This is a genomic window from Paraliomyxa miuraensis (assembly GCF_026337845.1).
Lineage (GTDB): Bacteria > Myxococcota_A > Polyangia > Nannocystales > Nannocystaceae > Paraliomyxa > Paraliomyxa miuraensis.
Window position 1 is genome coordinate 1 of record NZ_JAOVZF010000133.1, and the last position, 56,897, is coordinate 56,897.

Consider the following 56,897-nt stretch of genomic DNA (forward strand, 5'->3'; position numbering starts at 1 on the left):
GCCGACCTCTGCGCTGGCTGCCCCAAGCGTACCCCCAGGTTTCATCCTTGGGGGTACGCGTCAGCGAGTGGGCGACTAGAACCTCAATTGGATCTCGAAGCTCGCCGCCAGCGGGGTCTGGAACGAGGACTCCACGCCGAAGTTGCCCTGCGGCGGGAGCACCGTGCGCTGGAAGAACTCGGTGGGGTTGCCGGCGTTCTGGATCTTGGTGTGCTTGAGGTCGTCGAGGTCGCCGCCGGCCACGGGGCGCGTGTCCGAGAACGAGTACACCTCGTCGACGCGAATGACCGCCTTGGAGTTGGTCACGTTGATGACGCGTGCGGCCGCCTCGATCTCGAGGTCACCCGGCAGCGGGTAGGCGTAGCTCAGGCTCAGGTTCCACGAGTAGTTGGGCTCGACCCGACCGCCCGCACCGCGCGGCACCACGTAGATCGGGAACGACCCCGGGTAGCGGTTGCTGCCCGCGCGCAGCGAGATCGGATAGCCCGACTGGTAGCGGAAGCTGGTGCCCACGGTCAGGCGTCCCGCCTCCTGCAGATCGAACGAGTAGAACCCATCGACCTTGGCCCGGTGCGGCGTATTGAACGACAGCGGACCAAAGCTGTTTCGTACCAGCTCGGGAATGTCGTACTGCACGCTCGACCCGATGTTGATGGCACCCGTGATCGGATCGACGAAGCCGTCGTAGTTGCCCACCAGGCGGCTGAAGGTGTAGCTGCCCAGGAGCAGCCAGTTGCGGGCGAAGCGCTTCTTCACCTCGAAGGTGAAGGCATCGAAGTTGCGCTTGGGCTTGTCGAAGATCTCGTTGATCCGCCCGAAGCTGTCGGCCAGGAACGAGCAGCGCTGGAGCTCGCGGGCGACCTGGTTGCGGGTGGGGTCGTCGGTCTCGAGCGACTGGAGCTGGGCATCGAGCTCGGCGCACTGCGCCTCCTGACGCTGGATGTCCTCCTGCGAGACCTCCACGCCGGGGTTGGCGATGATGAAGTTCAGGCCGCCGTTGGTCGACACGTCCTCGACCGCGCGGCCGAGGTCGGTGTGCAGCCAGCGAACACCGAGGGTGAGGTCCTCGATGACCTCCTGCTCGTAGCCCATCTGGAACTGCTGGTTGTACTGACCGCGCAGCTGCGGGACCACGGCGCCCTCGGTGAGCTGCGTGGTGCTCGAGGAGAAGTCGGTGCAGAACTCGGTGGGCTGCCCGTTCTCCTCGCGCGGGAAGGTCTCGCCGTTGATGGTGACCTGCTGGCCCTGGCACTGCGCGTTGCGATAGGTCCGCAGCACGTCGACGCGGCCGCCGAACACGCGAGAGTTCAGCTGGAGCGGCAGGGTCTGGTAGAACCATCCATAGCTGGCAAACAGGCGGCTACGGCCCTCGTCGGTCCAGTCGTAGACCACGCCCACGCGCGGCGCCACGTTGTCCCAGATGAGGATGGCGCGATCGCCCAGGATGTCGCGCATGTCCTGGAACTCCCAGCGCACGCCCGCCGAGAGGAACAGGTTGCTCAGGATCGCCCACTTGTCCTGCAGGAAGACCGCGTAGTTCTGGGTGGCCGTCCGCTCGTTGTACTCGTCGACGCGAGCGCCGGCCCCCAGCGGGGTGGCGATGGCCCGCAGCTCGCCCTGCTCCTTGCGCACGCGGCCATAGCCGGCCGAGGTGCGTAGATCCGGGTTGTCGGTGTCGACGAAGATCAGGCGGTGGTTGTTGACCCGGTTGGCCGTGCTGATCGTGTACTCGTTGGCCGCCGCGTCGTAGCACCACTCGCCGCCCTCGTCGCCGGCTTGGCCGGAGAGGCCCATCTGCGCGCAGTTGTCGTAGAAGTCGGCGCGGTTGGTGCCCGAGTAGCGGAAGATGCTGCGGCGCTCGGTGTGATCGATGGCCGCGCCGTACTTGAGCTGGTGCGAGCCCGCCGCATTGAAGAAGTGGGTCAGCGACACGTCGCCGCCCACCGAGCGCGACACGTCCCGGCTGTACTGACCGACGCCGCCCGACAGCCAGCTGCGCACCGGGCACGCCAGGCCGGGAAGATCGGAGTCGTTGCAGGCCTCGGCCACGCCGGGCACGAGGTCGAGACGGCCGTCGCGGTCGAGGAACTCGAACAGGTTCTCGCCCTCGGTGTCGAACTCCTGGGTCGCCGGGATGTCGAGCAGCGCGGGATTGTCGAGCCGCCACGCCTCGTGGAACGAGAACTGCGAGTACGCGAGGTTGGCGTCGATCTCGATCTTGTCGTCGGCGATGCGGCCGAGGTACCCGAGGGTCACGAACATCGAGTTGCTGCGGTCCCACCCGAAGTGCTCGTTGACCACGCCGTTGGCGGTGTTGCTGCCGCCACCCAGCGGATCGGCGTTGGGCGTGGTACCGAACGCGCTCGGGTCGAGCGAGAAGCCGGTGGCCCGGCGATAGGTCCGGCGGGTGAACTCGGGCTGGCCGAACACGGTGGCGCGGATGCGGTGCCGTGGATTGATGGCCCAGTCGATGCCGAGCTGGTAGCCCGCCCCGGCCCCACCGGTGCGGAAGCGCTGGTTGGCGAACTCCTCGGTCTGGATGTAGTCGCCCCCGTCGACGCAGTCGAAGTCGCCGTTCTTGTAGGGGCAGTCCTGGTAGCCGCCCGAGCCGTCCTTGTCGATGCGGTTGTGGAAGGTCTGGACGAGCGACGCCCGACCGCCCGAGGCGGTGATGCCCGCCGACCAGAACAGCTTGTCCTTGATGATGGGACCCGAGGCCACCACCACCCCCTGCATGAGGAAGTCGGGGGTCTCGGTCGCCCGGATCGCGTTGTCGGTGGCGAGGATGAAGCGCGGCTTGGCCAGGCGCGGCGTATAGGTGAAGCGCGCCACCCCGCGCAGGGTGTTGGTGCCCGACACGCGGCGCGCGCTGACCTGACCGCCCGCGGCCCCGCCGTACTCGGCGTCGTAGCCCGACTCCTGCACCTCGACCGTCTCGACGAACTCCTGGACGATCGACGCGCCCACGGTGCCGAACGAGGGGTTGTTCACGTTGGCGCCCTCGACCGTGTACTTGGACTCGGCGCCCGTGGTGCCGGCCAGGCTGATGCCGGCCGAGTCGCGCGAGGCGGTGGCCGAGGACTCGACCACCTGCGTGAAGTCGCGCCCCGTGGAGTTGCCCACCGGGATGTTGCGGAACTCCTCCATGCTCACGGTGCGGCCGACCGAGGTCTTTTGCTGGACCGGCTGGGCCTCGACCCGAAGGACGCGGCGGAACTCGTTGTCCGGATCGAGCGTGAAGTTGGCGCGGAACTTGGCGCCCACCGGCAGCGTGGCCACCTTCGAGACGTCGGCCTGCCCGGCCAGCACCTGGATGGTGTAGGTGCCCGGGGGCAGGTCACGGAACGCGTAGAGCCCGTTGGCGTTGGTCTGCGTCTCGCGCGTGCCCTGAAGGCACGTGCACTGGAGGATCACCAGGGCTTCGGCGACCTTCTCCTTGGTCTTCTCGTTGGTGACGACACCGCTGATGGTGCCGTTGTCGGCCGCCTCCGCGGTGGAGGGCGTCAGCAGCACGGCCGCCGAGACCAGGGTCGTCCCCAGGCCAGCGGCCAACGTGGTGCCGACGGCACCGAGGGACAACCCCGCGAGGGCCGTGCCCAGCGACAACGAGGAAGGCAGGGAGAGGAGCGTGCGGGCGCGCTTCACAGGGGAGAGCTCCTTAGGGTGCAAGAGCCGTTGCGGCGGCCCAGGAAGCCCCTGAGCTGCGCGCGCGGGTATAACACGATTGCCTCTCGGTGAGGACAGACGCTCCCGGGCGCGGGGACGGCTCGATGGTCCCCGTTGGGCCAGCACCATGCCGACCCGGCACCGAAAACGAGGCACCCCGAACCCGCTTACGGAAAACCATCCCAGGCTAGAACGTACCGGTGAGCGCCATGCCTCGGCCCGTGGGGACTACCCTGAGCCGATTGGCGAAGCCGGTCTTCTTCCACTCGGCCGAACGACGGTTGCCCTGCACGAAGAGGATTGCCCCCGCGGTGAGCGCAACCAAGCCCAGGCCTCCCCCGATGCCAAGGGCCAGACCCACGCCGAGGTTGGCCTTGCGCCCGTTGGTGCGGGCAGTCTCGATGTTGGCGTCCTGCTGTCGGCAGGCGGTGGAGTCCTCGTTGGCATCGCACACGCCTGGACGATCGGCCTGGAGCTGGCGCAGCTCGTCACTGAACTCTTGACCGCGCACGCCGAAGTAGATCCCCAGCACCGTGCCGGTCACGATGACGAGCCCCCCCCCGCCCATCGCCCCGGCCCCCGCGATGCGCAACGTGCGGCCAGGATCGGGGCCATCGGGAACGATCACCTTGGGCTCGTCCGGCGGAGGAGGCTCGACGTCCGGCGTCCCGTCGGGATTGGGCTTGGTGGCCTTGGCCTCCGCCTCGGCGATCATGGCGTCGATCTCGGCGATCCGCTCCTCGGCGTCATCGGGATCCACGTCGGGATCGGACTGGGCGACGACGAGGAAGTTCTTCATCACCACCTTCGCCTTGCGAAGGTCCTCCACGTCACCGGAGATCCCGTAGCGCCCCTTGTAGGCCAGCGAGATGTTGTAGAGCAGCAGCGGAGCGTCGCTCTTGTCGTAGGCCTCTTCCCACTTCTGCACCGCCTCGTCGAACTTGCCGAGGCGATAGGCCTTCTTGCCCTCCTCGTAGAGGACCTCGGGCGGCTTGTCGCTGTCGGGGGCACTCGCGGCGGCGAGCACCGTGGTCCCCCCCACCCAGAACGAGTCTGGGAACGAGTCCGGGAACGGCGCTGCGATCGCGGCCGGCGGCAGCACGAGCGACGAACCCAGCAGGGTGACGAGGCAGGCCCTCATGGGAGGCGGCAGGCTAACACGCCATACCCGGGCGCTCTAGAGATCGACCAGCGATACCGCGTCGGGCGAGAGTTCGAGGCCCAAGAACCCCGAGCCCACTCGGGCAAAGCGCTCGGGACCATCGGTCGCGAGCAAGGTCACCGATCCCGTGGCCCCGACCGGCGCGGCCAGATCCGAACCTTCGAGCGCGTGGGCCACCGCTGCGGCCGTGGTCTCCGCCGAGTCGACCAGCGCAACTCCCGGGCCCATCACCGCCGCAAGGGCCGGCCGCAAGACCGGGAAGTGGGTACAGCCAAGCACCAGGCAATCGATCGACGCCGGGTCGTTGGGCACCGGTCGGAGATCGCCCAGGTAGCGCTGGGCCACCGCCTCGGGAATCGGTCCCTCGCACCATCCCTCCTCCGCCAAGGCCACGAACAATGGGCACGGACGACCCACCACCGAGGCCTCGGGGCGCCGTCGCGCAATCGCCCGCTCGTACGCGCGACCGCGGATGGTGCTCTCGGTCCCGATCACCGCGATCCGACCGTGGCTCGAGGCCTCGCAGGCGGCGGCGGCCCCGGGCTCCACCACCCCCACCACCGGCAGCGGCGACAGGTGCTGCCGCAGATCATCGAGCGCCACCGCCGAGGCCGTGTTGCACGCGATCACCAGGAGCTTGACCCCGCGGTCCACCAGCACCTGCGCCGCCTGCTGGGCGTAGCGCGAGACGGTGTGCGGGCTCTTGGTGCCGTAGGGCAGCCGCGCCGTGTCCCCCAGGTACACGAACGACTCGTGGGGCAGGTGCGCGCGCAGGGCCGCGAGCACGGTCAGTCCCCCCACCCCCGAGTCGAACACCCCGATGGGAGCGCTCATCGCCTGCCACTCTCGTTTCTGCGGGCTAGCCGCGCACCAGGATGTTCTTGGCGATCACCATGCGCTGGATCTGCGAGGTGCCCTCGTAGATCTGCAAGAGCTTGGCGTCGCGCATCAGCTTCTCCACCGGATACTCCTTGGTGTACCCGTAGCCGCCGAACACCTGCACCGCGTCGGTGGTGACCTTCATCGCCAGGTCGGCCCCCATCGCCTTGGCGATGGCCGAGGTGCTGGTGCGCTTGACCTCGTGGTCGACCTCCCAGGCGGCCTTGCTGTAGAGCAGCTTGGTGACCTCGTAGGCCATGGCCATCTCCGCGATCATGAACTGGATCGCCTGGTGGCTGGCGATGGGGACCCCGAACGTCTTGCGCTCCTTGGCGTACTGAACGCACTCGTCGAGCGCCCGGCCGATGAGACCGGCCGCGCAGGCGGCGATCATCGGCCGCGACTTGTCGAACGTCTCCATCGCGATCGGAAAGCCCTGCCCCGGCCGGCCCAGCAGGTCCTCGTCGGTCAGGTGCACGTCCTCGAAGATCACGTCGACCGTGTTGCTGGCGCGCTGCCCCAGCTTGTTCTCCTTCTTGCCCACCGACACCCCCGGGCGATCGCGCTCGATCACGAACCCGGTGATGCCCTTGTGCCGCAGCGAGGGGTCGATGGTGGCGAACCCGGTGTAGAAGTTGGCGTAGCCGCCGTTGGTGATCCAGCGCTTTTGGCCGTTGAGCCGCCAGCCGTCGCCGTCCTTGTCGAGCTTGGTGCGCATCCCCGCCACGTCCGAGCCCGCCTCGGGCTCCGAGCAGCAGTAGCTCGCGAACACCAGCTCGCGGGTCACCCAGCCCAGGAACTTCTCCTTTTGGGCCTCGGTGCCCGCGATCATCAGCGGCAGGCAGCCGAGGTGATTGCACATGATGCTCGTCGCGATCCCGGCGCAGCCGTAGGCGAGCTGCTCGGAGATGAGGCAGCCCTCGAGCGTGGACAGCCCCAGACCCCCGTAGGCCTCGGGCACCTCCACGTTCATCAACCCCAGCGCCCACGCCTTCTCGAACACCTCCTGGGGGTGCTCGGCACGCTCGTCGTACTCGCCGGCCACCGGGATGATCGTCTCGGCCGCGAACTTCCGGGCCGTGTCCACCAGCGCCTGCTGCTCCTCGGTATACGTGGGATCGAACATCGGGCGGGTTCTAGCCCGGATCTCCCACCACCAAAAGGCCGGCCAGGCCGCGCTCCCTCACTACCTCACCACCGCGGGCCCGGTCGGCCTCCTCCATTTTCGGGCCGCTCGCAGGCCATCTCGCACGGGCTGCTCACTCCTCCGTCCTCGGGCTCGCCGCGGCGGCGGCACGATCGCGGGCGCGCCGCGCTGCCTCGCGAGCCGAGCGGCGCTGGGCCTTGTCGTCCGCTTCGGCCTTGGACATCTGGGCGGCGCGACCCCCCAGGATGTACCCGACCACGATGCCGAACAGCAGCACGCCGGGGATGTAGATGAAGTGCGCGAGCGTCATCGTCCGGTCGGAAAAGGCGGCGGTCGACCGCTCGTCAGGATCGCCCCAGCTTGGCTTGCAGGCTCGCCACGTCGCCCTGCAGCCGCTGCCCGCGGCGCCACAGCATCAGGCCGTAGATCGCAAACAGGCTCCACAGCACCCCGTAGGCCCACACGATGTGCTCGTAGTCCGACGCGGTCTTGCGAGCCGCCACCGCCTCGCACGAGCGCTGGCACTCGATCGTCTCCCGGTCGATCCCCTCGACCGCCTCGTACTCGTCACCGCCGCCATCGCCCGCGGGGGCTTCCGCGGCCGCCTCGGGTGCACCCAGCATCAGCATCGTGCTCATGTCGTCTCTCCCTTCGTTCCCACGCTCGGGTCCTCGGCCCGGACCCAGGCGTCGTCGAGTTCCATCTCGCAGAGCTCTTGTCGCGCTCGAATCGCCACCAGCGCGGTGGCCGTGGCCAGCAGGGCTCCCAGCGCGGGCCACAGCGCCGCCCACATCTCCGGCGGCAGCGAGACCACCACCTCGTTGCTCGGGTGGGTCGTCTTCCAGATCTTCACCGCGTAGTAGATGATCGGCACGTCGACCGCGCCGAAGATCGCGAGCGCAGCCGCCAGGCGCTCCGAGCCCGCCGCGCCGTAGCGGCGCACCAGCACGTAGGCCACGAACACCAGCCACAGGAGGCCCGTGCTGATCTGGCGTGCGTCCCAGGTCCAGGCCTTGCCCCACGAGGCATGCCCCCAGATCGGCCCGGTGATCAGCACCCCCAGCCCGGCCACGATCACCATCTCGCCGGCCGCAATCGCGATGGCCTCGGCCCCCCGCGACTGCCGTCGCAGCTGCACGGCGGCCGCGATCCCGCACACGACGCCGTAGAGCATCATGATCCACGCCAGCGGCACGTGGAAGTAGAAGATCTTCTGCACGGTGCCGAGCTGCCGCTCGATGCCCACGTCGAGGAAGATCGTCTCGACCGACAGCGGAAACACCACCGCTGCGATCGCCAACAGGACCACGGGGATCAAGCGACCCATATCAACGCCTCCGTCCGCGAGCGCGCCCCGAAGCGGTCGCACTGCGTGCCGTTCCCACCAGCACCGACTCGAACAGCCAGCCGCCGAGCACCACCAGCAGCACGTCGAGCGCGGCCAGCTGAGCGAGGTACGTGGGTAGATCCGGGTGCCGCTCGAGCAGCGCCCGCGTCGCGACCAGCGACCACATCAGGGCCGGGCTGGTCAGGGGATAGAGGATGACCGACAGCAGCACGTTCTTGCCCGAGCTGGTGGCCAGGCCCGCCGCGAACACGGTGCCCACCGCCGCATAGGACGTGCAGCCCAGCACCACCAGTGCCGCCGTCCGCAGCGGCTGCTCCGCCATCACCTGCGCCGCCGGGAACATGAACACCAGCCCGGGCACCAGGATGAGGCAGCAGCCGAGCAGCACCAGCAGCGTCACGAACGCCTTGGACACGTAGATCGCCACGCGCTCGACCGGGGCGGTGAGCAGCGCGCGAAGGGTGTCGGCCTCGCGCTCGCGATCGAAGATCCGGGTCAGGGTCAGCGTGCCCACGAACGCCACCGCCAGCCACAGCATCCCCGGGATCGCCAGCGGCTGGACCTTGCGGCCCAGGCTCGCGAACGACAGCCCGAACATCACCAGCACCACCAGCGTGAAGAAGCCCGCGGTGGCCAGCAGCTCGAGGTCGCGCAGCTCCTGTCGCAGGTCGTTCTTGGCCAAGAGCCACGCCTGGCGGGGCAAGCGCATCGCCGCGGTTGTAGCACGAGAGCCCCGCCGGCCGAGCCCCGGTCGACGCGGCGCGCCGACGATGCCGCCCGTCTGGATCGAAGCGTTCACGCACGCGCGGCCTCCTCCGCGCGACCGTCCACGCCCGCCGACGGTCGCAGCAGCCCCAGCGCAGCCACGCGGTCGCGGTAGCCGGCCGCCTCCGGCCCCTCCCCGCGGCGGGCCTCGCCCCCGAGGCGCCCGCCCTCGAGCAGCACCACGCGATCGGTCACCGCCACCACCGCGTCGTAGTCGTGCGACGACAACAGCACCGCCAGGCCGGCCGCCCGCTCCTCCACCAACACCTCGGCCAGCCGCTCGCGCCCCGGGCGATCGAGCGCGGTGAACGGCTCGTCGAGCAGCAACAGCTGCGGCCGCCCTTGCAGCGCACGGGCCAGGGCCAGGCGCTGCATCATCCCGCGCGAGAACGTCCCCACCATGCGATCGGCCGCATGCGCGAGGCCCAGCCGCTCGAGCAACGGATCGGGCAGCGCCGCAGCGTCGCCCGCCGCCGCCCGCAGCTCGGCGAACAGCCGCAGGTTCTCGCGCGCCGTCAGCCGAGGATAGAGCTGGGTGGTGTGGGTGACGAACGCGATCCGCATGCGATCGGCCAGCTCGACCTGCGGTGCCCGCCGGCCCCCCAGGCGGCGCTCGCCCTCCGTGGGCGCGAGCAGGCCCACCGCGATGTTGAGCAGCGTGGTCTTGCCCGAGCCGTTGGCCCCGATGAGACCGACCACCTCACCCGCCTCCACCCGCAGGTCGACCCCGCGCAGCACCGACAGCCGGCCGAAGCGCTTTCCGATCCCGTCGAGTTCGAGCGGCGTGACGGCCTCGGACATCGTGGAGCCCTCGCGCTTCTACGCCCCGGCCACCGGCGGACGCGGCTGGGCGGTGACCGTGGTCTTGCGCCCGAGCGCATCGAGGGCATCGAGCTGTCGGTAGATCCGATCGAGCGCCGTGATGATCCGCGTGCGCTCGCGCTCGTCGGCGCCACGCTCGAGCGCGGCCAGCAGCTCGTCGCGGCGCTTGGTCAGGCGCGCTCGGGTGTCGCCCGAACGGGTGCGGGCCAGGCCCGCCACCAACACCACCAGCATCATCAGGCCCACCCCAATGCCGAGCTGGCGATACAGCCGAGGTGTGCGCAGCAGCCCCTCGACGCGCAGCTGCAGCGCACCGCGCCCCTTCTGGCCCAGGTCGTAGGCCACCCGGGCGTAGTCGAGTCCCGCCTGCGGCGGCAGCTCTCGATCGGAGCGGGTCGCCCCGGGAGCCTCGAGGGTCATCGACTCCTTGAGCACGACGGCCGACTCGATCACCTCGAACGGCGGCGGCCAGTCGAACTCGAGCGCCCCGTCGTGCTCGACCACGTAGCCGACCGACAGCGCCGCCACTCCGCCCGGGGGGATCGGCTGGCTGAGGGTGGCATAGGGCGCCTTGTCGTCGTCGTGCTCGAGCCAGTCGTCGGCCCCGCGCAGCACCACCAGGCCCTTGGCCCCCTCGATGCCGCGGATCCGCAGCGGCTCGTCGGGCCAGTACGCCTTGTCGCCTCCCACCAGCACCTCGTAGACCTGCACGACCTGCGCGTGGTCGTTCTCGGTCTCCATCACCTCCCACTGCACCGCGCTCTTGGCCACCGCCGGATCGCTGGTCACCGGCCACACCCGCATGGCCAGCCGCACCCCGCCGCGACCGTCGAGACCGAAGAACGGGCTGGTGTAGGGCGCCCCGTCGTAGGTCACCGCCACGTAGTAGAGCGCGTCCTCCACCACCGGCAGCCCGCTGCGCAGCACAATGCCCTCGGCCGTGGTCTTGGCGGGGTAGCTCTCCTTGGTGCCGTCGAAGCCCTTCTTGACGATGAACAAGGGCTGATCGGCGAGCGGCTGATCTCGTCCGTCGACCACCAGCACCTGCACCGTGCCCGGTGGCAGCTCGCGGGCGATCCGGGGGCCCGGGAGCTTGGTGGGCCCCTGGCTCGCTTGCCCCGGCGTCCCGCCCTGGTGCGGGTTGCCGCCGTCCGGTGCCATGCGGCCCTTGGCCAGCACCACCGCCTGCCCGCGCATGGGTTCGTTGACGAACTCCATCGAGCGATACGGCTCGCCCTCGGCCGCGAGCTGGGCTCGTACCTGCAGCACCGCGCCGGGCGGCAGCTCGGCCAGCCCGTCGAAGGTCGCCTGCCCCATCGCCCCGCTCTCGAGCGTCTTGGTGGTGGTCTGGCCGTCGGGGCTCGTGACGTCGAGATGCACCTCGACGTCGATCAGCCCCTGGCGCGAGCCGAGATCGAACACACCGACCATCAGCGTGCCCGCGGGCGTCTTGTCGAAGTCGAACACGATGCCCGGCAGCGACATCTCCTGCGAGGCCGAGCCCTTGGGTGCTCCCTTGACCAGCATCACCGCCGTGCCCGTGTCCGGGCGCAGGTCGATCTGGTGCGAGCGAATGACCTCGCCGTCGAGGCTCACCCGGGCCACCGCTTGGCCGCCGAGGAACGGGCCGAGCTCGCGGAAGTGCGCGCGCCCCTGGTTGCCGGCCGTGGCCGAGCGCAGCTCGGCCACGCGGCCATCGGCCGAGCGCAGCTCGAGCTCCACCACCGCATCGAGGGCCGGCTCCTCGAAGCTGCCCCGCAGCACGCGAACCGTGACCTCCCCCGCGGGGATCTGCGGATCGGGGCGCGGGATCCCGGACATCTGTCGCGGGTCGGGCTGCCCCGGCCCGGCGAGCGCTGGAACGGCGAGCAGCATCACCATCGCGGTGACGAGCACCGAGCCGAGGCCGAACAGGACGCGAATCAGTGAGGAAGTGAGCGTCATGCCTTGGCCTCCTCCGGCTCGGCGTCGTTCGCCTTCGCTTCGGGGTCTGCCTGCATCTCGGGGTCTGCCTTCGTCTCGGGCTCTGCCTTCGCCTTCGTCTCGGGCTCTGCCTTCGCTTCGCCCTCCGGCTCTGCCTTCGCTTCGCCCTCCGGCTCTGCCTTCGCTTCGCCCTCCGGCTCTGCCTTCGCTTCCGGCTCGTCGTTCGTGAGCAGCCCGCGGCGCTGCAGTTCCTCGCGCAGGCCCGGGTGCAGGCTGCGCTCGGAATCCAGCGCCCGTATCACCTCCACCGCCTGCAGCTCGTAGCCCTCCCGCACCTTGCGGTAGTCCTCCTCGCTGAGCTTGCCCATCTCGAAGTCGAACTGCAGCTCGTTGATCGCTCGCAGCAGCCGACGCCGCTCCTCTCGAAGCTCGCGCACGCCCGCGTAGGCCGCCACGTCCTCCTGCACGAGCGCGACCGCCACGGCCGGCTGCGACAGGGCGTTGGCCATGCGGTAGAGCGACCGCAGCGCAAACGCCATGGCCCCGGCGGCCACCACCAGGCCCCACGTCGCCGCCTCGAGCCGCCCCCCGAACCAGATCACGAGTCCGACCATCACCACCGTCACCGCGACCCCGCTCCCGAGCCACAACAGCAGCTCGCTCCTTCGCGAGGACGACCGCGACGGCGGATCGCCAGCCTTGGCCTCAGCCGACACCTTCGGCGTCCCCCTTCCGGGTCCCGATGCAGATGAAGCCGCCCGCCAGCAGCACCGCAAAGCCCACCCAGACCCAGTTGACCAGGGGGTTGTAGTAGAGGTTGAGCCGCGTCCAGCCGGTCGAGAGCCGCACGTCGGCGATCGAAGAGTACACATCGCCCTCGACCGCCATGTAGCGCGAGGCCTCGGTCGTGGGCATCTCCTTGAGCTGGTAGTACCACCACTTGGCCGGCTCCAGCTCCGCCAGCTCGTTGCCGTCGTCGTCGAGCACGGTCAGGTGCACCGTGAGCATGTCCTTTTGCCAGTCCTGCGTGGCCACGATCCCGTCGTGACGGATGCGATAGTCGCCCAGCTCCACCACCTCGCCCGGGTGCATCACCAGCTTGCGCTCGAGCTTGTACGAGTTGCCCGCGAAGCCGAAGAACATCAGCACCACGCCCAGGTGCACCACGTAGCCGCCGTAGCGACGGCGCGCCTTGACCATCAGGCCCATCAGCGCCTCGAGCACGCTCTGCGGGCGGTGCCTCTTGCGAACCTTCACGCCGCGGTGGAACTCCTGCACGATCGTCCAGCACGTGAAGCCGCACAGGCCAAAGCAGAGCAGGCCCAGGATCGACACCCCCTCCCCCTCGGCATCCACCCCGCGCAGCTCCGGCACCGCCCATGCCGCCAGGCTCATGGCCACCAAGCCCGCGCCCAGCGGGCCCAGGAACTGCTTGGCCAGCGCGCTGCCCGTGGTCTTGCGCCACGCCACCAGCGGGCCAAAGCCCGTGAGGAACAAGAGCGCCAGGCCCACCGGCGACATGTAGTGGTTGTAGAACGCGGGGCCGATCGTGATGCGCCCGGTCAGCTCCTTCGGCGAGAGGCCCAGGGCATTGCCGATCGGCACCACCGACGCGTTGTAGGCGTCGCGGAACCCGGGCATGTCGGTGAGCGTGGGGTAGATGACGACCAGCGCCACGAACACCGACGAGCCGAAGAACAGCCAGTTGTTGAGCAGGAACGCAAACTCGCGCGACACCACGCTCTCGAGCTCGTTGCGCGCGCGCAGCAGCGGCCAGCGCCAGATGAGCAGCGCAGCCGAGATCACGACCACCGCGATCATCAACCCGCCGAAGCTCCAGGCCAGCTCGGGCGACTCACCGAACGCGTGCACGCTCTGCACCACGCCGCTGCGGGTGAGGTAGGTGCCATAGATGGTCATGAAGAACGAGGAGCACACCAGCACCAGGTTCCAGACCTTCAGCATCCCGCGGCGCTCCTGCACCATCACCGAGTGCAGGAACGCGGTGCACATCAGCCACGGGAGTAGGCCCGCGTTCTCCACCGGATCCCACGCCCAGTAGCCGCCCCAGCCCAGCTCCTCGTAGGCCCACAGCCCGCCCAGCACCAGCCCCACGCTCAGGAACAGCCACGAGAACAGCACCCAGCGCCGCACGCTCGCCTGCCACGCCGAGTCGACCTGGCCCGTGATCATCGCGGCCATGCCGAACGCGAACGGCACCGCCAGCGACACCATCCCGAGGTAGAGGCTCGGCGGGTGGAAGATCATGTAGGGGTTTTGCAGCAGCGGGTTCATGCCCTTGCCCTGCACGGGCGCCGTGGGCAGCAGGTACTCGGCGAACGGATTCTTGAGGAACAGCAGGAGCGCCGTGAAGAACCCGATGATGATCGCCAGCACCGCCACCGCGTGGGGGATGAGCACGCGATGCCGCTGACGGTTCGCACGGATCGCCAGCGACGAGAACAGGCTGAGCAGCAGCACCCAGAACAGCAGGCTCCCGTCGAGCGAGCCCCAGAACGCGGTGAGCTTGTAGAACACCGGCATCTCGGGGTGGCCGTTCTGCTGCACGTACTGGATCGTGTAGTCGCCGGCCAGGAACGCGTACTCGAGCAGCATCGAGGCGAACAGCGCGACCGCGAACGTGGCGTGCATGCCCTGCACCGCCCCTTCCGTGAGTCGCTCGCTGTGCCGCGCCGCGCCGAGCACCGCCAGCGTGGCGGTGACCAGGGTCATCAAGAACAGCACCAGGATGGCCACGGTGCCGAGACTGGAGATCGTACCGAAGAGCATGAGGTCCCCTGTTTTTCGGTGGTTTTCGGTGGGCGCCTTGGCGCTCAGGACTTGCTTGGCATGGTGGGAGCCGCGCCGCCGGGGGCCTTGGCCTCGTTCTCGTACTTGCTGGGGCACTTGGCGTTCATGTCGTCCGACTCGAACACCTGACCCGAGTCGTCGAACTGGCCGATGAGCACCACCTCGCCGCCCTCCTGGAACGTGTCGGGCGGGATGTTGGTGAAGTGCACATCGATGCGCTCGCCGCCGTGCTCGACCGTGAAGCGATAGTCGCCGGTGGTCTTGCTCTTCTTGACCGTGCCCTCCACCACCGTGCCGTGCACCTTGATGGTGCGGTCGGCGAAGTGCTTGGGGTCGCTCGCCATCTTCTGCACGACCTGCTCGACGTAGAGGTACTCGAGCACGCCCTCGCCCGGGTCGCTGGCCACCATCACCGCAATGGCGCCAGCGAGCACCACGCCAATGCCGATCTTCGTTCCCGTTCCGAGTGCCATCGTCGTTCCTCTCTTCGTCCGTGTGCCGCGTGCCCGTCTCGTCGGGGTCGTCATGCGGTGGCTCGGGCTGGCCGCCTCAGCCGCCGATGCTCACCATGGCCTTGGTCGGGCCCCCGGTCCCGTCGATGTTAAACCCATGCGCGTCCCGCTTGGTTCCGAGCGCGGCGCGAACCACTCGCTCGAGTCGATCGGGGTCTTGGGACCTCAGGGCCGAGCGAAGATCACCGGTATCGTCGCGCGCGAGGCAGGCGTGGAGCTGGCCCGTGGCAGAGATGCGAAGCCGGTTACAGCTTGAACAGAAGTTCTCGGTGAGCGCAGCGATCGTGCCCAGGCGACGGCCGTCGAAGGCGCCCCCCACCGCACGCCAGTAGCTGGCGGGGCCCGCCCCGCGCACGCCCTCGCCCTCGTCGGGCACGAGCGCGGTCTGGAGGCCTTCCTCCACGCGGGCGCGGATCTCCGCCGCCGGCAGCAGCTCCCCCGGCACGTAGAGCTCACCCGACGCCATCGGCATTAGCTCGATGAAGCGCGGCACCACGTCGCGCTCCCACGCCCAGCGCACCAGCGAGGCCAGCTCGTCGTCGTTGAAGCCCGAAATCGCCACCGTGTTGATCTTGAGGGGCCAAAGGCCCGCTCGGCTGGCCGCCTCCACCCCCCCGAGCACGCGCTCCAGGGTCCCGCGCCGGGTGATCCGACCAAAGCGCTCGGGGTCGAGGCTGTCCAGGCTCACCGTCAGCGAGCGCAGCCCCGCCCTCGCTAGGGGCTCGGCCAGCTCGGCCAGGCGCTCGCCGTTGGTGGTCATCACCACCTCGAGGCGCCTCGCCGGCTCGACCGTGGGCAGCGCGGCCAGGCGCTCCACCAGGCTCACCAGTCCTCGTCGCAGGGTCGGCTCGCCGCCGGTCAGGCGCACCCGCGTCACCCCCCAGCGCGCGAAGGCCTCGCACACCCGCACCACCTCCTCGAGCGACAGCACGTCCGTGCGCGGGCCGTAGACGAGCCCCTCTTCGGGCATGCAGTAGGTGCAGCGGTAATTGCAGCGGTCGGTCAGCGAGACCCGGAGGTAGCGGACCGTCCGGGACTGGCGGTCCATCAACGCGCCGCCGAGGGCGACCTCGGAGTCCGGCGATGCGGTCGATGGGCGGCGGAGCTGAACGAGCGGCAACGGTGCGTCCTCTCGGGTCGCCTAGCTTGCCACACGTGCCTCGCGACGGCATGTGACGGTGCACCGTCGGCTCCACCCGCGTGCGTCGAGGCTCACGGGGCCACACGACGCCCTTCGGCCCAGCGCGCAACTGCGCACCCTTCGGGGGCGCCCCTCTCGAAGCACCGGCGCCACGCCCTCATCAACGAGCAAGCCCAGGTCCTTCGACCCGGGCTCCCGTTCGTGCGGTCCTCGGGGGGACCGAACCCGACTCGCCGCCGGCTCAGTGGGCCGGGGGCGCCTCGGCGCTCGGGGCTCCCGCGGGCTCGGCATGCCCGGCCTCGCCCTCCGCGTGGCCAGCCGCTCCCTCACCATGGCCCTCGGCCGGCTCGGGCGTCGGCGGCGGCTCGCGGTCGTAGTTGTTGCGGAAGAACGTGCCCTGCTCCTCGATGAGCCGCGTGCGGCTGTTGAGGTCGAAGATCGTGAACGTGAAGAAGATCCCGACGAAGATGATGGTCGAGAGGAACACGAACACGTGGTAGCGATCGTCGTACTTGAGGTGCATGAAGTACATGCACACGAGCGAGGCCTTGGCCACCGCCACCACCATGGCAACCGGTAGGCTCGCGGGCCCCAGGCTCATGTACGACACGGCGTAGGTCAGGCCCGTGAGCACGAGCAGCGCCCCGAAGACCGCGTAGTAGGCCTTCATGGGGGAGATGTGCTCGTGGCACTCCTCGTAGCCCTCGACGGGCTTGCCGTGGAGGAAGAGGCGAGCATCGGCTTCGTCGTGATTGGCGTCGGACATGGTCTTGATCCCCTTGGTCCTGTCGATTCGCGGAACGGCCCTGCTCACCGAACCAGATAGAGGAGCGGGAAGAGGAAGATCCAGATGAGGTCCACGAGGTGCCAGTAGAGGCCCACGTTCTCGACCGGCGTGTAGTAGCTCGGGCCAAAGTGGCCCTTGCCCGCACGCAGGTAGATCCAGGTCAGCACGCCGATGCCGATGAGCACGTGGAACCCGTGCAGGCCGGTCATGCAGAAGTAGACCGCGAAGAAGATGTGGGGCGAGCCCTCGATGTAGTAGCCGTGGTCCCACGCGTGGTAGAACTTGCCCGGCAGCATGCCGTGCTCGATCTTCGCGGTGTACTCGAAGTACTTGACCACCATGAAGGTGAACGCGAAGCCGATCGTCAGCAGCAGGTTGCGCTTGATGGCGGGCTGATCCCCCACCTGGGCCGCGCGCACCGCCAGCGCCATGGTGAGGCTCGAGGTGATGAGCACCACCGTGTTGATGCCACCCGCGGTCTTGTTGAGGTGCTCGTGCGCCGCGAGCACCATGTCGGGGTAGTGCATGCGCACGATGAAGTAGGCGAGGAACAGGCCACTGAACATCAGGATCTCAGTGGCCAGGAACACCCACATGCCGAACTTCGCCGCGCCGGCCTGCTGACCGGGCGTATTGAAGTGGTGGGCCATGAAGGCGTGGGGCTCACCCGCGCCTGCGGGGCGATGCGCCTTGGGGCTGTCGTGGTCGTGGCTCATGGTCGAGTCGGCCCTAGGTGGAGATGGTGAAGAGGCCCGCGGCGGGTGAGTCGGGTGCGGGGGGCATGGCTGGCCCGGGGGGCATGGCTAGTGATGGTCCATGCCGCCCGTGCGGTCGATCTGCGGGAAGTTGTACGGATCGGAGTCGACCCGCGGCTGCCCATGGAAGTTGTGCTCGATCGGCGGGGTCTGGGTGCTCCACTCGAGCGAGGCACCGCCCCAGGTGTTGTCGGGCAGCGGCTCCTTGGGCGCGGCCGACTTGCGCAGCGACGCCAGCAGGTAGAACGCGATCCACAGGAAGCCGGCCAGCAGGATGTAGGCACCCACCGTCGACAGCACGTGCTGCTGCTGGAACTGCGGCACGTAGGTGTAGTAGCGGCGCGGCATGCCCTGCTGGCCCAGCACGAACTGGTTGAAGAAGGTCATGTTGAAGCCGACGAAGATGAACAGCGAGGCCCAGCGCGCCTGCTTCTCGTCGTAGTTGCGCCCCGTCATCTTCGCCCACCAGTGGTGCAGGCCGCCCACGAACGCGATGATGGTTCCGCCCATCATCACGTAGTGGAAGTGCGCCACCACGAAGTAGGTGTCGTGCAGGTGCACGTCGACCGACAGCGTGCCCAGGAACACCCCGGTGAGACCACCGATGGTGAACGTGAACAGGAACATCAGCCCGTACAGCATCGGGGTGTTGAACTGGATGCTGCCCTTGTAGAGCGTCGCGACCCAGGAGAACACCTTGATCGCCGTGGGTACCGCGACCGCGAAGGTGAGGAACGAGAACACGATGCCGGCCAGCTCGCTCTGACCCGACACGAACATGTGGTGGCCCCACACGACGAACGAGATGATCGCGATGGCGACCGAGGACAGCGCGATGGCCTTGTAGCCGAAGATGTGCTTGCGGCTGTGGACCGCGATGAGCTCCGAGATGATCCCGAAGCCCGGCAGGATCATGATGTAGACGGCCGGGTGGCTGTAGAACCAGAAGAAGTGCTGGAACAGCACCGGGTCGCCGCCCATCGCCGGGTCGAAGATGCCGATGTTGAGCGTCCGCTCCATGATGAGCAGCAACAGGGTGATGGCGAGCACCGGGGTGGCCAGCACCTGGATCACCGCCGTGGCGTAGATCGACCAGCAGAACAGCGGCATGCGGTTCCAGGTCATGCCCGGGGCCCGCATCTTGTGGATCGTCACCATGAAGTTCAGGCCGGTGAGGATCGACGAGAACCCGAGGATGAACGCCCCGAACGTGGCCGAGATGACCGCGGTGCCCGAGAAGTTCGAGCTGTAGGGCGTGTAGAACGTCCAGCCGGTGTCGAGGCCGCCCGCGAACAGGGTGTAGATGAAGAACAGCGCGCCCAGGCTGTAGACCCAGAACGACAGCAGGTTCAGGCGCGGGAACGCCACGTCCTTCGCCCCCAGCATCAGCGGGAGCAGGAAGTTGCCCAGCGCGCCCGGCACCGAGGGGATGATGACCAGGAAGACCATCACCGCCCCGTGCACCGTGAACAGCTTGTTGTAGGTGGTGGCGCTGGTGGTGGGGTCCATCCCCAGCGCCGTGAGCACCCCGCTGATCTCCCCCGGTCCCGGCGTCAATAGCTCGGTGCGAAAGAAGATCGCCGCCATGCCGCCCACGAAGAAGAACAGCAGGGTGGTGGCCAGGTACATCAGACCCAGCCGCTTGTGATCGACGGTGAACAGCCAGGACTTGAGGCCCTTTTGCGCGACCAGGTAGCTGGGCTCGCGCTCGTGGCCGGCGTCGTGCGTGGACTTGTCGTCTGCCATGATCTTGCCTGCCCTTCTCGACGCTACTCGAGGGTCTTGATGAACTCGATGAGGGCCGCGAAGTGCTTCTCGTCGAGCTGGCCCTTGTAGCTCGGCATCTTGACCCCCTCGAAGCCCGCCACGATCTGGGCGTTGGGCTCCTCGACCGACTCCTTGATGTAGTTGTCGTCGACGAGCACCGTGCCCTTGTCGGTGGTCTCCTGCTTGCCCCACATGCCCTTCCAGCTCGGGCCCACCTTGGGCGAGCCGTCGAGCGAGTGGCATGCGTTGCAGCCGCGCCGCTTGTAGATGCGCTCGCCGAACGCGGCTAGCGGCTCGCCCTCCTCCTGCTCGAGCTTGCCGGCCTCCGCGAGGTACTCGCCGAACAGCTCGGGCTCGAGCACCTTGACCTTGCCGATCATCGCGGAGTGCTGGTCACCGCAGTACTCGGCGCAGTAGAGGTTGAACTCGCCGACCTGGGTGGCCTCGAACCAGAGGCTGGTGTAGCGGCCAGGGACCACGTCGCGCTTGACGCGGAACGCGGGGATGTAGAAGTCGTGGAGGACGTCCTCCGACGTCATGGTGAGCTGCACCGGCTTGCCCTTGGGCACCACCAGGGTCACCACGTTGTCGTCGACGCTGGAGGTCAGCTGCACGCCCGGGTAGTCGGGATAGTCGACCGTCCAAAACCACTGTCGGCCCGTCACGCGGACCTGCACCGCATCGGGCGGCGGCACCGTCTGCTTGAGGAAGTCGACCTCGCCCCACACGAAGATCCACACCAGCAGCACGGCCGGGATCGCGCTCCACAGGAACTCGACCTTGCCGTTGTGGGTGATCGAGCTGGTCTTCTGGTCGTCGGACTTCCGGTGGTACTTCCACATGAAGTACCCCTGCACGCCCATGATGAGCACGAAGAAGAACAGCGAGAGCACGACGATGAACAGATAGAGGAGGTCGGTCCCCTCGGCGAACGTCGACGCCTGGGGGAGCGTCGCCCACGGGTTGACCGTCTCCCACACTGCGTTCGCGCCCTGGGTATGGACGCTGGGATCGAGGACCTGGCCGGCCGTAGCCGAACCTTCCGGGGCCGCTGCAGCCGCTTCGGGGGCCATCAACATGCTGAGGATCATACTGCCTCCACCTTTCCCGGGGCAGCCACGCCGTCCCGGGAGTCCGTCCGACCGGGCCCTTCATGGTCGCCCACGGCGACCACGGACCCTTCGCGGAGAGTCGCTTGGCGACGCTCGCGCCGCCACAGGAAGAACATCACGCCGCCGAGCAACAGCGCGGTCAGGCCACCGCCAAGGCGCATGATGCCCATGGCGAAGGGGCCGTACTGGCCGATGGTCGCGTCGTAGCTGAAGCAGCTCAGGTAGAGCTGCTCCACGGGCCCGCCGATCTTGCCGTCGGCCGCCTCGTAGAGGCCGAGCTTGACGTCGAGCGGGTCGTAGGTGAGCCCGTAGACGTAGCGAGAGACCCGCCCGTCCGGGGTGAGGAACACGACCACGCCGGGGTGCGCGTACTGGTCCTGCTCGGCGTCGTATGCGTAGGCGATGCCCACTTGCGATGCGAGCGCGCGGATCTCCAGCTCGCTGCCGGTCAGGAACGCCCAGTCGATGTCGTCGCCCTTGCCCACGGCGTCGGCAATGGAGCCGCGCTTCTTGCGGGCGTCGGCCGGAGTCTCGTGGGGGTCGATGCTCAGCGTCACCAGTCGAAAGTCCTCGCCCGGCTCCCAGTCGACCTCGGCCAGCGCATCGGCGAGACCATTGAGCTGCACGCTGCACACCACCCGGCAGCGGTAGTAGTTCAGGGTCAGCGCCACCGGGCGCTCGCCATCGAAGAAGTCCGCCAGCGCCACCGACTCGCCGCGCTCGTCCACGAACCGCAGCCCCGTGTCGACCCGCTCGCCGCGATGGTCGGTGACCTCGATCGCCCGCATCTCGGGCGACAGCGGCTGGTCGGGCGCCGCGCTCGCCGCACGACACCCCAGCCCGGCTGCGAGAGCCAGACCGAGCGCGGCGAGATGGTGACGGATGGGTCGCATGGCAGAGACGGATTCCTCCGGATGGCTACGGGGCAGCCTTGCCCTCGGCCGGTGCCTTGCCCTCGGCCGGCGCCTTGCGCTCGGCCGGTGCCCTGCCCTCGGCCGGTGCCGCGGGCGCAGGAGCCTGGGTGGGCGGCACGAGGCCTCGCTGGATCCTCTGCAGTTCCTCCGGGCTCAACCCACCGGGGGCACCAGGCTGGCCAGGCACGCGAACCGGACGCTGCGGCATCCGCCCCATCGGCAACGGACCCCTGGCGCCGCGCGGCTGGGCCTTGGGCGCATTGGGATCGGGGCTCTGCCAGCCTGGGTACGGGGCCTGAGCCTTGAAGTACGTCGCCGACTGCTCGAGCACGCGCTTGCGCGCCTCCGCCAGCGGCATCTGAGTACGGCGGTCCTCGTGCAAGCCCTTGCCGGGCAGACCGTCGTCATCGGTCATCTCCACCACGACCCAGCCCTTCTCGAGCGTCTCCATCTCCTGCCGGTACTCGGCGAGCTGGAACGAGACCTTGGCGTTGCGGGTGTCGAGGATGCTGTCGACCTGGCGGTAGAACAGCTGGACCACGCCGATGCATGCGACGAGGGTGAGCGCCGACAGTCCGAAGAGCAGGTTGAACAGCCTGCTGCTCGGCATCTTGTCGACCTCGTGCGCGCCGTGGTCGTGCCCGTGGCCTTCCTCGTGACCGTCCCCATGGCCGTGTTGGTTGTCGTGGTCGCTCATGGCTTCGTCCTTCAGGCGTCCGAGCTCACGCGTTCTCGTGGTTGATGGACTCGAGCAGGCGCGGGTCCTTGACGGGGATGAGGGCGTTCTTGCACGTCGCCCACGTGAACACCGCCAGCACGATGCCGCCGATGCCCAGGAACGTCAGGATGTCGCTGGCCCCGAAGTGGAGTTCGAAGACGCCCAGCTCCGCGGCATGCACCGGCTTGATGAGCCAGGTCATGTCGATGAACTCGGCGACCATGATCCACACCGACCAAAACGCCAGGGTCTTGGGGTTGCGCTTGATCCGGCGCGACATCAGGCCCAGGAACGGGAGCACGAAGCGCGCGAACACCAGCACCAGGCTGAGGGTGAGGAACGACCCCTGACCACGGTAGGAGAACCAGTGGGTCTCTTCGGGAATCGACGCGTACCAGATCAGCATGTACTGGGAGAACGCGATGTACGCCCAGAACACGGTGAAGGCGAACATCATCTTCCCGAGGTCGTGGAAGTGCTCGGGGGTGACGACGCCGCGCAGATGGCCGGAGCGGTGCAGCAGGATCACCACCAGCGAGAGGAACGCGTGGATGAAGCTGACGCAGCCGGCGAAGTAGTAGACGCCGAAGATCGTCGAGAACCAGTGCGGGTCGAGCGACATCAACCAGTCGAACGCCCCGAAGGTCAGCGAGAAGGCGAACACCGCCACCGAGATCGGCGCGATCCACCGCATCTTGTGGGTCAGCGGGAGCGGGTCGGCCGCGGTGTCCTGCTTGGTGGACCAGGTCCACAAGAGCCCCGCCAGCGCGGCCCAGGCCACCACGTAGACGACCGCCCGCGCCTTGAAGGCGCCCTCGTTGAGGTAGCCCCGCTTGGCGGCCAGCATGGTGTCGTTCAGCACCGCCGGGTCGTCGAGGTGGGTCCAGTGATAGAGCTCGTGGGCTCCCAGGAACACCACCGGCAGCGCCAGCAGGCCGCACACCGGAAGGGTGAGCATGGCGTTCTCGGCCAGGCGCCGCACCACGACCGACCAGCCGGCCCGGGTGCCGTGCTGCACGACCACGAAGAACAGACCGCCCATGCCCAGCGCCATCCAGAACATCAGGGCGACCAGGTAGGAGAAGTAGAACTCGGCCTTGTGCTCCCCCATCATGAGGAAGCCCAGGCCCAGCCCGGCCACACCGATCACGCCGAAGACGGCGGGAAGACGGCGCCAGCCGGAGCGCTCGCCAATGTGGATCTCGTCGTGGCTCGGCATGCCACTATCGTGCGCGCTCACTGGATCCTCCGGGGGCGTTGATCGGCCATGGCCGCCGCGGCTTGCTCGGGCACGTCGCTCGGCTCGGCGTTGCTGGCAACCTGTAGGGTACGGACCCAGGCCGCGATGGCCCAGCGGTCCTCCACTGGGATCTGCGACTTGTAGCCCTTCATCGAGCCCTTGCCGTTGGTGGCCACGTCGTAGAAGTAGCCCAGCGGCACTGGCCGGAACTTGTCCTGATGGAAGTTGGCGGGCTTGACCGCAAAGCCACCGCCGCGGCGAGTGGCGGGTCCGTCGCCGTAGCCCATCTCACCGTGGCAGGGCTGGCAGTAGATGTCGTAGCGCTTCTGGCCGCGGTCGAGCAGCGCCGGCCCGAGCTCGAGGCCTGCGGGCAGCGCATCGGCGAGCGCCCCGTTGGGCAGCCGGCCCCGCCACATGTGGTCGTCTTCCTTGAGGTGGCCAACCGCCACCGTCTCTGGCACCGGAGGTCGCATCACGCGATGGTCGGCGAAGAAGTCGTTGCGCTCCTGCGCCTCGCCCCTCTCCTGGAAGTCCATGTTCTGCTGCAGGTGCACCGGGGGCTCGTCGGAGGGGTTGCCCCAACAGCCGGCCAATGCCAGACCCAACAGCAGGAGGGCCATTGTCGCGGCCTGTTCCCGCTCGGCCGCCTTCGGCGCCCGAAGGCCTCGTCGTGCGTACGCCATGGCTAGTCCTCGACCTCCTCGACGTGGAGCGCCCCCGTGGACTCGAGCAGCTCACGGGTTCGCTCGGGGTCGTACTTGGGATCGCGCGCCTCGATCGAGATGAAGAATCGATCGTCGGTCACGCGGCTGAAGCGGTCGCTGTTGAACAGCGAGTGGTAGAGCGTGGGCAGTCGGTTGAGGCCGAACATGCCGAACACCGCCCCGAACGAGCCCAGCAAGATGCCGAGCTCGAAGATCACCGGCACGAACGCCTGGTAGCTGTTGAAGGGCTTGGCCGAGATCACCAGCGGATAGTCGACCACCGAGGTCCACCACTGGAGCAGGAACCCCAGACCGGCCCCGGAGAAGCCCATCACGCACACGATCCAGGGGACCACCGAGGGGCGCAGCCCCATCGCCTTCTCCAAGCCGTGCACGGGGAAGGGCGTGTGGGCATCCCAGGCCCCGTAGCCCGCGTCGCGGACCTTCTCGCAAGCCTTGTAGAGCTCGCCAGGGGTCTCGTACTCGGCCAGCAGGCCGTAGACCTTCGGTCGCTTAGCCATCGCCCTTCTCCTCGTCCTTGCTGGAAGCCTTCTCGTCCGAGCCCTCGGTGTCCGACGCCTTCTCGTCCGAGCCGGTCTCGCCCGAGCCCGAACCCTCGGCGTCCGAGACCTTGGCGTCCGAGGCCTTGGCGTCCGACGCCTTGGCGTCCGACGCCTTGGCGTCCGAGGCCTTGGCGTCCGACGCCTTGGCGTCCGACGCCTTGGCGTCCGACGCCTTGGTGCCCGAGTCCTCGGTGCCCGACGCCTTCTCGTCCGAGCCGGTCTCGTTCGAGCCCGAACCCTTGGCGTCCGGGGCCTTGGCGCCCGATTCGTCGCTGCCGCCCGAGACCACCACCTTCACCGACTGGCTCACGGAGCGCTCGGAGACCTCCTCGTCTGCCTCTCCGTCGGCGCGGATGTCCTCGCGAGACTCCACCACGCCGACCGCGCTCTTGGTCACGTGCCGCTTGCGCTTGGGCTTGGCCGTGTAGTGCGGGTTGGCTTGCGGCATCACGCCCTTGACCTCCGAGATGGCGATCACGGGCAAGAAGCGCAGGAACAGGCAGAACAGGGTGAAGAACAGACCGAAGCTGCCGATGAGCAGCGACACGTCCCACGGGGTGGGCGTGAAGTAGTCCCAGCTCGAGGGCAGGAAGTCGTGGTGCAGCGACGTCGCCACGATCACGAACCGCTCGAACCACATGCCGATGTTCACGAAGATCGACAGCACGAACAGCGCGGCGGCGGACCGGCGGATCTTCTTGAACCAGATGAGCTGAGGCGTGATCACGTTGCAGCTCATCATCGTCCAGTACGCCCACGAGTAGTCGCCGAACGCGCGGTTCACGAACACGAACGACTCGTAGGGGTTGCCCGAGTACCAGGCGATGAAGAACTCCATCCCGTACGCGTATCCCACCAGGGTACCCGTCAGGAGGATGACCTTCGCCATGTTCTCCAGGTGCTTGACCGTGATGATGTGCTCGAGCTTGAACCAGCTCCGCAGCGGGATCATCAGCGTCAGCACCATGCCGAAGCCGGAGAAGATGGCGCCCGCGACGAAGTAGGGCGGGAAGATGGTGGTGTGCCAGCCCGGCAGCTGCGAGACCGCGAAGTCGAACGACACGATCGAGTGCACCGAGAGCACCAGCGGCGTGGCCATGGCGGCCAGCAGCAGGTAGGCGGCCTCGTAGTTCACCCAGTGGCGGTGCGAGCCACGCCAGCCCAGCGCGAAGATGCCGTAGGCGATCCGCCTGATCTTGGTCTTGGCCCGGTCGCGCATGGTCGCGATGTCGGGGACCAGGCCCACGTACCAGAACAGCAGCGACACCGTGAAGTAGGTGCTGACCGCGAACACGTCCCACAGCAGCGGGCTGCGGAAGTTCGGCCACATCTGCATCTGGTTGGGCAGCGGCAGCGGCCAGTAGATGGCCCACACGCGACCGACGTGGATGGTCGGGAACAGCAAGGCGCAGATGACCGCGAAGATCGTCATCGCCTCGGAGGCCCGGTTGATCGACGTGCGCCACTTCTGCCGGAACAGGAACAACACCGCGGAGATCAGCGTCCCCGCGTGGCCGATGCCGACCCAGAACACGAAGTTGACGATGGGCCATCCCCAGCCGACGGGGATGTTGTTGCCCCACACGCCAACGCCTTCCCACAGGAGGACGGCGAGGCTGATGCCGAGCACGCCCAGCATCGAGAGCGAGATCATGAAGGCGATCCACCAGCGCCGGTGCGGGATCTCGATGGGTCGAGCCACCGCCTCGGTGATCTCGGCAAACGTCGGTTGACCCTGGACGAGCGCCATCCGCCCCTCGACGGGGTCGATGTCGTGCTCGTGGGTGGTTGGGATGTAGTGGCTCATGGCGGCGCCTACACCAGCTCCGGGTTGGGGTTGCGAATGCGCGCGAGGTAGGAGGTGCGCGGTGCGTTGTTGAGGTCGCGCAGCACCTGGTAGTCGCGGCTGTTGGCCTTGGCCTTGCTCACCGCCGACTCGGGGTCGGCCACGTCGCCGAACATGATGGCTTCGGCGGGGCAGGTCTGCTGGCAGGCCGTCACGATCACGCCGTCGGCGACCTTGTCCTGGCCGGCCACGTGGGCCTCGATCTTGGCCTGATTGATGCGCTGCACGCAGTACGTGCACTTCTCCATCACGCCGCGGAAGCGGATCGTGACGTCGGGGTTCTTCTGCAGCTGCCGCAGTCGGGCCCCGTCGGGATCATCGGTCCAGAATGAACCGGGCCGAAGATCGATGTTGTAGTTGAAGAAGTTGTAGCGCCGCACCTTGTACGGGCAGTTGTTCGAGCAGTACCGCGTGCCGATGCAGCGGTTGTAGGCCATGTCGTTGAGGCCCTCGGGGCTGTGCGTGGTGGCGGCCACCGGGCACACCGTCTCGCATGGCGCGGCCTCGCAGTGCTGACAGGCCATCGGCTGCACGACTGCGGTGGGGTTGTCCTCGTCGCCGCGGAAGTAGCGGTCGATGCGAATCCAGTGCATCTCGCGACCGTTGGACACCTGCTTCTTGCCCACGATCGGGATGTTGTTCTCGGCCTGGCACGCCACCACACAGGCATTGCAGCCGGTGCAGGCATTGAGGTCGATGCTCATGCCCCACTGCTGCTTGCCCGTGAGCTTGGGCGGATCGAACAGGTGGTGGAGCCGCTCGGGCGGCATCAGGTTCGCCTTCTCGACGAACTCGGGATCCTCGGTCCACTCGTCCTTGGTGGCTTCGAGCACGATCGGGCGCTCGGGGTAGTCGAAGCCCATCATGGACGGTGGCTTGAGCCGACCATAGTCCTGGGTGCTCACCAACAGGTGGCTGCCCCCGGCCTTGGCCACCGAGCCTCCCGCGAACCAGGCCAGCGAGCCGTCCTCGGCCAACGGGTGGATCTGGTAGGTGTCGAAGCCCACGTCCTTGGCGACCGCGCCCCAGGTGTGGCCGTAGCCGATGTTGATCGAGATCGTGTCCTCGGCCTGCCCCGGAGCCACGAAGGCGGGAATGGTGAGGCTGCGGCCCTCGATCGTCACCGTGAGCAGATCGCCGTCCCTGACTCCCTGCTTGGCGGCCGTCGCGGCGCTCAGGAGCGCCGCGTTGTCCCAGGTGAGCTTGGTGATCGGGTGGGGCAGCTCCTGCATCCAGCCGTTGTTGCCCATCGAGCCGTCCCCGACCTTGGGGCTCCAGTGCAGGTCGATCTCGATGCCCTCGACCGGCTGGCGGCCGCGGGCCACCGCATCGGGCAGGGCCTTCCAGTCGAGTACCGGCAACACGGGCTCGCGCGGAATGCCGGACACCACGCCGTCGTGGACCCACCGATTCCATCGCTTGTCGGAGAACTCTCCACCCAGGCGCTCGGCGTAGCCGAACTTGACCACGCTGAAGCCATCGAGCATCGAGCCGCTGGCCACCAGGCCCAGCCACTCCGTGATGCTCCACGTATCGTGCAGCGGAGCGATGAGCGGCTGCTGGATCGACACGGTGCCGTCGATGGCCTGCAGATCGCCCCAGGCCTCGAGCCAGTGCGACACGGGGATGTGCCACTTGGCGACCTTGCCCGTCTCGTCGCGGTAGAGGCCGAAGTGGACCGTGGTGAGGCCGGCCAGCTTGTCGCCGAGCCCCAGCGAGGCCGGGGTGTCGAAGGCCGGGTTGGTGTCGAAGCAGAGCACCGCCTCGATCTCGGTGGCGGCCGCCAGCGCCGAGACCGGCTCGAGCGTCTGGGCGTCGCGGTCGAACAGCCAGCGCTGCCCGTTGCCATTGTTGCCCAGGCCGGCGTTGATGAGGCTGCCCAGCGCGTGGACCCACACCGGCTGGCGCTCGCCCACGAGGACGGCGCCCTTGCCCTTGTTGTCCACCAGATCCTTGGCCAGCGCCTTCACGAAGGCCCGGGTGGGCTCGTCGAGGCTGGGCTCGGGCAGCCCCGCCACCACGCCCTGTGCAGTGGAAGGCCAGCTGACTTGGCCCTCGAGCGCCTTGGCCAGACCGATGAGGGCGTCACCCACATGGCTTGCCTTCATGCGCAGGCGGTGGTCGGCCATGGTGCCGGTGCCGGTGAGGTGGGACTCCACGACGTAGAGCCGGCTCATCTCGTCGGTCGAGCGCTCGAGCCGGCGGGTGCGCGACCACTCCCGGGTGAGGCGAACGTGGTCGATCTCGAGCCCCAGGAAGTCGGCATCGGCTGCGAACACCACCTTGGCGTCGGCCAGCGAGTAGAACGAGCGCGCACCCGCTCCACCCACCATCTCGGAGGCCGAGATCGCGTGGGCCGGGGCCATGGGATCGTCGACGAACACGCGTGCCTGCGGCAGACGCTGGCGAAGCTGGGCGAGCTGGTAGCGCTGGGTCGGCGAGAGCACCTGCCGCAGCACCAGCGCCAGCCCCTGCCCCTGCTTGGCCACGAAGCCATCGACGAGGGAGGACACGGCGTCCTTGGTCTGCGTCCAGTCGCGGATCTCCTCGCCTTCGAGGGGCAGACGGGTGCGATCGGGATCGTAGAGATCGAGCACCGATGCCTGGGCGAATACGCTGGCCGCCCCCTGCGACCCGGGGTGCCGGGGATTGCCCTCGATCTTGGTCGGTCGCCCGTCCTGGCTCTCGACCATCACCCCCAGCACGCTGCCGAGCTCGGGGACCGCGGTCGAGTAGTAGAGGGGCTTGCCCGGAATCAGATCCTCCGGGCGCTCGCTGAACGGAAGGATGTTCTCCTTGGGCTTGCGAATGCACCCGGTGGTGGCGGTGGCTCCGGCCAGAGCCGCCGACGCCCCCATGACCCCGAAGAACTTTCGACGGGACAGGGACTCGGCGGGACGCTCTGCGGCGCCAGGCGGGAATTCCTTCCAGCTGTCGGCCTCTTCGTCGTGCGACAGGGCACGATGCTCGAGGCTACGCCAGTAACCGTGACGGTATGCCTTGAGGTCTCTCATCGGTGACACCCCGAGCAATGCAGCGGTGGGTTGACCTGCCGCGTGCGAGCGGGATCACGCTTGGGATCGTAGTCCTCGGCAGCGGGGTCCCAGTTCATGTTGGTGACTTGGTCGAGGGGCCGGAGGTTGGGCTCCGGGTTGCGGTGACAGTCGAGGCACCACCCCATCGACAGCGGCTGCACCATCTCCACCACGACCATCTTGTCGACGCGGCCGTGGCACGACGCGCAGCCGACCCCGGCGGCCAAGTGGGCCGAGTGGTTGAAGTAGGCGTAGTCGGGGAGCTGATGCACCCGCACCCACTCGATGGGCTCTCCGGTCTGGTAGCTCTCGCGCACCTTTCGCAGCCGCAGGCTCTCCGTCTTGACCTGCTCGTGGCAGTTCATGCACGTCGCCGTGGGAGGAATGGCCGCGTGAGCGGAGCGCTCCACCGTGTTGTGGCAGTAGCGGCAGTCGATCCCCATGTCGCCGGCGTGCAGCTTGTGGCTGTACGGCACCGGCTGCTCCGGCCGGTAGCCCACGTCGGTGTAGCGGGGAGAGAACCAGTATGCGACCGCGAACACGAGTCCCGCCCCAACGAGGGGAGCGAGCACGCCAATCGCGATCGGAATGTTGTTCGTCCAACGAGGAAAGATCGCCGGCACGGTCGTTCACCTTTGCTCGGGGGACCCTGTGGCCCAAGGCCCCGTTGCTTCCATGGGCACCGCGTGTGTCACGCTGTTGGCGGCGCGGACCCTAGCAATTGCGCCATGGCCCCGCAAGCGCGACGAGCATCCTCGTTCGCATCGGGGGGCCGCAAAATTGGCAAGGTCCTCGGGCGCTCGAGGGCCTCCCCGACCGGCCAAGGCCGCGGTCCGGTGGGGACTGCCAAAACGAGTTGCGCGATGTCTCATGTCGGGCTGGCCTCCCCTCCCGCGGGCACCTCGGAGGACCAGCGAGCCGAGAAGGTCTTGAGGAATTGGATCACCGCATGGCGATCCTCGTCGGGCATGCCATCCCATGGGGGCATCCCCGTCCCTGGTATGCCGCGTCGAATCACGAGGTCGAGATCGGCATCGGTGGGGAGGGATCCCTGGGGACCCGACACGTGCTCGAACGCGGCCTCGCGGAAATCGCGGGGAGGCCGGTCCAGCGACCGTGACGCGTTGGCGCGACCCGAGCCGTCCGCTCCATGGCAGCTCACGCAGTAGAGCCCGTACACTCGGGCTCCGCGCTGCAGGACCTCGGGAGCCACCGTCCGACCTCCCAGCACCATGGGCTCGGTGAAGCGAGGTGGGGGATCACCACATCCCCCCACGCCCAAACAAGCCGCGAACGCGAGTCCCGCACCGCCGACGATCGACCAGGGCAAACGAAGGGACATGAAACGGGTGGGGCTGGGCGCGAACGCGAGGGTCCTCACCGACCCCGCTCCATTTCGGCCAGCACGTGCTGGGCTCGTTCGAAGATCTCATCGGTCCCGTGCTCGTCGCTGATGCCGTAGAAGCCTCGTACCCCGCCGTCCCCGTCGATCAACGCGAGCTTGGTCGAGTGCGCAATGTCGTAGGCCACTCCCTGCTCGTCCGCCTCGCGGTCGCCGACTCCGAGCTTGAACCCGTGCCGGACCAGCCGCAGGACCGCGACGGGCTCGCCCGTGACGAAGCGCCAGTGCTCCGAGTCCACCCCTTGCGCTGCGAAGTGAGCCGCCAGGACCTCGGGCGTGTCGTGCTCGGGGTCGACGGTGAACGAGACCATCTCCACGTCGACCCCATAGCGGTCGAGTCGCTGCCGGAGCTCGTCCATGGCCCGGGTGACCGCGGGGCAGCTGCTGGGACACGTGGTGAACACGAAGCCCGCCACCCAGACCTTGCCCCGCAGGGTCTGGGGGTCGAAAGGACGACCGAGGTGGTCGACCAACGAATAGTCGCTGGGCAGCGTGAACATGACCGGCGGCGGCTCGGGGACGTGTCGCAGGCGTCCGCTACACCGCAGGGCCGTGATGCTCACCGCACCAACCACGAACGCCATCACCCAGATGTGGCGGCGAAGCCACTCGAGCCAGCCGGGTCGGCGTAGGTCGGCGGGGGGTCTCATTCGCAGTCCTTGGGGCCTTTATATAAGGAGGGCACGGGACCTCATGAGAGCAGGGCCACGTCGATGGCGAGCACCGCGGTCAGCGCGGGCAGGTAGACCAGGGACGCCAGGAAGTACCCACGAGCCCAGCGGGCCCCCGCATGATCGTCGAGGCCGGTGAATGCCCACCCCAAGAACCCCATGCCCAGGATCATGGCGGCGGCGAGGTAGAAGAATCCGGCCACGCCCAACGGGGTGAGCATCAGCGACAGCGGTACGAGGGCTCCGGCCCAGGCCACGGCCTGGATCTTGGCGACGGCATCACCGCGCACCAGCGGCACCACGCGGATCCCGGCCCGGGCGTACTCGGCCTTGCGGTAGAGCGCGATGGCAATGAAGTGAGGAATCTGCCAAACGAGCAAGATCCCAAACAGCACCAAGCCGCCCGGATCCAGCGCATCCGTGACCGCCGTCCATCCCAGCAGCGGCGGCACGGCGCCCGGAATCGCCCCGATGACCAGGGCCAGGGGCGTGCGTCGCTTGAGCGGGGTGTAGACGAACACGTAGGAGAGGATCGCAAAGGTCGCGAGCCCAGCCGCGAGCGCGTTGGCGAACACCCCGAGCACGATCACCGAGAGCAGCGACATCAGCACCGCAAAGCCGAGGGCAACCGACGGCGACAAGCGTCCCGCCGGCAGCGGGCGACGCCGGGTCCTCGACATCAGCGCATCGCTGTCGCGCTCCCACCACATGTTGGCTGCGTTGGCCCCCCCCACCGCGAGCGCGGAGCCGATCACCACGGCGATGCTCGACGACCAGCCGATCGAGCCAGGTGCGAGCACCAACCCTCCCGCCGTGGTCAGCACGCACATCCGCGTGACTCCCGGCTTGGTCAGCGCCCACAGATCGTTGGCGCGAGCCATGCTAGAGGGCCACTCCCTTCTGATCGTGGCGGCAGTAGCTGTCGAGCGTGCGGTAGGCGTCGGCGCAGACGCACTGCTTCTTGTTGCGGCACGGGGTCCCGCGATCGAGGCAGGACAGGTAGACCCACTGGGCCTTGGCCGAGCCAAGCTCGATGGACTCGCACGCATCCTTGCGATCGCGACCGACCAGGCAGTGAGTCATCACCTGCGGCACTCCGTTGTCGCATAGAGGCTTGTTGGCCTCGCAGCGAGCGTGCCATTCGATCACGGCATCGATGCAGCCCTCGACGTCGAGGACGGGACCCTTGCGATCCATCTCGGTCAGCGTGACCGCGAAATGGTCCTCGGAGACGTCGTACCGCCAGTACGCCGCGACCCCCATCACGACGACCACGATCGCCATGATGCCCAGCACCAAGCGAAGGCTGGGCCCAGAAGTCTCGAACTCCGGGCTCGTCACGCGGGGGCAAGCTAGCGCGGTGCCCAACATCGGTCAACGTGGCATCCCGCACGTGTTTCACCCGTTGGAACACCGTCCAGGGCCTTTCCAACGGCCGGTGAGGGACCGGTGAAACGCCCGATGGAAGGGGTCGGTACATGCGCCCACCAGGACCATCGAGGCGCTCGTTGGTGGCGACCAGAGTCGAGGCTAGAGTCTCGGGCCACGCATGGCCGCGCGCGATCGGTGGGCATGGAAGCCCGTAGTGGAGGGACACTGGTGGACGGTGGCCTCCGCGGTCGCCGCCCGGCTTCGCCCGGTGCCAATCCCGCAGTCGAGTTCGTGGAGCACGTGGGTCGACGATCCACGGCTGGGACCCGTGCGACTCCACGGCCGGCTGCACGAGGGCGGAGCGAGCACCTTGCTGCTGGTCGTGCACGGTTTGGGCGGAGAACCCGACAGCCCCTACTGCCGCCGGATCACACCGCTCGCCGAGCAGCGTGGGTGGGCTTGCTTGCGGCTGGCGCTGCGGGGAAGCTCGGGGGATGGCGAGGACCTCTACCACGCCGGACTGGGCAGCGACCTGACTCACGCGCTGGCGGACCCGACGCTGCAACGCTACGACCGAGTGCTGGTGCTCGGGTTCTCGCTGGGTGGCCACCTCGCGCTCCGGATGGGGCTCGCCCCAGACCCGCGCGTCGTGGGCATCGCCGCGATCTCCTCCCCTCTCGACCTCGCCCTGGGCTGTCGGGCCATCGATCGCCGGAGTGCCTGGCTCTACCGTCGACATGTCCTTTCGGGACTCAAGCGAGGCTACCGACGGACCGCCGCACGACGAGCGCTCGCAAGCGCCGTGGACGAGGTGGTACGCGTTCGAACGCTGCGCGAGTGGGACCGGCTGGCGGTGGTTCCGCGCTTTGGCTTCGGCGATGTCGAGGCCTACCACCGAAGCCAAAGCGTCGGACCACGTCTTGGCGAGCTGAAGGTGCCGGGGCTCTACGTGGGCATGCGGCATGATCCCATGGTGCCGCGCTGGACGGTGGAACCGAGCCTGAGCACGGACCTTCGATCCCTCGACGTTCGGTGGTTGGACGGCGGCCACGTAGCCGCTCCCGGGAGCTGGGAGGGCGAGGTCCTCGCCTGGCTGGACCGCCAACGTCCATACCGCTGATGGTTCGACTCACCTCCAGTGCCCGTGGCAGCCGGCTGCTACGCTCCGCCCAATGACCGCCGCCACGCGTCTACGAGTCGCGTTGATCTCGGATGTCTTCTTCGACCACGATGCAGACGCTCGCCTGCGCGCCCGGCTGACCCAGGCCAAGGACGGAGGTGCGCAGTTGGTCGTGCTCCCCGAGCTCCCGCTGCTGCCCTGGGTACCCGCGACACGAGACGTTCGTGACGAGGATGCCGAGCCTCCTGGCGGTTCGCGGCACCAACGAATGGCCGTGGCCGCCGCCGAAGTGGGCGTGGCCGTGCTGGGGGGAACGATCGTCCGCGATCCAGCAAAGGGGCGACGCGAGAACCATGCGATCGTGTTCGATGCCGAAGGCCACGAGCGTGGCCGCTACGCCAAGCTGCACCTCCCGCAAGAGCCCGGATTCTGGGAGGCCGACCACTACGAGCCTGGCCCGGGTTCCTTGCCGCTGCTGGCCTTGCACGGGATACCGTTCGGAATCCAGATCTGCTCGGACATCCATCGGCCCCAGGGGACCCACGTGCTCGCGGCCCGTGGTGCACGGTTGATCTGTCATCCACGCGCCACCGAGCCCGAGACGTTCGATCACTGGCGATTGGTGATGCAGGCAACGGCCAGAACCTCCTGCACGTGGATCCTCTCCGTCAATCGCCCGGCCCCGGAGCAGGGCGCTTCGCTCGGAGGGCCATCGATCGCCATCGATCCCGCCGGCACCGTGGTGGTGGAGAGCACCGAGCCCCTCGTGTTCGTGGACGTGGACACGGGCCGCAACGACGAGGCAATCGCGAGCTACCCCGGCTACCTCGCGGTCCGCAGCGATGTCTACGCCCAGGCGTGGACGGAGACCCTCCCGCGTGGGCTCGACCGCGGTCGCGCATGACCCCTCACGACGACCCGTCTCCCGGGATCGTGATGTCTGCCGCGTAGAGCCGTGGCTCATCGATGTGCGTCGCGATTGCGTCGGCGCAGCGGTCACGGAGTCGCACGATGTCGGCGATGGTGGTGCCCTCCCCGCGCATGGGCTCGAGCACCTCGACCTCGATGGGTACATGCCGAGGAAGCCAGGTGCCATCCCGCAGTGCCTTGCGAGAGCCCCGCAGCACCACCGGGACCACGGGACTTCCGGTCTCGCACGCGAGGCGAAACGTCCCCAGCTTGAACGGTCGCATGCCGACGTCGGAGGAGAAGGTCCCCTCGGGAAACAACATCACCCGCTCTCGCCGTCCGAGGAGCGCGACGACCTCCTCGAGGGCAACCTGCGAGCGCACGGCCGAGTGTCGGTCGATGAACACATGACCCATGCGCTCGAGCACCGGACCGAGGAAGCGATTGGACCGTAGCTCGCCCTTGATCACGAAACGCAGGTGGGTTGGCAGCGCGGCCGTACAGATCAGGAAGTCGAGGTATCCGCAGTGGTTGGCGCAGAGGATCGCACCGCCCTCGGGGATCCGCGCTAGACCCGTGACCCGAGGGCGCAGACCGGTGAGCCACAGCGCAGCTCGAGCTTCCCATCGAGCCAGCCGACGAGAACTCGCCGGGGTCGGGCACAGGCGGGCGACGAGGGCCGCGACGAAGCAAGAGCCGACGATCACGACGAACGCGTAGGCTCCGTAGAGCGCCCGTACCACCCGCCGCAGGACCTGAGCCATGCGGGAGGGCAATGCCCGTACGAAGAGCCCTACGGCCTGCCGGGCCACCGAACCGTGGCCCCGCTCGATCGTTCCCGTGAGGTAGAGCTGTCGGCTCTCCCGGCGACGGATCTTGCCGCTGGACGTCTTGGGCACCGCCCCCGGACCGACCAACACCACGCGATCGGGAGGCACCCCCACCCGCGCAGTGATCGCCTCGATGACGCGACCGACGAGCATCTCGCGGGCCAGCGGCTCCTGCTCGCGGGTCTCTGCGATCACGACGATCTGCTCGGTTCCCGTGCCCTCGTCCCGAACCGCGAACGCCGCCACGCATCCCTGGCGAATGCCCGAGACCGTCGCCGCCGCCGCCTCGATCTCGTGCGGATAGTAGTTGCGGCCCCCCTTGATGATGAGATCCTTGACCCGTCCGGTGATGAACAGCTCCCCCTCGGCCAGATAGCCGAGGTCGCCAGTATCGACCCAGCCGTCGGCCCGCTGGACCTGGGCCGTGGCGTCGGGCCGCCGAAAGTAGCCCTTGAACGACGAGGGGCCGCGAAACCACACCGTGCCCTGCTGGCGCTCGGGCACCGCCTGCCCACGCTCGTCGACCACCTGCACCTCGTGCTGGGGCACCGCACGGCCCACCCCCACGAACTCGAGCGCATCCACACCTTCGTCGCATGGTAAGGCACGTCCTTCGGCCTCGAAGATCCCGCGGTCGACACGATCGATCCGCGGTGCTCGAAGCACGGGAGGGAACGTGACGGCCACCATGTTCTCGGCCAAGCCGTACGCGCAAAAGATCGCCTCCCGGCGAAACCCAGCCGGAGCAAAGCGCTCGACGAAGCGATCGAGGGTCGAGGGGAGGATCGGCTCGGAGCCGTTGAGGATCGCACGCACTTGGCCGAGCCGAAGCCGACTCACCATCTCCTCATCGATTCGCTTGACGCACAGATCGAACGCGAAGTTCGGCGCCACGGAGGCCGTTGCTCCGTACTCCGTGAGTGCGAGCAGCCAACGCTCGGGTCGGGAGAGGAACGCCATGGGCGACATCACCACGGTGGGCACGCCGAAGTAGAACGGCATGAGCCAGCCACCAATGAGTCCCATGTCGTGGTAGAGCGGCAGCCAGGTCACGATCACGTCCTCGGGCGCCAGCGCACAGCCGGTCGCGGCCGCCCGAATGTTGGCCAGCACGTTGGCGTGGGTCAGCTCCACTCCCTTGGGATCGCCCGTGCTCCCCGAGGTGTACTGGATGAGCGCCGTGTCCTCCGCCGAGAGTTCGACCCGCGCCCCTGCCTCGTCACCAGGCTCGGCACCATGACCGAGGATCGCGTCGACCGAGAGCACGTGCTCGACGGAGGTCACGCGATCTCGCGCGAGCCCGGCAACCCGTGCTGCGCGATCGAAGGTGACCAGGACCTGGGCCTGCGCATTGTCGAGGATCTTGGCGCAGCGCTCGAGGTACTCGGCGATTCGATCGAGCCGAACCGGCGGATAGAGCGGCACGGGAACGCCTCCTGCGAGCAGCACCCCCATGAACGTGGCGAAGTAGCCGATTCCGGTGGGCAGCATGATGGCAACGCATCGCCCGTGCTCCAGCCCTCGTCGCCGTAGCGCTCGTGCCACCGTCATCGACGCGGCATGCAGGGCCCGGTAGGAGATCGGGTCGGCCGTGTCGTCATCGCCATGCAGCACGATGTGCACGCGATCGGGCTGGACCCTCAGGTGATGCTCGAGGACTTCCACGAGGGTGACCGCATCGACCGGCGCCGGAGCCGGCGACTGGGATGGCAACAGAGCGACCCGCTCCTCGGGACTGGTCGGCGCCACCGCGGACACCACGGCGGCCTCGGGCGATCTCGCCGCGAGCAGCGAGGCGAGCAGCTGCCGTGGCGTGTCGATCACGCCGATCGCCTCCTCTGGTAGGCGCACGCCGAACGCCTCACCCGCACGAACCGAGAGCTCCACCCGCTCGAGGCTGCCGAGTCCCAGCTCGCGCTCGAACGAGACCTCGGGCGACACGTGCCCCAGACCCCGACCATCGCTCACGTCGACCACGACCCCGCGGACCACCTCCAGCACGCGCGCCATGTCCCCCCCGGGCATGCCAACCTCGGCCACTTCACCCCCGGGCCTGTCCCCCCCGGGCATGCCGCCCTCGGCCACTTCACCCTCTGGGAGCTTCTCGACGCCCTCGGACATCCGCGCAGCCCGATGCTAGTCGTCCACCGACGACTCGACGCAGTGCAAGGCGTCGGGCGAGCCCCACTCACGTACGTTGACGAACACGGCGGCCACCCTGCCCTGCTCGTCCACGAAGTAGGTATCGGGGATCTTCTCGCTCCCGAAGTCCTCATGCTGCTTGGTCGTGTCGTCCCACAGCACCTCGACCGGCGAATCGAACAGCGACATCCGCTGCAGGAACGGATCGATCTCGTCACGCTCCTGATCGATGCTCACGGCGAGGACGGCGATCTGCCCCTCGCCGTCCTCCTTCAGGCGATGAGCGAGCTTGGCGACCTGCGGCCACTCGGTGATGCACGGCTCGCACCACGTCGCCCAGAAGTTGAGCACGACCAGCTTGCCCCGGTAGCTCGAGAGCCGAACGTCATTGCCCTGAAGATCCTCGAGCGCGAGATCCGGGGCTTCCCATACGGCGCGAGACTTCTCGGTCAGCGTGCCCGGTGTGGAGCCATCCGCGTCCACGAGCCGAACCTCCACGTCGACGAGCTGTGACGCCTCGAACCTCACGTCGGCGCTCAACGCGGCCTTGCCCGGCGCCCTCACCTGGATCTGCTGCCAGCCCTTGGGCGCGAACACGGTGAAGGTCCCGTCCGGTCGTACTCCGACCGGGCTCAGGGTGCGCCCGCCGAACACCGGTACGAGCTCGGCGTTGGCCACGGGCGTGCCGTCCTCGTCGACGACGACTCCGGTGAGCCGGGCTTGCAGCGGCGCGAGCGACCGGCACGGCGTCTCGTTCTGCCGTGGAACAGCCGTGCGCAGCGCAGAACCGAAACCCAGCACGAACGCAGCCGCGATCAGCACGTAGGTGCCAAGGGCCACCGTCCCCAGCGCGTCGATGCGCGTAGCACGAGTCGTCGAGGCACCCTGAGCCATCTCGTCAGCCCCCTCCTGCCGCTGCCGCGGGCTCTGCCTCGGCCGGGCTGCTCGCGGTCGTCCGCTCCTGCTCGATCAATGCATCGAACGCGGCGACCGACTGTGCTCCCCCAATGAAGCGACCGTTGACGAACGAGGCCGGCGTGCCGGTGACGCCGACCTGACGCGCCAATGTCTCGTCCTCGACGATCATCTGGTCGATGGCCGGATCCTCGAGATCCCGACCGAACTGATCCATGTCGAGCCCGATCTGCGCGGCGATCCCTTCGAGCTCGTCGGCATCGAGCTTGCCGCCCTTGTCGAACAGGGCGTCGTGCATTGCCCAGAACTTGCCCTGACGATGAGCCGCCAGCGCGGCCTTGGCCGCGGGTCGCGCTGCGGGGTGCATGTCGAGCGGGAGCTGCCGGAACACGACCCGCACGTCCTGGTGTCGCGAGACCAGCTCGTGCATGGTGGGCGCCAGCCGGGCACAGAACGGGCACTGGAAGTCGGAGAACTCGACGACCGTGATCGGAGCGTCGTCGGGCCCGAGGCTCGGCCGCCCTCGTCCGGCCGTGATGGGATGGCGCTCGTCCGGGTCGGGCCCGTTGCGAGGCTTGGCGCGCTGGGCGGGCGCGTCCTTCATGAAGTGCTCGTAGATCGCCCCCCGAGGCGTTCCCTGGGCGATCAGCGACTCGGCCTCCTCACGCTCGGAGTCGATGATCTTCTCCCAGTGATTGCGAGCGAGGGCCCCTCGAATGTGGCGACCGTTGATCACGAAGTGCGGCGTGGACCCGATGCCCAAGCGCCCCGCCGCGTACCGATCGGCCTCGATCGCCTCACCGGCGGCCTCGCTGACCATGTCGTGGCGAAAGCGTTCCACGTCGAGCCCCAGGCGCTCGGCGACCTGCTCGACATCGTCGAGCTTGCCCCCCACCGAGAACAGGTGGTCGTGCATCTCCCAGAACTTGCCCTGCTGCTGCGCGGCCCATGCGGCCCGGGCCGCGGGAATGGCGTTGGGGTGCATCGGCAGTGGGTAGTGCTTGAAGATCAGGCGGACGTCGTCGTGGTCGTCGAGCGCGTCCATCAAAGGCTCGTGGGCACGCTGGCAAAACGGGCACTCGTAGTCGGAGAACTCGATGATCGTCACCAGCGCATCACTGGGCCCCTCTTGAGGCTCGTGGCCCGACAGCTGCACGCGATAGCGCGTTCGATCTTCGAAGCCCTGCCATGCCGCCTGCTGATCCGCGCGATGACGCTTGATCGCCTGGCAGCTGTAGAATCCCACCGAGAGCGCGATCAAGAAGCCAAGGATGCCCAGGATGGGCTCCATGCGGCTCGCTTCCTTGGGACCTCCCGCCCTGGGGGGCGGCTCCGGGGTCCTTGGCGCCTCGTCGTCGTGATCGGCCATGATGCCCGTCGTGAACGGGCGCAGGGTAGCAGGGCGCGACCATCGCCGCTCAAGGGGTGGAGATCATTTTGGATTGCGGGCGGGGTGCCCAAGCACGTCGACGCGCCGATTCCGCGTCCGGCCGAACGCCGGTTTGGGCCCGGCCCGCTCGTCCCTCACCTGACGGCGCCCCTTGCATCTCGACCCACGTGAGTCACCGCCACCGCTTCGGTTCGTCGGCCAACGTAGGTGCCGTCGTCGAAGATTCCTTGACGATCGGCCTTGGCCTCGCGGCCGATCGCCGAGGGGACTTCAACGATCGTCACCCCGGCAAGGCCACCATCCAACATCCATGGATGATCGGTCCTTCGCCAACACGCCAACCGTTGAAGATTCCTTGACGGTGGACCATCCGCTCGGTGCTCCGAAGAAATCTTCACGATTTCCTGCAACGAATCGCTCGCGTGGCCGATGACCATGTTGCCATGAAATCTCCCCATCAATCACCCCCCCTCGACGGATTCCTGACCGCGACGACACTGGCTGACGCCTTTCGCTCCGCAGAGCACGAGATCAGGGCCATCCCCAAGGAACAGCTCGCCCGCATCAGCGTCGACATCCCCAAGGTCACGCAGAACGTATTCGGGGCGGCGGAGCGCCTCGACGAGCTGCTTCCCTCGCTCGAGCAGCTCTCGTTCTACGACCCCGGCCCCGCACGGAGACTGCGAACCCACGCGGCGGCCGCCCTCCACGCGCATCTGGTCGCGACCAACCTCGGCCCGACACGGGATCGGCGCCTACCGACGCTGCTCGAGGAAGGTCGCGAGCTACGGAGCAATCTGATGGTCGGCGCCGAGTCGCTGGCCCACTTTGGGCTCTTGCCTGCCGATCAGGTCGCGGCCCTTCGCACCGGCACACGACCCCACAACCTGCCGAGCACGCTCTCCACGCTGTCCATGATGCTGGGAGCCGTCTGGACCGAGGTCGAGAACAAGGTCCCGATCACCCCGGCCATGGTGGCAAGGGCGGCAGAGCTCGGCCTCGAGCTCCAAGTCGCCCTGGGCGTCCGTCGGCTCCCCCGGGACACGCTTGCCAGCCGCGAGGCCAAGCTCGTCCGGGCCCAGGCATTCACCCTGCTCGTCCGCACTCATGACACGTGCCGCCGCGGCGTCACGTTCCTGCGCTGGGGCCACGGTGACGTCGACTGGTACCTACCGTCGCTCTACGTCCAGCGCTCGTCGAGGCGCTCGCGTCCTTCCTTCGATGAGACTCCCGCCGCGGCGTCCGCGGAGGACTCGGCCAACCATTCTTCCGCGTCGCGAGCCGCGTAGGACGGCCCGCAGCTCCCGACGACGACGGGACACCACGGTCTCCGTACCTCGACCTCGCTCGAGCCGAGGTGCGGAGACCCCTACCGTGCCTTCTTGCCGCCGTGCTGGTCGACGGCCGCTCTCATGTACCGCGCATAGACCTGCGCTCGCGCGGACCCGGCATCGACCAGTTGCTGGGCTCCTTGCCGCTCGAGCTCCACCAGTCTCTGCAGCGCCTCGGGCTTGAGCGCTCCCTCGACTCGACGCCCATTGATGAAGAAGTTCGGGGTGCTGCGCACGCCGATCTCCCTCCCCTTGGCCTGCTCATCGCGCACCCGCTGTGCGGTGGCCTCCGCCTCGAGATCGGCGGCGAATTTCGCCTCGTCGAGGCCGAGCTCGTCGGCGATCTCCACCAGCCGCTCGGTCCCGTTCGCGTGCCGCTCGGCGAACAACCGATCGTGCATGACCCAAAACCGCCCCTGAGCTTGCGCGGCAATCGAGGCCCGGGCTGCCGGCTCGGCCCCTGGATGCATGGACAGGGGAAACTGCTGGAACACCACCCGAACATCATCGGGATAGGCCGCGACCAGCTCATCCAGCGTCTGGGCAAACGCCCCACAGAACGGACACTCGAAATCACTGTACTCGACGATCGTGACCAACGGCTGGGCCGCCCCCTTGGCGGGCGCCTCGGCCGAGACGATGGCCGGCCAGCGCTCACCCTCGACCATGCGATCGAGCGAACCATCCACGTCTTCCGGACCGGGAAGCGGCGGCAGCTGGGGGTCGGCCGCAGCGGGTGGCGAGGCACGACATGCCGCCAGCATCAGGCTCACGCCGACCACGATCGCGGCCGCTGCGACACGGCCACGACCCACTCCACGGGCTGCGTTCATGGGGCACCTCCCGCTGGGGGGAGCCCATCCGCAGGCGATGGAATCCCGTTGGCCGGCTGCGGGCTGCCGCCCCCGGGCAGCGGAGCCGCATCTTGGAGGATCGCGTCGACGACTTGATGGCGGGGGATGCCCGAATCGATCCGCTCCTGAGCCACGGCCTGCTCCTCCTCGATCATTCTGGAGAGCGCTCCCGGGTTGAACCCGCTGATGTAGCGTCCGTTGATGAAGAACCCAGGGGTTCCCGTGACCCCCGCTCGATCGGCGAGCGCGACGTCGGCTGCGAGCTGCTCGGCCAACCCAGGATCGTCGAGGTCGCTGCCAAATCGCTCGAGGTCGAGCTCCAGCGCCTTCGCGTAGGCCATGAAATCGCTGCGTCCCAGCGGGCCCTCGTGCTCGACCAGGGCGTCGAACATCCCCCAGAACCGGCCCTGCCGGGCGGCGGCCAGCCCCGCAAGGGCCGCGCCTCGGGCCTCGGGATGGATCTCGAGCGGGAGCTGTCGCACGCCCAGGCGAATGCCCTCGGGCTGGCTTCGTACGAGGACTCCGAGCTCCTGTTGCCACGCGCGACGGCAAAAGGGACAGCGGAAGTCGAAGAACATGACGATCTCCACGGGCGCATCCTCGGCGCCGGCGGCCAGAGCATCGCCCACCCGTACGGAGTAGCGCTTGGAGGGATCGGGCGGGGTCAGCCGCTTGGGCGTCGCGGAGACGTTCGGCTTGGCCGCCAGCTCCTCGCGCAAGGCTTGCTCACCGGGCGCAGACCCCACCTGCTTGGTGGAGGCAGACTTCATGAACGCCTCGTAGACCTGGGCCCGCGGAGTGCCCTGCGCAAGCAGTCCGCGAGCCCGCCGGATCTCCTCGTCGATCACGCCGTGCCACGCGGCCTCGTCGGCGTACCCCGGAAGATAGAGCCCGTTGACGAACGACGCGGGCAGGCCCGTCACGCCCAGCGCCTTGGCCTGCCTACGGTGGCGCACTCGCTGGCCGCTGTGGGATCCCGTGTCGATATCGTCGAGGAAGCGCGGTACATCGAGGCCGAGCTCCTCGGCCAACGCGCGCAACGTGGGCCGATCGAACTGTCCGCCCTGCGCGAACAGGCGCCGGTGCATGTCCCAGAACTTGCCCTGTGCCCCAGCGGCGTAGGCCGCCTCGGCGGCCTGCTCACCTCGACCGAACCCGGGCACCGTATAGGCACGGTAGACGACGCGCAGATCGGCCCCGTAGTCCTCGACGAGGTGGTCCATCACCTGCCAGGTGCGCCCGCAGGGTGGACACGCGTAGTCGGTGAACACCACCACCGTCACCAGCGGTTGCTCCCCGCCCAGCGCATGGTCGTCTTCGAAGAGATCCACGCGGTAGCGCTCGGCATCGATGCGCACGCGAGGCTCCGTCCCTCCCGGCTTGGTCTCGGTCTGGCAGCCGACGTTCCCCAGGGCCAGGGCGGCCGCCACGAGGCACCCCCCCAGTCCCAGTCGCGCGCCGATACCCCTGCCGATGCCCAGACACGCCAACGCCCCGCCGGCGAGCCGAGCGGGGCGAAGGAGGTGGATCGGGGCCTTGGAGCGGGAGACGAGACTCGAACTCGCGACTTCAACCTTGGCAAGGTTGCGCTCTACCAACTGAGCTACTCCCGCGCGTTGGGGTTGCGAACTCTGCCCGGACCCCAGGGGAGTGTCAAGCCCCAACCACAGGGGCTCACCGACCTCGAGGAAGCCGGCTGGGATTGCTTCGCGCAAGATCCGCATGGTCGTAGGCACCATACCGCATCCCCTCCTCTTCCTCACGGATGCGTTCGGCCCCGGTACCTTGTTGCATGAGACCCGCTAGAGTATGCATACGCCTTCCATGACGGCGCGATACACGGTGGCTCTGATTGGGGCTGGAGGATATGCCGGCCAAGTCTTGCATGCGCTGCTTGTGCATCATCCGTGCATATCCCCTCGCATCGTCCACGCCCGCGAGCCCGACGACGAGGCCCTGACCGTGTGTGCCGCATGTGATGTGGTCGCCCTGGCAACCCCCTCGGAGGCCGCGAGAGGCTGGACGGATGCGCTGCTCCGAAGAGGGCATCGGGTGCTGGATCTCTCCGACGCTCACCGGCTCGATCCTCGGGCGCACTACGGCCTCCCCGAGCTGCAGGGACCGCCCACGCCCAACACCCCTCTGGTCGCCAACCCGGGGTGCTACCCAACCGCCACGTTGCTGGTGCTGCGGCCCCTGCTCGACGCCCGCCTCATCGAGCCCGAAGGCATCGCGGTGCTGGGGGCAAGCGGAGCATCGGGGGCCGGCAAGGGATTGCGAGACGATCTCCACTTCTGCGAGCTCCACGACAACAGCTTCCCCTACAAGGTCGGCGAGCATCGCCACACGCCGGAGATCGAGCACGTCCTGGGTGCCTCGGTGAGCTTCGTGACGCAGTTGCTACCCGTCGTTCGCGGCATGCTGGTCACTGCATTCGTGCGACCGCGCCGCGAGCCTGCGCAATTGCTCGACGGCTTGCGAGCAGCGTACGAGGCTCACCCGTGGGTCACGGTGCTTGCGGAGCCGGGGCCGGGTCTGGGGCTTCGGCACGTGGTGGGCACCCATCAGGCCCTGCTGGCCGTGGGTCCACGCGAGCGTAGCGGCCTGGTGCCAGTGTTCTCCACCATCGACAACCTCATGCGGGGCGCGGCCTCGCAAGCGCTCCACAACCTCAACCTCTGGCTCGGCCTGCCCCCCGAGCTCGGCTTGCCCCCGCCTCTACTCGAGCCCCCCACCGGCCTCCCTGGCATGTCGAGGATGCTTCCATGACCGTTCCTCCCGTCTCCACCGTGCTCGACGACACCGTCACCCTACCCCGAGGCTTTCGCTTTGGTGCCGTACGCTGCGGCATCAAGCAGGGCCGCGCCGACCTCGGGATCATCCGCAGCGAGCGTCCGGCGAGCGCCGCGGGCACGTTCACCCAAAACCCCGCCCGGGCGGCGTGCGTGGAGCGAGACGCGAGCCTGCTGCCGAGCCGCGAGGTGGTCGCGGTGGTCGTCAACAGCGGCAACGCCAACGCGATGACCGGCCGTGAGGGAGAGCAAGGCAACGCCGAGGTCGCCTCGGAAGCCGCCACGGCCCTGGGCGTGACCGGGTCCGCGGTCCTCACCATGTCCACCGGGATCATCGGGGTCCCGCTGCCGGCCGATCTCGTGGTGCGTGCGCTGCCGACCCTCCTCGACGAGTCGGGACCCGACCCCATGGGATTCGCCGCCGCGATCCTCACCACCGATACGGTCACCAAGGTCGCGTCGGTGTCACTCACGCTTCCCGGCACGACCGAGCCGGTGCACCTGCTGGGCATCGCCAAGGGCTCGGGGATGATCCACCCCAACATGGCCACGACGCTCGGCTTCGTGTGCACCGATGCAAGCGTGGCCCCCGACGTCCTGCAGCGAATGTTGCGAGCCGGGGTGGAGGATACGTTCAACGGGATCTGCGTGGACGGGGACACGTCGACCAACGACAGCGTCGTGGTGCTGGCCAACGGCGCCAGCGACATCCACGTGGACGATCCCGAGACCGAAGCCGCGTTCGAGGCCGCGCTGCACGCCGTGCTCGCATCGCTCGCGCGGCAGGTCGTGCTCGATGGAGAGGGCGCCACGCGGTTGATGGAGGTGGAGGTCAAGGGGGCGCCGGATGCCAAGACCGCGCGTCTCATCGGACGCGGCGTGTGCCGCAGCAGCCTCGTCAAGTGCAGCGCCTTCGCGGGTGAGCCCAACTGGGGCCGCATCGCCGCCGCCGCGGGTCAGGTGGTGCTGGAGCACGGCTTGGCGATCGACCCCCGCACGATGACCATCGAGGCACAAGGCATCGAGCTGTACTCCGCCCAGGGCCCCTCGGTGGGGGTGAGGATCGCCGAGGTCAACCGGCGAATGCGAGACACCACCGTGCGCTGGACCCTGGATCTCCATGCGGGAGACGCCCGATACCTCGCGCTCGGGTGCGACCTCAGCTACGACTATGTTCGCATCAACGCCGACGACGCGCCCCAGATCGAGGTCGGCCACGATGGCGTGGTCCGTCGCAACCTCAGTTTGGCCGCCTACTCGCCGCGTCTCAAGCACCAGCTGTTGGTCGACGGCTTGGCCTACGTGCGGCGCTTCATGGGCCTGCGCATGATGGTCTACGTGCCTCCGCAGCAGGAGGTGTCGGGCATGATCGAGAACCTCGCGCAGGACCTCGAGCTGTGCCTCGACGCCAACCTGCGCCCCCTGCTGGTGGTGCCCAGCGAGACGCTCGCCCAGGGCATCCACGACCACATGCAAGGCACGGGGCACTACTCCGCCCCGGTGGCGCCCGACCCATCGAGCATCAACCGCCTGCTGGATCGTGGCCACCTGTGCGTGTTGGTCCGTGACCGACCCGTCCCGCATGCGGTGGTCGACCTGGCGATCAAGCTGGGCATGCACAAGCTCATCGCAATGGGAGCCGAGCAGGGCCTGCGCGATGCCCATGGATTCGTCCAGCGTCTCTCCCCCGAGAGCTTCCTGATGGGGCTGGAGCGCGATCGGTTCTCGACGGTCAACCCCGACCTCCTCGTGCTGGCCAAGCACGCGGCCACCCGGGGAGTCCCGGCACTCCACCTGGTCGACGTGCGGCTGCCCCACGCACTGGTCGGCGAGCTGTTCACGGACGAGGGAATCGGCACCCTCATCACTCGACAAGCGATCGGCTGATGACGACCAAGGCCCGCCGCGCGGCGCTACGGGATCTGCTGGCCGGAGGCCAGGCCAGCACGCAGGCCGAGCTGTGCACGCTCTTGGCCGAACGTGGGTTCACTGCGACCCAGAGCACCGTCAGCCGTGACCTCAAGCGCCTCGGCGCCGAGCGAGCCCTGGGGGCCGACGGCATCCCCGTCTACCGCCTGGGTCGCCCGCCGTCGCGCAAGGGCCCTTCGGCGCGCACCGTGACGACGATCGAGCACAACGAATGCCTGGTCGTGCTGCGCACCCGACCGGGCATGGCCCAGGCGGTGGGGATCGAGCTCGACGAGCTCGGACACGAGGACATCATCGGCACTCTCGCCGGAGACGACACGGTACTGGTCGTGCCCCGTTCGATTGCGCGGATCGAGACGCTCGTGCGGGACCTCGCCGCTCGAGTGGGCATCGGGCTGGAGTCCCCTCCTCGTCCCCGCTGACGAGCGGGGCGATGCTCCTGGGCCCTCGACCGCTCGCGCTCCGTGCGACGTGATCGGTCGAGGGCGCATGGGACGAGCCCCCGAGGGGCTACGGCAGCAGCTCGGAGATCTCCTCCCGGAGCGTCTCCGAGAGCACGCGCCCCTGATGCACGTGTCGGACCACACCGTCCGGCCCCACCACGAGGGTGTGGGGGATCGGTCCGACCCGAAAGCTCCGCGAGGCCTGTCCGTCGTCGAGCGCGGTCGGCAAGGTCATCCCCCGCTGCCGCGCAAAGCCCTGGACTCGCGCCGCCGCCTCGAGGGGGGAGAGCCCGCCTCCGTCGTGATTGATGGCCAGGAATTGGACCGACTGCCCGTCGTACTCGTGCTGGAGTTCGTCGAGGTCGTCCAGCTCGCTCTTGCAGGCGCCACACCAGGTGGCCCAAAAGGTCAGCACGCTGACCTTGCCCTCGAGCTCGGCAGGCCCGAAGCGGCCGCCATCGAGGGTGAGCACCTCGAACGCCGGGGTCGGCCCGCCGGGCGGAAGCGGACCCAGCCGCTCCCAGTGCACGATGCCCTGGTGGAGTTCTCGGCCAGCGCAGAGCAAGGCCAGGCACACCACGCCCATGCCCACGAGCACGGGAGCCCACCACGACCCGAGTCCCTTGGTCATCGACGCGCTCATGCCTCCGCCTCCTCGGGCTCGACCGCGGGCCGTACCCACCACGCCCAGCCCACGCAGAGCGATCCTCCCGCGACTTCCGGCCACAGCGAGGGCAACGCGTGACCATGGGCGGCCAGCTCGTGGGCCACGGTGACCACGACCAGCAGCGGGACCAACATCAGGCCCCGGCGGTGTGACCTCACCCGACCGAGCACGGTCTCGCACGCGACCAGGACCACGATGGGCACCACCAGCACCCGCCCCAGCGCGGACGCCAACATCAGCAACCCGCCCAGATCGGCCGTGACTCGCGCCGCCGCCACGCCCCGCAGCAGCTCCAGGGTCCCCACCCCGAACAGATAGAGCAACCCCAGCACCAGCCCATCGTGGCGCCCCTCGTCGGCCTCGAGCGCGGCCACGGTCGCTCGCGGCCGGACGAGCAGACCGCCGTATCGCCACAGGGCTCGCAGAAACGGGCTCATCGGTCCTCGTCCAGAGTCTTGGCCCGAGGATCAACGCCTCTGCGCAAGGCGACGTTTCGCGGCGGTCGCCAGCGCGCTGGGGATGTTGCGAGAGTGCGCGACCTTGCGCACGTCGTGCGCATGGAGGTGGTTGAGCAGGGACATCGCGGCCGCCATCGGGGTCTTGGGGTTGAGCACGAGGTTGATCTTGACCGCGTAGAGCTTGGTCCACTCGCGTCGCGTCGCGATGTAGCGGATCACGTCGTGGCCGAGGCTGCGGTTGGCACAGTAGGCCACGACCTCGTTCTCCTTGACCCGCGGTGACTTGATCGCCGAGAGCGCCACCGCCTTGTTGCTGTCGCGAATGAGCACCGCACGCTCGAACGCGTTGCCGAGGATGGCGAGCCGGATCTTCTTCATCATCGAGAGCTTGGAGATCTGGGATACCCGGTCGCCCTTGAGATCGGCGCCCTGCTCGCGCGCGGCGGGCTGCTGGGCGCGCTCCACCTCGTCGGCCAACAGCGGCAGATCGAGCTCGTCGTGGACTCCACCGTCGAGCGCCTGCTCGAGCGCCGCGAGCACGCCATCGTCGCCGTCGCCATCGCCGCCCTCGGCCGCCTCCGCCACCACCGCGTTGGGATCGAGCTCCTCCCCCGCCGCCGCCTGGGCCATGCGCTCGACCAGCTGCTCCTGCCCCTCGAGCACGCGGTGCACCATCTGACGAAATTGCTCGTCATCGACGTCTTCGGCCTCGCTCGCCTCCTCGCCGCTCGCGAAGATCGCCTGCTTGATCTCCTCGAAATTGGGCAGCCGTAGCTCCAGCCCCTCGCGCACGGCGAGCTCGAGCATGCGCTGGGCCACGCTCATGCGACAGTTGGGATTTTGGTACAGCGACTCCACGATCGCGGGGCATCGCAGCCAGCGATCCTGGTTCTCCGCCAAGATGTCGCAGATCGCCTCGGGGCACAGACGGGCCAGCCCCACGAGGGTCTGATCGTGTACATTGGGGTGGCCGACGATGGCCTCGAGCATCGCAACCTCGCGAGGCAGCTTGCGGCCCACGAAGTCGAGCGCCCCGGAGGGCAAGGTGGGATCGGAGAGCGCCCCGGTCAGGATCTTGGGCGGGAGGCCCACCACCGTCCTGGCCGCTTGCTCGGCCAGCTCGGGCACGTTGGCGGCCCAGAGCTGATAGAGCGCGGTGACCAGATCGCGCGGGGGCAACGGAGCGAGGCCGCGGGCCACCATGCCCTGGAGAGGAGCCGGCGCCTCGGGACGCACGACCTTCCAGACGGCGGGGCCGAGCTCGGTTTCGGACAGCGGCACGTGCTCGAAGGCCATGAGGCCCTCATCGTAGCAGTCCTCATCCCTCGCTCAACGTCCGCCGCAGCCAGGGGGGAAGCGTGAACAGCTGCCGGTGCCATGCGCCGTCGTACAGGCCCGTCGCGTCCCCGGTGTAGAGCTCGGCCAGCCGTGCATCCACGTCGACCTCCCGGGTCGGATCCCCCACGCCCTCGTGATCGGAGGCGAGGATCCAGGACTCCGAGTACCCGAACGGCTCGATGTGCGTGCGATAGGAGTGCACGTGCCGGAAGACCCGAGACAGGAGCCGGCGCCCCCGCGCATGGGCCCGCCACTGCAGCTGCGATAGCTCGGCCATCTGCGCCACGAACACCCCGCCGGGACGCAAGCAGCGCGAGGCCGCGCGGAAGGCCGCCTCCGAGTAGAGGTCGTCGGCCGGTGACTCCGAGAAGGGGGTGATGTCATCGGTACTGGGATCGGACAGATCGTAGACGAGGACGTCGACCTGCTCCTCGCGGTCGACCATCTCGGCCATGACCCTGGTGGCGTCCCGCGTGATGATCTCGAGCCTCGAGTCGCGCTGGCAGCCGGCCCAAAACGACGGGATCAAGGCCTGAGTCTGCTCGATCACGACCCGAGAGACGTCGACGAGCCGAACCAACTCGGTGTCGCGAAAGCGAAGGGCCTCGCGTGCCGCCGCCCCGTCGCCGCCCCCCACGATGAGCCAGCGCCGTCGCGACGGGGCCAGGAGCGCCGCCGGGAACACCAACGAAGTGGTGTAGACCGGGTCGATGACCTCCGAGAGTTGTACGGTGCCGTCGATGACCAGAGTGCGGCCAATTTCGTCGAAATCGCCGATCTGGACGCAGCAGCGCAGCCCTCCGAGCGCCGGGAAGCTCTCTTCCCCTTCGAAGAGCCACGGACCCTGCCGCCGCATCAAGAGCCGACGTGCCGCGCTTACCATCTCGACGTGGGTATGTGGCCAAGGTTCCATGACGAACTGCACGAGCCTGGGCCGGACACCGTACGTGGATCTCGTTCGATGGGAAATGAGACATCCGACATCGAGCGTGCGGCCGCGCGCTTGAACGATCGTGCGAGGTCTTGATAGCATTGGCCCTACGCTCGTCAATCCGGCGAGGCGCAAACCCGCGAAACCCAGCGCAAAGAAACCAGGGGATACCGAAGTGACGAAGCCGTCGATTCCCACGGTCGCCACGCGCGGCCGGCATTGGGTGGTCGAGCTCCACGGCTGCCGCAGCACCATTCTCGACGATCAGGATGCGGTGGCCGACCTGCTCAAACGTGCGGCCGAGGCCGCCGGCGCCACGGTGCTCGACGTGCACGTCCATGGCTTCGATCCCGTCGGCGTGGCCGGGGTCGCCGTGCTCGCCGAGTCGCACCTGTCGATCCACACGTGGCCCGAGGTGGGCTACGTGGCCGCCGACCTCTATACCTGCGGTCGCTGTGATCCCTCGCGTGCCTACGCGGTCCTGGTCAGTGAGCTCGCGGCGACGCGTTCCGAGGTCATGGAACTCACGCGCGGGGTGCCGGGCGGAGCCCGATCGCTCGCGCTGGTCCGACTGACGACCGAGACCCACGAGCAGCCGCGCATCGTCGGCCGCCCCACGCTCGTGAGCGACCGGAAGGGCTAGCTTGGGGCTCGTTTGGTCCCGCGCGAGCCCGTGGCGCCGTTGCGGCCGTGGATCAGCCGCAGCCCCTCGAGCACGAGCGCGTCGTCCACCACGTCGATGGCGCTCGACTCCCGCGCGACGATGGAGGCGAAGCCACCGGTAGCCACCACGCGGCACGGCCAGTCCACCTCGCTGCGAATCCGGGCGATGAGCCCCTCCACCAGGCCGATGTATCCATATACGAGGCCCGACTGGATCGCACCGACGGTGTTGCGCCCCACCACCCGATCGGGTCGGCTGATGTCCACGCGCGGGAGCTTGGCGGCACGCTCGAACAGGGCGTCGGCTGCGATTCCGATGCCGGGTGCGATCACCCCACCGAGGTACTCGGGCCTCGGCGTGACCACGTCGAAGGTGGTCGCAGTGCCGAAATCGACCACGATGAGCCCATGCTCGCCGTCGCGGTGGCGCTCGTGAGCCGCAACCGCAGTGACGATCCGATCGGCCCCCACGTCCTGGGGAGGATCGTAGCGGATGGGCATTCCGGTCCGAATCCCGGGACCGACCACGAGGGGCTCGATGTCCGCGTAGCGGACCAGGGCCTCGGTGAGGGGTCCGAGCACGGGCGGGACCACGCACGCGACGATGGCCTGGTCGAGTGCGCTGAAATCGAGCTGGGCCAGCCCCAGGGCCTGCCGCAGGCCCACCGCGAGCTCGTCCCGGGTCCACTCGCGACGGGTGGCCAACCGCAGCTCGCACCGCAGCACCTCCCCTTCGAAGACCCCCACCGTGGTGTGCGAGTTGCCGACGTCGACCGCCAAGAGCATACCGGAGAGCGACTGTACCCCCGTCGCCCGGCCTTCTGCTACCGTCGCCTCGAATGCCCGAGCCCGACGACGAGGTGCCAGGCGGAGGGGGAGAAGGCCTCCACCCCTTGGGCTCGTCGTCCGATGCCGAGGCCACCCGACGGCTGCGACCGCGACCCTCGCTCGAGCCCGAGCGCGATCCTCAGGCCTCGGCGAGCCGCAGCATGGCGTCGTCCTCGCTCGGCGAGGGACGGCTCATCGGGCGCTCGATCGAGCCGCGCGCGCGGGGCATGGCGCTCCCGGTGGCCACGTGGTCGCTGCCGTTCCTCGCGATCCTCGGGATCGCCGCCCTGATCTTCCTCTCGTCGTTCTGGCTCGATCTCATCACGGCAGCGCTCGACGATCAGCCCGGCGAGGTCACCGCCACGGGCCTGGTCAAGTCCGTGCTCTACCAGGATCTCGACCAGGCGAGGAACACGCTGGGCGGGCTCGGCGAGGTCATGGCCGCGGTGCTGGGCTTGGCCCTCACCGTCTCGAGCATCATCGTGCAGCTGGCCGCCACCCGGTTCACGCCGCACATCACGTCGCTGTTCTTTCGAGCGCGCACCAACCTCATGGTGCTGGGGTTCTTCGTCACCTGCAACGTCTACGTGCTGTGGGTGAACTTCTCCGTGGGCGACTCGTACCTGCCGCGCTGGGGCGTGCTGTTCTCGATGCTCCTGATGACGGCGAGCCTCTTGCTGCTGTTCCCCTACTTCGCCTACGTGTTCGACTTCCTCGACCCCGAGAAGATCGTGGGCCGCATCATGGACGACGGGCTGGCCGCCGCCACGCCGATCCGAGGGCGTGCAGCCGAGGCCATCGAAGCCCGACAAGCCCGCGCGGTCGAAGCGGTGGAGCACCTGGCCAACGTGGGTCTCAACGCACTACAGCAAAAGGACAAGGGCATCGCGTCCGACGCGGTCGATGCCCTGTGTGACTTTGGCGTGCGCTACGGCGAGAGCAAGGCGGCCATGCGGCAGGACTGGCACCGGATCCCGCGCTGGAACCGGCAGAGCCCCGACTTCGTGAGCCTCTCGGACGATGCGATCGAGGATCTCCGCCGCCGTGGGACCTGGCTCGAGTGGAAGATCATGCGCCAGTACCAGATGCTGTTCGGCGAGGCGCTGGGGCAGATCAAGGACACCTGCTACCTGGTGGCCATCGACACGCGCCGTCTGGGCGAGGCCGCCGCCCATCGCGGGGACCACCACGCGCTCGACCTGGCCATCAAGTTCTTCAACACCTACCTGCGAGCCACCATCAACGCGTCGGACATTCGCACCGCCTACAACATCCTGCACCAGTACCGTCAGCTCGCCGAGCTGGTGCTGGTGCACGAGCAAGACGACGAGGCAGCCGCCGACCAGACGCGCAGCCTGGAGCACCGTGCGCTGCAGATCGCCAAGTTCATGCGGTACTACAGCACCATCGGCTACCAGCGGGGCCTGACGTTCGTGACCGAGGTCATCGCCCACGACGTGGGGACCATCTGCGAGCTGGCGTTCCGGCGTGGCAAGCGGATCCACGATCGGCTGCTCGAGGTGTTCTTGGCGGTGGACGAGCGGGCCGAGACGCAAGAGCAGGAAAAGACGCTCCGCGGCGTCCGTCGGGCCCAGGTCAAGCTCGCCACCACCTACCTCATGAAGGGTCGCGAGGATCTCGCGAGACGGATCGCCAAGGACATGATGGACGAGCCGGCGGACCGCCTCACCAGCATCTGGAACGAGCTGCGAAGCCTGGACACGCGCGAGTTCTGGGAGGTCAACGACCGTGGGTCCAACTTCGACTACCTGACACCCGAGCAGAAGAAGCAGCTCGGCGTGTTCTTCGGGTGGTTCCCGGCCCTCGACGAAGCCACCGAGGTCCAACGAACGACGGCCACGACGCTGCTTCCCGGGTGAGGGTCGTCGATCGGTGGCGCCCGCTGTTGGTGTTACCCACGGCGCCATCCTACGGCGCCATCCCGCTATCCCATGGACAGGATCGCTCGCGTGCGCGCGGCCTCCCGCGCCACCCTTCGCCGTGGATGCTCGACCAGGGGCTCCACCCGCGGCAGGTCCTCGCGGCGTCCGAGATCGGAGAGCACGGCCAGCGCCCCCACCAGCACGTCCGGCTCGCTTGGCTCGTCGAGGCGAGCGAGTGCCAGGGCGCGAAAGTCGACGGTGTCGCCGCGCTCTCGCAACTGGCAGCGAGCATGATAGCGGACCACGGCGTTGCCATCGAAGCACCGGCCGAGCACGGCCCGGTGGGCCTCGTCACTCGGGTCGCCCCGCCGGATCCGCAGCGACAGCAGCCGGATCGTCGGAGACGGATTGGCGGCGAGCATCGAGACCACTGCCTGTTGCACGGTCAACGGGCATCGAATGACCCACCGCGCGGTCGCCAGACGCACGCGAGGGCTGCCGTCGGCCAGGCCCAGCTGCACCGCCTCGATCGCGTCGCTCGGTGGGCCCTGGCACAGCCGCGCGATCGCGGCCCCGCGCACGTCCTCGTCCGTCGCCGTGCGGACCGCATCGCGCAGCGCCCGGCGTCCGGTGGGACCAGCCATCCGCAGCGTCGTCTCGGCCCGCTCGGCGATCCCACTGCGCGCGGCTCGAACCGTGTGTCGCATGGCATCGAGCAGCGGCAGCGCCAACACGATCGCCGTGGTGCGACGCACGTCGATCCAGCTCTGCACCGCTCCCATGGCCGCTTCGGCCACGTTGGGCACGGGATCGTTGAGCCTCGAGAGCAACAAGCGCAGCGCGAGCGGATCCTCGAGGGGGGCGAGCCAGCACACCGCCTGCTCGCGGGTGTAGCCATTGCGCTGCATCGACAACAACCCGATCGCCCCGATCCCGTCGGGCCCGGAGGCCAGCTCGGCGACCCGCGGTGGCGGCACGCCGTGGAACAACCACGGGCTCGAGCCCCGCAGCTCGCGATCGACGGCCCAAAGCGACCGAGAAGGCGCATGACGAAGCACCGCAGCCGCGGCCGCGGCGACCACCCGCACGACCTTCGGATCGTCGTCCGTCAGACGCGGCAACAACCGTGCCGCCACCCGAGCGGGAGAGCACCGCAACAGCTCGGCCATGGCATCGCGCTTGGCCGCCTCGAGCCCGTCCTCGGCGGCGCCCACCAAGCGCTCGATGACGTCGTCCTCGATCACGAGCCTCCAGCGTACCGCAAGTCGTTCGCATGACTTGGGACGACCGAGGCCGGCGGTTCGAAGCACCGTCGTGCTATGCTCGTCCGATGCGGCGAGCGTCGTCGTGGCTGGTCCTCGTGTTCGGAGCCTGGTCGTCCGCCTGCACCGTCGCCGAGCAGTTCAGCTGCGAGGCCGACGACCAGTGCAAGAGCAACGGAATCGCCGGCCGCTGCGAGGCGGGGGGCGTGTGCAGCTTTCCCGACGAGGGCTGCCCGTCGGGCCAGCGCTACGGCGAGCACTCGGGCGCGCTCGCGGGCGAGTGCGTGGATCTCGACACCGGCACGAGCCCGGCATCCGACGGCGGCACCACGGCGAGTCCGACCCCCGAGACCGAGGGCGTCGATGGCTCGGGCACATCGACCTCCACCTCCACGACGACGACCGGCCCGTCCTCGTCATCGACCGTCGATCCATCCTCGACCTCGACCACGTCGAGCGACTCGGGATCGAGCACGACCGGTCCGGAGCCCGATCCCTACGGCCCGTGCCAGGACGGCGGCGGCTGCCTGGCCGCCGACTCGATGTGCCTTCCTGCACCGGACGGAACCAGCGTCTGCGTGCCCTCGTGTGACAACGGCCCCTGCCCGGAGCCCCCTCCGCCCGCGACGGCCGTGTGCAGTCCAATATCCGCGAAATTCGAGGGCTGCGTGCTGCTCTGCTCGAAGCTTCTCGATTGTCCGATGGGCATGGACTGCCTGCTCTTCGCCGCAGAGGGCATCTGCGTGTGGCCGTAGACCCTCGATCGGGTCCGATCATCGCGGCGACGTGTCATCGCTCGCGCTCGAAGCCATCGCATCGAGTCGTGCGAGCGTGCGCGCGCCCTCGACTCCCGCGCGCACCAGCTCGTCACGTGCCCGCCGCAGCAGCGCGGCCCGTTGCTCGTCGTCCGGTGGCAGCAGCCCCGCCAGCTCGAGCCGCGCCAGACCCAGGGGCGCCCGGGTGGCGCAGCGATCCCCCTCGCACGCGTCCAGCGCTTCCTGCAGCCGGGCTCGGCCCGACTCCACCTCTCCGATCCGCACCAGGGCCACGCCCAGGGGCGCCAGCGCGAGCGCGGTGCCGTCGGGATCGCCGGCGCCCTTGGCCCGACGAATGGCCACCGCACGCTCGGCGTGCTGCCGTGCCGCCAACGG

Annotated in this window: 50 protein-coding genes, 1 tRNA gene and 1 pseudogene (1 of these 52 running past the window's edge); 9 read left to right on the forward strand and 43 right to left on the reverse strand. The window is 68.5% G+C overall.

Features of this window, described 5'->3' with window-relative positions; all coding sequences use genetic code 11:
• Positions 1-75: 75 nt before the first annotated feature.
• From OEB96_RS04355 to OEB96_RS04500, 30 genes and pseudogenes are all read right to left on the reverse strand, one after another.
• The gene (locus OEB96_RS04355) at positions 76-3,645 is read right to left on the reverse strand and encodes a TonB-dependent receptor (RefSeq protein ID WP_266214161.1); all 3,570 of its coding nucleotides are present in this window, start codon (positions 3,643-3,645) and stop codon (positions 76-78) included.
• Between the two features lie 208 nt (positions 3,646-3,853).
• A complete protein-coding gene (locus OEB96_RS04360) occupies positions 3,854-4,807 on the reverse strand; it encodes a hypothetical protein (RefSeq protein ID WP_266214162.1) in 954 nt (317 codons plus the stop codon).
• Positions 4,808-4,843: 36 nt separating this feature from the next.
• Positions 4,844-5,662 (reverse strand): glutamate racemase, encoded by an 819-nt coding sequence (gene murI / locus OEB96_RS04365; RefSeq protein WP_266214163.1) that lies wholly within the window; start codon positions 5,660-5,662, stop codon positions 4,844-4,846.
• A 25-nt stretch (positions 5,663-5,687) separates the two neighbouring features.
• A complete protein-coding gene (locus OEB96_RS04370; RefSeq protein WP_266214164.1) occupies positions 5,688-6,833 on the reverse strand; it encodes an acyl-CoA dehydrogenase family protein in 1,146 nt (381 codons plus the stop codon).
• 133 nt (positions 6,834-6,966) lie between these two features.
• The gene (locus tag OEB96_RS04375; protein ID WP_266214165.1) at positions 6,967-7,164 is read right to left on the reverse strand and encodes a hypothetical protein; all 198 of its coding nucleotides are present in this window, start codon (positions 7,162-7,164) and stop codon (positions 6,967-6,969) included.
• Positions 7,165-7,198: 34 nt separating this feature from the next.
• A complete protein-coding gene (locus OEB96_RS04380) occupies positions 7,199-7,492 on the reverse strand; it encodes a hypothetical protein (protein WP_266214166.1) in 294 nt (97 codons plus the stop codon).
• Positions 7,489-8,181 (reverse strand): cytochrome c biogenesis protein CcsA, encoded by a 693-nt coding sequence (gene ccsA / locus OEB96_RS04385; protein ID WP_266214167.1) that lies wholly within the window; start codon positions 8,179-8,181, stop codon positions 7,489-7,491. The genes OEB96_RS04380 and ccsA overlap by 4 nt, the downstream gene beginning before the upstream one ends.
• A gap of 1 nt (position 8,182) precedes the next feature.
• Entirely contained in the window at positions 8,183-8,911 is a 729-nt protein-coding gene (locus tag OEB96_RS04390; protein WP_266214168.1) for a heme exporter protein CcmB, read from the reverse strand.
• An 86-nt stretch (positions 8,912-8,997) separates the two neighbouring features.
• Positions 8,998-9,768 (reverse strand): ABC transporter ATP-binding protein, encoded by a 771-nt coding sequence (locus tag OEB96_RS04395; protein ID WP_266214169.1) that lies wholly within the window; start codon positions 9,766-9,768, stop codon positions 8,998-9,000.
• Positions 9,769-9,786: 18 nt separating this feature from the next.
• Entirely contained in the window at positions 9,787-11,733 is a 1,947-nt protein-coding gene (locus OEB96_RS04400) for a hypothetical protein (protein ID WP_266214170.1), read from the reverse strand.
• On the reverse strand, positions 11,730-12,428 hold the full coding sequence (locus OEB96_RS04405) for a hypothetical protein (protein ID WP_266214171.1): 699 nt from the start codon (positions 12,426-12,428) through the stop codon (positions 11,730-11,732). The genes OEB96_RS04400 and OEB96_RS04405 overlap by 4 nt, the downstream gene beginning before the upstream one ends.
• Complete coding sequence (locus tag OEB96_RS04410) at positions 12,418-14,502, reverse strand: heme lyase CcmF/NrfE family subunit (RefSeq protein ID WP_266214172.1); 2,085 nt, start codon at positions 14,500-14,502, stop codon at positions 12,418-12,420. The genes OEB96_RS04405 and OEB96_RS04410 overlap by 11 nt, the downstream gene beginning before the upstream one ends.
• Positions 14,503-14,546: 44 nt before the next feature.
• Positions 14,547-14,996, reverse strand: a complete 450-nt coding sequence (locus tag OEB96_RS04415; RefSeq protein ID WP_266214173.1) for a cytochrome c maturation protein CcmE — start codon at positions 14,994-14,996, stop codon at positions 14,547-14,549.
• Between the two features lie 76 nt (positions 14,997-15,072).
• Positions 15,073-16,155: a GTP 3',8-cyclase MoaA gene (gene moaA / locus OEB96_RS04420; RefSeq protein ID WP_266214174.1), complete on the reverse strand. Its 1,083-nt coding sequence runs from the start codon at positions 16,153-16,155 to the stop codon at positions 15,073-15,075.
• A gap of 262 nt (positions 16,156-16,417) precedes the next feature.
• Entirely contained in the window at positions 16,418-16,942 is a 525-nt protein-coding gene (locus OEB96_RS04425) for a cytochrome C oxidase subunit IV family protein (RefSeq protein WP_266214175.1), read from the reverse strand.
• 44 nt (positions 16,943-16,986) lie between these two features.
• Positions 16,987-17,679: a cytochrome c oxidase subunit 3 family protein gene (locus tag OEB96_RS04430; RefSeq protein ID WP_266214176.1), complete on the reverse strand. Its 693-nt coding sequence runs from the start codon at positions 17,677-17,679 to the stop codon at positions 16,987-16,989.
• An 87-nt stretch (positions 17,680-17,766) separates the two neighbouring features.
• On the reverse strand, positions 17,767-19,464 hold the full coding sequence (locus OEB96_RS04435; RefSeq protein WP_266214177.1) for a cytochrome c oxidase subunit I: 1,698 nt from the start codon (positions 19,462-19,464) through the stop codon (positions 17,767-17,769).
• A 23-nt stretch (positions 19,465-19,487) separates the two neighbouring features.
• A complete protein-coding gene (coxB, locus tag OEB96_RS04440; RefSeq protein ID WP_266214178.1) occupies positions 19,488-20,564 on the reverse strand; it encodes a cytochrome c oxidase subunit II in 1,077 nt (358 codons plus the stop codon).
• Between the two features lie 8 nt (positions 20,565-20,572).
• Complete coding sequence (locus OEB96_RS04445) at positions 20,573-21,490, reverse strand: SCO family protein (RefSeq protein ID WP_266214179.1); 918 nt, start codon at positions 21,488-21,490, stop codon at positions 20,573-20,575.
• A 25-nt stretch (positions 21,491-21,515) separates the two neighbouring features.
• Complete coding sequence (locus OEB96_RS04450) at positions 21,516-22,208, reverse strand: hypothetical protein (protein WP_266214180.1); 693 nt, start codon at positions 22,206-22,208, stop codon at positions 21,516-21,518.
• Between the two features lie 25 nt (positions 22,209-22,233).
• A complete protein-coding gene (locus tag OEB96_RS04455; RefSeq protein ID WP_266214181.1) occupies positions 22,234-23,448 on the reverse strand; it encodes a hypothetical protein in 1,215 nt (404 codons plus the stop codon).
• A gap of 17 nt (positions 23,449-23,465) precedes the next feature.
• On the reverse strand, positions 23,466-24,152 hold the full coding sequence (locus OEB96_RS04460; protein ID WP_266214182.1) for a c-type cytochrome: 687 nt from the start codon (positions 24,150-24,152) through the stop codon (positions 23,466-23,468).
• Between the two features lie 2 nt (positions 24,153-24,154).
• Positions 24,155-24,694 carry a DUF3341 domain-containing protein gene (locus OEB96_RS04465; RefSeq protein ID WP_266214183.1) on the reverse strand — a complete coding sequence of 180 codons (540 nt, stop codon included), beginning with the start codon at positions 24,692-24,694 and terminating at the stop codon, positions 24,155-24,157.
• A 496-nt stretch (positions 24,695-25,190) separates the two neighbouring features.
• Positions 25,191-26,543 (reverse strand): annotated as a pseudogene (nrfD, locus tag OEB96_RS04470) (NrfD/PsrC family molybdoenzyme membrane anchor subunit); the annotation flags it as partial.
• Between the two features lie 8 nt (positions 26,544-26,551).
• Complete coding sequence (locus OEB96_RS04475) at positions 26,552-29,596, reverse strand: Fe-S cluster-containing hydrogenase (protein WP_266214184.1); 3,045 nt, start codon at positions 29,594-29,596, stop codon at positions 26,552-26,554.
• Positions 29,593-30,189 carry a cytochrome c3 family protein gene (locus OEB96_RS04480; protein WP_266214185.1) on the reverse strand — a complete coding sequence of 199 codons (597 nt, stop codon included), beginning with the start codon at positions 30,187-30,189 and terminating at the stop codon, positions 29,593-29,595. The genes OEB96_RS04475 and OEB96_RS04480 overlap by 4 nt, the downstream gene beginning before the upstream one ends.
• A 296-nt stretch (positions 30,190-30,485) precedes the next feature.
• Complete coding sequence (locus tag OEB96_RS04485) at positions 30,486-30,830, reverse strand: c-type cytochrome (RefSeq protein WP_266214186.1); 345 nt, start codon at positions 30,828-30,830, stop codon at positions 30,486-30,488.
• 164 nt (positions 30,831-30,994) lie between these two features.
• On the reverse strand, positions 30,995-31,669 hold the full coding sequence (locus tag OEB96_RS04490; RefSeq protein ID WP_266214187.1) for an SCO family protein: 675 nt from the start codon (positions 31,667-31,669) through the stop codon (positions 30,995-30,997).
• A 41-nt stretch (positions 31,670-31,710) separates the two neighbouring features.
• Positions 31,711-32,571, reverse strand: a complete 861-nt coding sequence (gene cyoE / locus OEB96_RS04495) for a heme o synthase (protein WP_266214188.1) — start codon at positions 32,569-32,571, stop codon at positions 31,711-31,713.
• Between the two features lies 1 nt (position 32,572).
• Positions 32,573-33,031, reverse strand: coding sequence for a hypothetical protein (locus OEB96_RS04500; protein ID WP_266214189.1), 459 nt, complete (start codon positions 33,029-33,031; stop codon positions 32,573-32,575).
• A 208-nt stretch (positions 33,032-33,239) separates the two neighbouring features.
• Here OEB96_RS04500 and OEB96_RS04505 point away from each other — a divergent pair, with 208 nt between their 5' ends.
• Both OEB96_RS04505 and OEB96_RS04510 read left to right on the forward strand, forming a co-directional pair.
• Entirely contained in the window at positions 33,240-34,181 is a 942-nt protein-coding gene (locus OEB96_RS04505) for an alpha/beta fold hydrolase (RefSeq protein ID WP_266214190.1), read from the forward strand.
• A gap of 52 nt (positions 34,182-34,233) precedes the next feature.
• A complete protein-coding gene (locus OEB96_RS04510) occupies positions 34,234-35,085 on the forward strand; it encodes a carbon-nitrogen hydrolase family protein (protein WP_266214191.1) in 852 nt (283 codons plus the stop codon).
• A gap of 4 nt (positions 35,086-35,089) precedes the next feature.
• Here OEB96_RS04510 and OEB96_RS04515 read toward each other — a convergent pair whose 3' ends face one another.
• Genes OEB96_RS04515 through OEB96_RS04525 form a run of 3 tightly spaced genes read right to left on the reverse strand, consistent with a single transcriptional unit; the run spans position 35,090 to position 40,268 of the window.
• Entirely contained in the window at positions 35,090-38,041 is a 2,952-nt protein-coding gene (locus OEB96_RS04515) for an AMP-binding protein (protein WP_266214192.1), read from the reverse strand.
• Between the two features lie 15 nt (positions 38,042-38,056).
• Positions 38,057-38,956, reverse strand: a complete 900-nt coding sequence (locus OEB96_RS04520; protein WP_266214193.1) for a redoxin domain-containing protein — start codon at positions 38,954-38,956, stop codon at positions 38,057-38,059.
• A gap of 4 nt (positions 38,957-38,960) precedes the next feature.
• Entirely contained in the window at positions 38,961-40,268 is a 1,308-nt protein-coding gene (locus OEB96_RS04525; RefSeq protein ID WP_266214194.1) for a DsbA family protein, read from the reverse strand.
• Between the two features lie 542 nt (positions 40,269-40,810).
• On the opposite strand from OEB96_RS04525, the gene OEB96_RS04530 reads away from it, so the two are divergent.
• Positions 40,811-41,656 carry a hypothetical protein gene (locus OEB96_RS04530; protein ID WP_266214195.1) on the forward strand — a complete coding sequence of 282 codons (846 nt, stop codon included), beginning with the start codon at positions 40,811-40,813 and terminating at the stop codon, positions 41,654-41,656.
• 80 nt (positions 41,657-41,736) lie between these two features.
• Here the strand turns inward: OEB96_RS04530 and OEB96_RS04535 are convergent, their stop codons facing one another.
• The 3 genes from OEB96_RS04535 to OEB96_RS04545 form a co-directional block, all read right to left on the reverse strand.
• Complete coding sequence (locus tag OEB96_RS04535; protein ID WP_266214196.1) at positions 41,737-42,531, reverse strand: DsbA family protein; 795 nt, start codon at positions 42,529-42,531, stop codon at positions 41,737-41,739.
• A complete protein-coding gene (locus tag OEB96_RS04540) occupies positions 42,528-43,982 on the reverse strand; it encodes a DsbA family protein (RefSeq protein WP_266214197.1) in 1,455 nt (484 codons plus the stop codon). The genes OEB96_RS04535 and OEB96_RS04540 overlap by 4 nt, the downstream gene beginning before the upstream one ends.
• Positions 43,983-44,089: 107 nt before the next feature.
• Positions 44,090-44,165 (reverse strand) — tRNA-Gly (locus OEB96_RS04545).
• Positions 44,166-44,376: 211 nt separating this feature from the next.
• Here OEB96_RS04545 and OEB96_RS04550 point away from each other — a divergent pair.
• The 3 genes from OEB96_RS04550 to OEB96_RS04560 are packed head-to-tail and all read left to right on the forward strand — an operon-like array spanning position 44,377 to position 47,695.
• The gene (locus OEB96_RS04550; RefSeq protein ID WP_266214198.1) at positions 44,377-45,321 is read left to right on the forward strand and encodes an Asd/ArgC dimerization domain-containing protein; all 945 of its coding nucleotides are present in this window, start codon (positions 44,377-44,379) and stop codon (positions 45,319-45,321) included.
• A complete protein-coding gene (gene argJ, locus OEB96_RS04555; RefSeq protein WP_266214199.1) occupies positions 45,318-47,231 on the forward strand; it encodes a bifunctional glutamate N-acetyltransferase/amino-acid acetyltransferase ArgJ in 1,914 nt (637 codons plus the stop codon). Before OEB96_RS04550 ends, argJ begins: the two co-directional genes overlap by 4 nt.
• Positions 47,231-47,695: an arginine repressor gene (locus OEB96_RS04560; protein ID WP_266214200.1), complete on the forward strand. Its 465-nt coding sequence runs from the start codon at positions 47,231-47,233 to the stop codon at positions 47,693-47,695. The genes argJ and OEB96_RS04560 overlap by 1 nt, the downstream gene beginning before the upstream one ends.
• A gap of 88 nt (positions 47,696-47,783) precedes the next feature.
• Here OEB96_RS04560 and OEB96_RS04565 read toward each other — a convergent pair whose 3' ends face one another.
• The 4 genes from OEB96_RS04565 to OEB96_RS04580 are packed head-to-tail and all read right to left on the reverse strand — an operon-like array spanning position 47,784 to position 51,062.
• Positions 47,784-48,359, reverse strand: a complete 576-nt coding sequence (locus OEB96_RS04565; protein ID WP_266214201.1) for a TlpA family protein disulfide reductase — start codon at positions 48,357-48,359, stop codon at positions 47,784-47,786.
• Positions 48,356-48,820, reverse strand: coding sequence for a hypothetical protein (locus tag OEB96_RS04570; RefSeq protein WP_266214202.1), 465 nt, complete (start codon positions 48,818-48,820; stop codon positions 48,356-48,358). Before OEB96_RS04570 ends, OEB96_RS04565 begins: the two co-directional genes overlap by 4 nt.
• 30 nt (positions 48,821-48,850) lie before the next feature.
• The gene (locus tag OEB96_RS04575) at positions 48,851-50,137 is read right to left on the reverse strand and encodes a hypothetical protein (protein ID WP_266214203.1); all 1,287 of its coding nucleotides are present in this window, start codon (positions 50,135-50,137) and stop codon (positions 48,851-48,853) included.
• 22 nt (positions 50,138-50,159) lie between these two features.
• On the reverse strand, positions 50,160-51,062 hold the full coding sequence (locus tag OEB96_RS04580; protein ID WP_266214204.1) for a spermidine synthase: 903 nt from the start codon (positions 51,060-51,062) through the stop codon (positions 50,160-50,162).
• Positions 51,063-51,285: 223 nt separating this feature from the next.
• Between OEB96_RS04580 and speD the strand changes: the two genes are divergently transcribed.
• Positions 51,286-51,753 (forward strand): adenosylmethionine decarboxylase, encoded by a 468-nt coding sequence (gene speD / locus OEB96_RS04585; RefSeq protein WP_266214205.1) that lies wholly within the window; start codon positions 51,286-51,288, stop codon positions 51,751-51,753.
• Here speD and OEB96_RS04590 read toward each other — a convergent pair.
• The gene (locus OEB96_RS04590; RefSeq protein ID WP_266214206.1) at positions 51,750-52,559 is read right to left on the reverse strand and encodes a type III pantothenate kinase; all 810 of its coding nucleotides are present in this window, start codon (positions 52,557-52,559) and stop codon (positions 51,750-51,752) included. The two genes, speD and OEB96_RS04590, sit on opposite strands and share 4 nt — an antisense overlap.
• Before the next feature lie 53 nt (positions 52,560-52,612).
• On the opposite strand from OEB96_RS04590, the gene OEB96_RS04595 reads away from it, so the two are divergent.
• A complete protein-coding gene (locus tag OEB96_RS04595; RefSeq protein WP_266214207.1) occupies positions 52,613-54,481 on the forward strand; it encodes a DUF2254 family protein in 1,869 nt (622 codons plus the stop codon).
• A gap of 65 nt (positions 54,482-54,546) precedes the next feature.
• Here the strand turns inward: OEB96_RS04595 and OEB96_RS04600 are convergent, their stop codons facing one another.
• Positions 54,547-55,728, reverse strand: coding sequence for a hypothetical protein (locus tag OEB96_RS04600; protein WP_266214208.1), 1,182 nt, complete (start codon positions 55,726-55,728; stop codon positions 54,547-54,549).
• Positions 55,729-55,814: 86 nt separating this feature from the next.
• Here OEB96_RS04600 and OEB96_RS04605 point away from each other — a divergent pair, with 86 nt between their 5' ends.
• Positions 55,815-56,501 carry a hypothetical protein gene (locus OEB96_RS04605; RefSeq protein ID WP_266214209.1) on the forward strand — a complete coding sequence of 229 codons (687 nt, stop codon included), beginning with the start codon at positions 55,815-55,817 and terminating at the stop codon, positions 56,499-56,501.
• A gap of 18 nt (positions 56,502-56,519) precedes the next feature.
• Here OEB96_RS04605 and OEB96_RS04610 read toward each other — a convergent pair whose 3' ends face one another.
• Positions 56,520-56,897: the final stretch of a serine/threonine-protein kinase gene (locus OEB96_RS04610; protein ID WP_266214210.1), read on the reverse strand. Its footprint extends 2,550 nt past the window's final position; only the last 378 of its 2,928 coding nucleotides appear in the window; its start codon lies off the right edge, out of view; the stop codon is at positions 56,520-56,522.

Excerpts from the sequence above, each read along its gene's own strand:
- OEB96_RS04360 (WP_266214162.1), bottom strand. The coding sequence starts at position 4,807 with ATGAGGGCCTGCCTCGTCACCCTGCTGGGTTCGTCGCTCGTGCTGCCG.
- murI (WP_266214163.1), bottom strand. The coding sequence starts at position 5,662 with ATGAGCGCTCCCATCGGGGTGTTCGACTCGGGGGTGGGGGGACTGACC.
- OEB96_RS04370 (WP_266214164.1), bottom strand. The coding sequence starts at position 6,833 with ATGTTCGATCCCACGTATACCGAGGAGCAGCAGGCGCTGGTGGACACG.
- OEB96_RS04375 (WP_266214165.1), bottom strand. The coding sequence starts at position 7,164 with ATGACGCTCGCGCACTTCATCTACATCCCCGGCGTGCTGCTGTTCGGC.
- OEB96_RS04380 (WP_266214166.1), bottom strand. The coding sequence starts at position 7,492 with ATGAGCACGATGCTGATGCTGGGTGCACCCGAGGCGGCCGCGGAAGCC.
- ccsA (WP_266214167.1), bottom strand. The coding sequence starts at position 8,181 with ATGGGTCGCTTGATCCCCGTGGTCCTGTTGGCGATCGCAGCGGTGGTG.
- OEB96_RS04390 (WP_266214168.1), bottom strand. The coding sequence starts at position 8,911 with ATGCGCTTGCCCCGCCAGGCGTGGCTCTTGGCCAAGAACGACCTGCGA.
- OEB96_RS04395 (WP_266214169.1), bottom strand. The coding sequence starts at position 9,768 with ATGTCCGAGGCCGTCACGCCGCTCGAACTCGACGGGATCGGAAAGCGC.
- OEB96_RS04400 (WP_266214170.1), bottom strand. The coding sequence starts at position 11,733 with ATGACGCTCACTTCCTCACTGATTCGCGTCCTGTTCGGCCTCGGCTCG.
- OEB96_RS04410 (WP_266214172.1), bottom strand. The coding sequence starts at position 14,502 with ATGCTCTTCGGTACGATCTCCAGTCTCGGCACCGTGGCCATCCTGGTG.
- OEB96_RS04415 (WP_266214173.1), bottom strand. The coding sequence starts at position 14,996 with ATGGCACTCGGAACGGGAACGAAGATCGGCATTGGCGTGGTGCTCGCT.
- OEB96_RS04425 (WP_266214175.1), bottom strand. The coding sequence starts at position 16,942 with ATGTCCGACGCCAATCACGACGAAGCCGATGCTCGCCTCTTCCTCCAC.
- OEB96_RS04430 (WP_266214176.1), bottom strand. The coding sequence starts at position 17,679 with ATGAGCCACGACCACGACAGCCCCAAGGCGCATCGCCCCGCAGGCGCG.
- OEB96_RS04435 (WP_266214177.1), bottom strand. The coding sequence starts at position 19,464 with ATGGCAGACGACAAGTCCACGCACGACGCCGGCCACGAGCGCGAGCCC.
- coxB (WP_266214178.1), bottom strand. The coding sequence starts at position 20,564 with ATGTTGATGGCCCCCGAAGCGGCTGCAGCGGCCCCGGAAGGTTCGGCT.
- OEB96_RS04445 (WP_266214179.1), bottom strand. The coding sequence starts at position 21,490 with ATGCGACCCATCCGTCACCATCTCGCCGCGCTCGGTCTGGCTCTCGCA.
- OEB96_RS04450 (WP_266214180.1), bottom strand. The coding sequence starts at position 22,208 with ATGAGCGACCACGACAACCAACACGGCCATGGGGACGGTCACGAGGAA.
- OEB96_RS04455 (WP_266214181.1), bottom strand. The coding sequence starts at position 23,448 with ATGCCGAGCCACGACGAGATCCACATTGGCGAGCGCTCCGGCTGGCGC.
- OEB96_RS04460 (WP_266214182.1), bottom strand. The coding sequence starts at position 24,152 with ATGGCGTACGCACGACGAGGCCTTCGGGCGCCGAAGGCGGCCGAGCGG.
- OEB96_RS04465 (WP_266214183.1), bottom strand. The coding sequence starts at position 24,694 with ATGGCTAAGCGACCGAAGGTCTACGGCCTGCTGGCCGAGTACGAGACC.
- OEB96_RS04475 (WP_266214184.1), bottom strand. The coding sequence starts at position 29,596 with ATGAGAGACCTCAAGGCATACCGTCACGGTTACTGGCGTAGCCTCGAG.
- OEB96_RS04490 (WP_266214187.1), bottom strand. The coding sequence starts at position 31,669 with ATGAGACCCCCCGCCGACCTACGCCGACCCGGCTGGCTCGAGTGGCTT.
- cyoE (WP_266214188.1), bottom strand. The coding sequence starts at position 32,571 with ATGGCTCGCGCCAACGATCTGTGGGCGCTGACCAAGCCGGGAGTCACG.
- OEB96_RS04505 (WP_266214190.1), top strand. The coding sequence starts at position 33,240 with ATGGCCGCGCGCGATCGGTGGGCATGGAAGCCCGTAGTGGAGGGACAC.
- OEB96_RS04510 (WP_266214191.1), top strand. The coding sequence starts at position 34,234 with ATGACCGCCGCCACGCGTCTACGAGTCGCGTTGATCTCGGATGTCTTC.
- OEB96_RS04515 (WP_266214192.1), bottom strand. The coding sequence starts at position 38,041 with ATGTCCGAGGGCGTCGAGAAGCTCCCAGAGGGTGAAGTGGCCGAGGGC.
- OEB96_RS04520 (WP_266214193.1), bottom strand. The coding sequence starts at position 38,956 with ATGGCTCAGGGTGCCTCGACGACTCGTGCTACGCGCATCGACGCGCTG.
- OEB96_RS04525 (WP_266214194.1), bottom strand. The coding sequence starts at position 40,268 with ATGGAGCCCATCCTGGGCATCCTTGGCTTCTTGATCGCGCTCTCGGTG.
- OEB96_RS04530 (WP_266214195.1), top strand. The coding sequence starts at position 40,811 with ATGAAATCTCCCCATCAATCACCCCCCCTCGACGGATTCCTGACCGCG.
- OEB96_RS04535 (WP_266214196.1), bottom strand. The coding sequence starts at position 42,531 with ATGAACGCAGCCCGTGGAGTGGGTCGTGGCCGTGTCGCAGCGGCCGCG.
- OEB96_RS04550 (WP_266214198.1), top strand. The coding sequence starts at position 44,377 with ATGACGGCGCGATACACGGTGGCTCTGATTGGGGCTGGAGGATATGCC.
- argJ (WP_266214199.1), top strand. The coding sequence starts at position 45,318 with ATGACCGTTCCTCCCGTCTCCACCGTGCTCGACGACACCGTCACCCTA.
- OEB96_RS04560 (WP_266214200.1), top strand. The coding sequence starts at position 47,231 with ATGACGACCAAGGCCCGCCGCGCGGCGCTACGGGATCTGCTGGCCGGA.
- OEB96_RS04565 (WP_266214201.1), bottom strand. The coding sequence starts at position 48,359 with ATGAGCGCGTCGATGACCAAGGGACTCGGGTCGTGGTGGGCTCCCGTG.
- OEB96_RS04570 (WP_266214202.1), bottom strand. The coding sequence starts at position 48,820 with ATGAGCCCGTTTCTGCGAGCCCTGTGGCGATACGGCGGTCTGCTCGTC.
- OEB96_RS04575 (WP_266214203.1), bottom strand. The coding sequence starts at position 50,137 with ATGGCCTTCGAGCACGTGCCGCTGTCCGAAACCGAGCTCGGCCCCGCC.
- OEB96_RS04580 (WP_266214204.1), bottom strand. The coding sequence starts at position 51,062 with ATGGTAAGCGCGGCACGTCGGCTCTTGATGCGGCGGCAGGGTCCGTGG.
- OEB96_RS04590 (WP_266214206.1), bottom strand. The coding sequence starts at position 52,559 with ATGCTCTTGGCGGTCGACGTCGGCAACTCGCACACCACGGTGGGGGTC.
- OEB96_RS04595 (WP_266214207.1), top strand. The coding sequence starts at position 52,613 with ATGCCCGAGCCCGACGACGAGGTGCCAGGCGGAGGGGGAGAAGGCCTC.
- OEB96_RS04605 (WP_266214209.1), top strand. The coding sequence starts at position 55,815 with ATGCGGCGAGCGTCGTCGTGGCTGGTCCTCGTGTTCGGAGCCTGGTCG.